The sequence below is a fragment of the Deinococcus seoulensis genome (genome assembly GCF_014648115.1).
In the GTDB taxonomy this organism is placed as follows: Bacteria; Deinococcota; Deinococci; order Deinococcales; family Deinococcaceae; genus Deinococcus; species Deinococcus seoulensis.
The window spans coordinates 1-57671 of the sequence record NZ_BMQM01000011.1 but is presented as its reverse complement, the minus strand read 5'-3'; the positions used below and the strand labels follow the sequence as shown (position 1 = coordinate 57671).

General features: G+C 70.7%; 44 protein-coding genes (1 of these 44 running past the window's edge). 21 read left to right on the top strand and 23 right to left on the bottom strand.

The genetic code is table 11. The annotated features are described in order from the left end of the window. The 8 genes from IEY70_RS09740 to IEY70_RS09705 form a co-directional block, all read left to right on the top strand. Positions 1 to 286, top strand: the 3' end of a protein-coding gene (locus IEY70_RS09740) for a glycosyltransferase (RefSeq protein WP_189064816.1). It extends 1670 nt beyond the left edge of the window; the window shows 286 of its 1956 coding nt (coding positions 1671-1956); the start codon falls outside the window, past its left edge; the stop codon is at positions 284 to 286. Continuing rightward, entirely contained in the window at positions 283 to 600 is a 318-nt protein-coding gene (locus IEY70_RS09735; RefSeq protein ID WP_189064815.1) for an STAS domain-containing protein, read from the top strand. The genes IEY70_RS09740 and IEY70_RS09735 overlap by 4 nt, the downstream gene beginning before the upstream one ends. A gap of 7 nt (positions 601 to 607) precedes the next feature. After that, the gene (locus IEY70_RS09730) at positions 608 to 2215 is read left to right on the top strand and encodes an ATP-binding SpoIIE family protein phosphatase (RefSeq protein WP_189064814.1); all 1608 of its coding nucleotides are present in this window, start codon (positions 608 to 610) and stop codon (positions 2213 to 2215) included. A 73-nt stretch (positions 2216 to 2288) separates the two neighbouring features. Continuing rightward, positions 2289 to 2603, top strand: coding sequence for an STAS domain-containing protein (locus IEY70_RS09725; RefSeq protein WP_189064813.1), 315 nt, complete (start codon positions 2289 to 2291; stop codon positions 2601 to 2603). Further along, the gene (locus IEY70_RS09720) at positions 2600 to 3010 is read left to right on the top strand and encodes a response regulator (protein WP_189064812.1); all 411 of its coding nucleotides are present in this window, start codon (positions 2600 to 2602) and stop codon (positions 3008 to 3010) included. The genes IEY70_RS09725 and IEY70_RS09720 overlap by 4 nt, the downstream gene beginning before the upstream one ends. A gap of 70 nt (positions 3011 to 3080) precedes the next feature. Then, entirely contained in the window at positions 3081 to 6311 is a 3231-nt protein-coding gene (locus tag IEY70_RS09715) for a putative glycosyltransferase family protein (protein ID WP_189064811.1), read from the top strand. Beyond that, the gene (locus IEY70_RS09710) at positions 6308 to 7387 is read left to right on the top strand and encodes a hypothetical protein (protein ID WP_189064810.1); all 1080 of its coding nucleotides are present in this window, start codon (positions 6308 to 6310) and stop codon (positions 7385 to 7387) included. The genes IEY70_RS09715 and IEY70_RS09710 overlap by 4 nt, the downstream gene beginning before the upstream one ends. Positions 7388 to 7457: 70 nt before the next feature. Further along, positions 7458 to 8903, top strand: coding sequence for a YdgH/BhsA/McbA family protein (locus IEY70_RS09705; RefSeq protein WP_189064809.1), 1446 nt, complete (start codon positions 7458 to 7460; stop codon positions 8901 to 8903). 19 nt (positions 8904 to 8922) lie between these two features. Here the strand turns inward: IEY70_RS09705 and IEY70_RS09700 are convergent, their stop codons facing one another. Continuing rightward, a complete protein-coding gene (locus IEY70_RS09700) occupies positions 8923 to 10332 on the bottom strand; it encodes a hypothetical protein (protein ID WP_189064808.1) in 1410 nt (469 codons plus the stop codon). 157 nt (positions 10333 to 10489) lie between these two features. On the opposite strand from IEY70_RS09700, the gene IEY70_RS09695 reads away from it, so the two are divergent. Both IEY70_RS09695 and IEY70_RS09690 read left to right on the top strand, forming a co-directional pair. Further along, a complete protein-coding gene (locus IEY70_RS09695) occupies positions 10490 to 13669 on the top strand; it encodes a hypothetical protein (RefSeq protein WP_189064807.1) in 3180 nt (1059 codons plus the stop codon). Next, entirely contained in the window at positions 13669 to 14607 is a 939-nt protein-coding gene (locus IEY70_RS09690; RefSeq protein WP_189064806.1) for a hypothetical protein, read from the top strand. Before IEY70_RS09695 ends, IEY70_RS09690 begins: the two co-directional genes overlap by 1 nt. A 107-nt stretch (positions 14608 to 14714) precedes the next feature. Here the strand turns inward: IEY70_RS09690 and IEY70_RS09685 are convergent, their stop codons facing one another. The 4 genes from IEY70_RS09685 to IEY70_RS09670 all read right to left on the bottom strand — a co-directional run bounded on the left by IEY70_RS09685 (position 14715) and on the right by IEY70_RS09670 (position 21553). Further along, complete coding sequence (locus tag IEY70_RS09685; protein WP_189064805.1) at positions 14715 to 15953, bottom strand: sensor histidine kinase; 1239 nt, start codon at positions 15951 to 15953, stop codon at positions 14715 to 14717. 132 nt (positions 15954 to 16085) lie between these two features. After that, positions 16086 to 17696, bottom strand: a complete 1611-nt coding sequence (locus tag IEY70_RS09680; RefSeq protein WP_229777807.1) for a GGDEF domain-containing protein — start codon at positions 17694 to 17696, stop codon at positions 16086 to 16088. Continuing rightward, the gene (locus IEY70_RS09675) at positions 17689 to 19725 is read right to left on the bottom strand and encodes an HD domain-containing phosphohydrolase (RefSeq protein ID WP_189064804.1); all 2037 of its coding nucleotides are present in this window, start codon (positions 19723 to 19725) and stop codon (positions 17689 to 17691) included. Before IEY70_RS09675 ends, IEY70_RS09680 begins: the two co-directional genes overlap by 8 nt. A gap of 391 nt (positions 19726 to 20116) precedes the next feature. Continuing rightward, positions 20117 to 21553: a DEAD/DEAH box helicase gene (locus tag IEY70_RS09670; protein ID WP_229777806.1), complete on the bottom strand. Its 1437-nt coding sequence runs from the start codon at positions 21551 to 21553 to the stop codon at positions 20117 to 20119. Between the two features lie 494 nt (positions 21554 to 22047). On the opposite strand from IEY70_RS09670, the gene IEY70_RS09665 reads away from it, so the two are divergent. Continuing rightward, positions 22048 to 22923 carry a site-specific integrase gene (locus IEY70_RS09665; RefSeq protein ID WP_189064802.1) on the top strand — a complete coding sequence of 292 codons (876 nt, stop codon included), beginning with the start codon at positions 22048 to 22050 and terminating at the stop codon, positions 22921 to 22923. A gap of 152 nt (positions 22924 to 23075) precedes the next feature. Here IEY70_RS09665 and IEY70_RS09660 read toward each other — a convergent pair whose 3' ends face one another. The 6 genes from IEY70_RS09660 to IEY70_RS09635 all read right to left on the bottom strand — a co-directional run bounded on the left by IEY70_RS09660 (position 23076) and on the right by IEY70_RS09635 (position 27793). Continuing rightward, positions 23076 to 24338, bottom strand: a complete 1263-nt coding sequence (locus IEY70_RS09660; protein WP_229777805.1) for a VanW family protein — start codon at positions 24336 to 24338, stop codon at positions 23076 to 23078. Positions 24339 to 24463: 125 nt separating this feature from the next. Further along, on the bottom strand, positions 24464 to 24877 hold the full coding sequence (locus tag IEY70_RS09655) for a fasciclin domain-containing protein (RefSeq protein WP_189064801.1): 414 nt from the start codon (positions 24875 to 24877) through the stop codon (positions 24464 to 24466). Between the two features lie 431 nt (positions 24878 to 25308). Next, positions 25309 to 26157, bottom strand: coding sequence for a CopD family protein (locus IEY70_RS09650; protein ID WP_189064800.1), 849 nt, complete (start codon positions 26155 to 26157; stop codon positions 25309 to 25311). Further along, complete coding sequence (locus IEY70_RS09645; protein WP_189064799.1) at positions 26154 to 26552, bottom strand: copper resistance CopC family protein; 399 nt, start codon at positions 26550 to 26552, stop codon at positions 26154 to 26156. The genes IEY70_RS09650 and IEY70_RS09645 overlap by 4 nt, the downstream gene beginning before the upstream one ends. An 87-nt stretch (positions 26553 to 26639) precedes the next feature. Next, the gene (locus IEY70_RS09640; RefSeq protein ID WP_189064798.1) at positions 26640 to 27155 is read right to left on the bottom strand and encodes a DUF1775 domain-containing protein; all 516 of its coding nucleotides are present in this window, start codon (positions 27153 to 27155) and stop codon (positions 26640 to 26642) included. Between the two features lie 263 nt (positions 27156 to 27418). Continuing rightward, positions 27419 to 27793, bottom strand: coding sequence for a hypothetical protein (locus tag IEY70_RS09635; RefSeq protein ID WP_189064797.1), 375 nt, complete (start codon positions 27791 to 27793; stop codon positions 27419 to 27421). Between the two features lie 169 nt (positions 27794 to 27962). Between IEY70_RS09635 and IEY70_RS09630 the strand changes: the two genes are divergently transcribed. The 3 genes from IEY70_RS09630 (at position 27963) to IEY70_RS09620 (ending at position 33289) form a co-directional block, all read left to right on the top strand. Beyond that, entirely contained in the window at positions 27963 to 29054 is a 1092-nt protein-coding gene (locus tag IEY70_RS09630; RefSeq protein WP_189064796.1) for a diguanylate cyclase, read from the top strand. Between the two features lie 493 nt (positions 29055 to 29547). Then, positions 29548 to 30768, top strand: a complete 1221-nt coding sequence (locus IEY70_RS09625; protein WP_189064795.1) for a S8 family peptidase — start codon at positions 29548 to 29550, stop codon at positions 30766 to 30768. 82 nt (positions 30769 to 30850) lie between these two features. Beyond that, positions 30851 to 33289 (top strand): putative bifunctional diguanylate cyclase/phosphodiesterase, encoded by a 2439-nt coding sequence (locus IEY70_RS09620; protein ID WP_189064794.1) that lies wholly within the window; start codon positions 30851 to 30853, stop codon positions 33287 to 33289. Positions 33290 to 33483: 194 nt separating this feature from the next. Here IEY70_RS09620 and IEY70_RS09615 read toward each other — a convergent pair whose 3' ends face one another. Continuing rightward, the gene (locus IEY70_RS09615) at positions 33484 to 34737 is read right to left on the bottom strand and encodes an MFS transporter (protein WP_189064793.1); all 1254 of its coding nucleotides are present in this window, start codon (positions 34735 to 34737) and stop codon (positions 33484 to 33486) included. A 164-nt stretch (positions 34738 to 34901) separates the two neighbouring features. Next, on the bottom strand, positions 34902 to 37046 hold the full coding sequence (locus tag IEY70_RS09610) for a molybdopterin oxidoreductase family protein (RefSeq protein WP_189064792.1): 2145 nt from the start codon (positions 37044 to 37046) through the stop codon (positions 34902 to 34904). Positions 37047 to 37294: 248 nt separating this feature from the next. Here IEY70_RS09610 and nirB point away from each other — a divergent pair, with 248 nt between their 5' ends. The 3 genes from nirB to IEY70_RS09595 all read left to right on the top strand — a co-directional run bounded on the left by nirB (position 37295) and on the right by IEY70_RS09595 (position 41143). Next, positions 37295 to 39856 carry a nitrite reductase large subunit NirB gene (gene nirB, locus IEY70_RS09605; protein ID WP_189064791.1) on the top strand — a complete coding sequence of 854 codons (2562 nt, stop codon included), beginning with the start codon at positions 37295 to 37297 and terminating at the stop codon, positions 39854 to 39856. Positions 39857 to 39956: 100 nt separating this feature from the next. Beyond that, a complete protein-coding gene (gene nirD, locus IEY70_RS09600) occupies positions 39957 to 40331 on the top strand; it encodes a nitrite reductase small subunit NirD (RefSeq protein WP_189064790.1) in 375 nt (124 codons plus the stop codon). Then, entirely contained in the window at positions 40310 to 41143 is an 834-nt protein-coding gene (locus IEY70_RS09595) for a uroporphyrinogen-III synthase (RefSeq protein WP_189064789.1), read from the top strand. Before nirD ends, IEY70_RS09595 begins: the two co-directional genes overlap by 22 nt. Positions 41144 to 41229: 86 nt before the next feature. On the opposite strand, the gene IEY70_RS09590 is transcribed toward IEY70_RS09595, so the two are convergent. From IEY70_RS09590 to IEY70_RS09565, 6 genes are all read right to left on the bottom strand, one after another. Further along, positions 41230 to 41604, bottom strand: coding sequence for a PAS domain S-box protein (locus IEY70_RS09590; RefSeq protein ID WP_189064788.1), 375 nt, complete (start codon positions 41602 to 41604; stop codon positions 41230 to 41232). A 123-nt stretch (positions 41605 to 41727) separates the two neighbouring features. Continuing rightward, positions 41728 to 42534 (bottom strand): ABC transporter ATP-binding protein, encoded by an 807-nt coding sequence (locus IEY70_RS09585; RefSeq protein ID WP_189064787.1) that lies wholly within the window; start codon positions 42532 to 42534, stop codon positions 41728 to 41730. Further along, positions 42531 to 43547: a FecCD family ABC transporter permease gene (locus IEY70_RS09580; protein ID WP_229777804.1), complete on the bottom strand. Its 1017-nt coding sequence runs from the start codon at positions 43545 to 43547 to the stop codon at positions 42531 to 42533. The genes IEY70_RS09585 and IEY70_RS09580 overlap by 4 nt, the downstream gene beginning before the upstream one ends. Next, positions 43544 to 44500, bottom strand: coding sequence for an ABC transporter substrate-binding protein (locus IEY70_RS09575; protein ID WP_189064786.1), 957 nt, complete (start codon positions 44498 to 44500; stop codon positions 43544 to 43546). The genes IEY70_RS09580 and IEY70_RS09575 overlap by 4 nt, the downstream gene beginning before the upstream one ends. 56 nt (positions 44501 to 44556) lie before the next feature. After that, complete coding sequence (locus IEY70_RS09570) at positions 44557 to 45549, bottom strand: FecCD family ABC transporter permease (protein ID WP_189064785.1); 993 nt, start codon at positions 45547 to 45549, stop codon at positions 44557 to 44559. Further along, positions 45546 to 46511, bottom strand: a complete 966-nt coding sequence (locus IEY70_RS09565; RefSeq protein ID WP_189064784.1) for a sucrase ferredoxin — start codon at positions 46509 to 46511, stop codon at positions 45546 to 45548. The genes IEY70_RS09570 and IEY70_RS09565 overlap by 4 nt, the downstream gene beginning before the upstream one ends. A 185-nt stretch (positions 46512 to 46696) precedes the next feature. Here IEY70_RS09565 and IEY70_RS09560 point away from each other — a divergent pair, with 185 nt between their 5' ends. From IEY70_RS09560 to IEY70_RS09550, 3 genes are read left to right on the top strand one after another with little or no spacing between them, the layout of a single operon-like run. Further along, positions 46697 to 47638, top strand: a complete 942-nt coding sequence (locus IEY70_RS09560) for a metal ABC transporter substrate-binding protein (protein ID WP_308425518.1) — start codon at positions 46697 to 46699, stop codon at positions 47636 to 47638. Continuing rightward, entirely contained in the window at positions 47635 to 48411 is a 777-nt protein-coding gene (locus IEY70_RS09555; protein WP_189064783.1) for a metal ABC transporter ATP-binding protein, read from the top strand. Before IEY70_RS09560 ends, IEY70_RS09555 begins: the two co-directional genes overlap by 4 nt. Continuing rightward, the gene (locus tag IEY70_RS09550) at positions 48411 to 49286 is read left to right on the top strand and encodes a metal ABC transporter permease (RefSeq protein ID WP_229777803.1); all 876 of its coding nucleotides are present in this window, start codon (positions 48411 to 48413) and stop codon (positions 49284 to 49286) included. The genes IEY70_RS09555 and IEY70_RS09550 overlap by 1 nt, the downstream gene beginning before the upstream one ends. Positions 49287 to 49451: 165 nt before the next feature. Here IEY70_RS09550 and guaD read toward each other — a convergent pair whose 3' ends face one another. The 4 genes from guaD to IEY70_RS09530 form a co-directional block, all read right to left on the bottom strand. Continuing rightward, entirely contained in the window at positions 49452 to 50759 is a 1308-nt protein-coding gene (gene guaD, locus IEY70_RS09545) for a guanine deaminase (RefSeq protein ID WP_189064855.1), read from the bottom strand. 44 nt (positions 50760 to 50803) lie between these two features. Next, entirely contained in the window at positions 50804 to 51655 is an 852-nt protein-coding gene (xdhC, locus tag IEY70_RS09540) for a xanthine dehydrogenase accessory protein XdhC (protein ID WP_189064782.1), read from the bottom strand. A gap of 159 nt (positions 51656 to 51814) precedes the next feature. Next, entirely contained in the window at positions 51815 to 54166 is a 2352-nt protein-coding gene (xdhB, locus tag IEY70_RS09535; protein WP_189064781.1) for a xanthine dehydrogenase molybdopterin binding subunit, read from the bottom strand. After that, positions 54163 to 55599: a xanthine dehydrogenase small subunit gene (locus IEY70_RS09530; RefSeq protein ID WP_189064780.1), complete on the bottom strand. Its 1437-nt coding sequence runs from the start codon at positions 55597 to 55599 to the stop codon at positions 54163 to 54165. Before IEY70_RS09530 ends, xdhB begins: the two co-directional genes overlap by 4 nt. 350 nt (positions 55600 to 55949) lie before the next feature. Between IEY70_RS09530 and IEY70_RS09525 the strand changes: the two genes are divergently transcribed. After that, positions 55950 to 57608: an FAD-binding dehydrogenase gene (locus IEY70_RS09525; protein ID WP_189064779.1), complete on the top strand. Its 1659-nt coding sequence runs from the start codon at positions 55950 to 55952 to the stop codon at positions 57606 to 57608. Positions 57609 to 57671: the final 63 nt, after the last annotated feature.

The window sequence follows — 57671 nt, the reverse complement described above, 5'->3', positions numbered from 1 at the left end:
CGGGCGGGCCGCCGTGATGCCGCGCATCGGGGACCTCGCGGACCTGATCGAGGAGGAAGGCTACCGCGCCGAGTTCTTCACGCCCGAAGACGCCGACAGTCTCGCCGACGCCCTGTGGCGCGTGCTGGGTGATCCCCGGCAGGCCGCCGTGCTCGGCCAGGCCAACTGGCGCGTCGCGTCCGGCCTGCCGCTGGCAGACGTGGCAGACTGGTACCTGCTTCACCTCGAGGAACTCACTGGCCGCGCCCCCCACCCCTTCATTCCCTCCCAGGAGGCCCAGGCATGACCCGACCACCCGTGAATCTGAATATCGACGTCCAGGGCGACGAGATCGCCCGCTCGGTCCACCTGAGCGGCCGCCTGGACGCCCACCAGGTGCCCGCCTTCCTGGGGGCCGCCGAACCGCTCGCGCAGAGCACCACCCTGGACCTGGGCGGCGTGACCTTCATGGACTCCAGCGGTCTGGCCGCGCTGGTGAAACTGGTCCGCGCGGCCCGCACGCAGGGCGGTGCGCTGGAAATCGTGAACGTGCAGGACGCCGTGCGCCTCGCCATGGAAATCACCGGCCTGTACGCCGTGCTGCCCATCCGGACCGCCTGAGTCTGCTGTGAGCGGCCCGTTCAGCGACCCGCCCCAGCCGGACGACGGCCGCGACACGCTGTTCGCCGAACTGCTCGAACAGGTCGCGGACCTCAGTGACCAGCTGGTGTTCCTGCACCGCCTGATCCCGCAGGCCCTGGCCCTGAGCAGCAAGGAGCAGGCCGCCGAACTCGTGCAGGAGGCCGCCGCGCTGATCAACACGCCCCGCGCCGCCCTGTACCTGGATGGCCAGTGGATCAGCGCTGCGCCCGGCTGGCTGCGCGACCGGCCAGCGCCGCGCCGCCCGACCGTCCTGCCCGCTGGGGAGCTGCACACCGGCGCGCCCTACGACGATGCGTGGCGGCCGACCGCCGTGCTGCTGATCCCCTGCCAGAACGGCTGGCTGGCCATGTGGGGCAAACGGCAGTTCCAGGCCGGGGAGCGCAGCCTGATCGAGGCGCTCGGCAAACTGCTCGACGCGGCCCTGCAGGCCCAGCAGGCCCGCGTGGAGGCCGAACGCTACGCCCTGCAACAGCGTGACCGGGTGCAGGCGCACGCCGTGTGGCGGGCCGTGGCGCCCGAGACGCTGGTCACGCCGCCCGGCTACCACCTGAACCTGCTCAGCCAGCCCGCCAGTGACTTCGGCGGGGACTTCCAGTTCCAGGAGGGCGAGTGGATCGTGGTCGGCGACGTGAGCGGCAAGGGCCTGCCCGCCGCGATCATCACGGCCATGTTCGCCACGTCCTTCACGGTCGCGGCCCGCAACGCCTCGCTCAGCGAGGGACTGACCGAGGCGCTGCACGACCACCTGGAACGCTCCGGGGCGTTCTGCACGCTGGCCGCCATGCAGATCCGCCCGGACGGCGCGCTGCGGGTCTTCAACGTCGGGCACCCGCCCGTGCTGCTGCGCCGCGCCGACGGCACCCTCGAGGAGATCCGCGCCAGCGCCCCGCCCATCGGGACGTTCCCGCTGCTGCACCTGGACGTCGAGCGGTTCTGGCTGCACCCGGGCGACGCCCTGATCGTGTACAGCGACGGCCTGTTCGAGGCCGAAACGCCAGACGGCGAAGCCTACGGCCTGGGCCGCGTGTTCGACCTGGCCCGGCGGGTCGTGCCCGGCACCTTCAACCAGGCGGCCGTGCAGGCCCTGAGCCCGTACGTCATCAACGACGACCTGACCCTGCTGACCCTGCAACGCGACACGCACGCGCGCGGCGCGCACCGCACCCTGCCGGGCGACCTGGCCGACCTGCCCCTGATCGGGGACGCGCTGCGCGAGGCGCTGCCCGCAGGCCACCCGGTCCTGATGCCGGCCGAACTGGCCGTCACGGAACTCGTCGTGAACGCCATCCGGCACGGCGGCGCCACCCGCGTGGACCTGCGCGTGCACGCCAGCGGCGACGACGCCCTGCTGACCCTGACCGACAACGGCGCGCCGTTCAACCCGACCCGGCAGGAGGAACGCAGCGCCGGGGAACTGCGCGAACACGGCTACGGCCTGCTGATCGCCCGCCGCTGCTCACGCGAGTGGCATTATGCGAGAAAGGGCGACCTGAACCGCCAGACCCTGCGCCTGCGCGTCCCGGCACCCGCCGCGCCCGCCGAACTGTCCGACCTGGCGGCCCTGCTGCTCTGACCTGCACGGCGCTGACCTGCGCGGCCGCCCCCTCCCCCCGACCGAGCCTCACCGACCAAAGGACCTCACTGACATGTCTTTCAGCTACTCCGCCACCGGTTCCCACCTGATCATCGCCGGCCGACTGGACGCCCAGAACGCCGCCGAGCTGCGCCAGACCCTGCGGGATCACGTCGCCGCGAACGCCGGGCCCGTCACGGTCGACCTGACCGACGTGCCGTTCATGGACTCCAGCGCCCTGGCCGCGCTGGTCGCCGCCCTGAAAGACTGCCGCCGTCAGGGCCGCGCGCTGTCCCTGAGCGGCGCGAGCGTCCCGGTCCGCGAACTGCTGTCCCTGACCATGCTCGACCGGATCTTCGGCCTCGGCGCCAGCGGGGTCCGCCCGTGACCTCCCACCTGCCCGCGAACGTCACGCTGTTCGGGCAGGTGCCCTCCAAGCACGTCCTGATCGTCGAGGACGCCCCCGGCATGCGCCTGCTGATCCGCCACATCCTCCAGCAGGGCGGCCATAAACCCATCGAGGCCGGGAGTGTCGAGGCGGCGCTGGAGGAACTGAAACTCGGCGCGGTCGACGTGATCATCACGGACCTGTTCCTGCCCGGCGACAGCGGCCTGGAACTGCTGCGCGTCCTGCACGGCGACCCGGACGCGCCGCCCGTGATCGTCCTGACCAGTTCGGGCGAGGACCGCCTGCGCGAGCGGGCCATGACCCTGGGCGCCCGCGCGTTCCTGAGTAAACCCTTCAGCCGCTACGAACTGCTGGACGCCGTGTTCGCCGCCGGCATGCAGCGCTGAGCATGCCCCGGGGCCGCGCCGCCTGCCTGCCCGGCCCATGACCGGGCCGCGCCGCTCCCGGCGGTTCAGGTTGCCTGCCCGCGCAGGCGCGGGGCCGGTCAGCCTGCTGGCACGCTACGCCGCCCTGCGCGCGGGCGTGATCCGCCGCCTGCCGCGCCGCGCGCAGGACGCCCTGAACCGCCGACCCCCCCGCGCTCCCCGCCCGGCCGACGAACTGCCGGTGCAGCGGCCCTCGCACGTCATTCCCGGCGCGACCCTCCCGCCGGACGAGGACGAACGCGCCGGGCGGCGCCTGCTGGTCTTCGCGCTGCTGATCGTGGTCGTCCTGCACGGCGGGCAGCTGATCAGCAGTTCGTTCACGCGCACCTACGACGCCCTGATTCACCTGTACTTCGGCGCGCACTACGCCAAATCCTTCTTCGACCCCTGGGAGAGCGGATGGTACACCGGGTTCTCGCTGACCTCGTACCCGCCGCTCAGTCACTACCTGATCGCCCTGTTCAGCCACGTGTTCGGCCTGATGGGCGCGTTCATGGCCACGCAGTTCCTGGCGCTGGTGGGCCTGACGGTCGGCATGTACCGCTTCGGGAAGGTGTTCGTCACGGCCCGCGCCGCCGGGTACGGCGCCGTCGTGCTGATGCTCTCGAGCGCCATTGCCGAGACCGTGCACGTGTTCGGGCAACTGCCCACCACCCTCAGCCTGGGCCTGCTGCTGAACGCCATTCCGTTCGCCGCGCGGTACGTGCAGACCGGCAAACGCGAACTGCTGCTCAAGGGCGCCATGTTCACGGCCGCCACGACCGCCGCGCACCACGTGACCACCCTGTTCGGCAGCGTGTTCTTCATCGCGCCCGTCCTGCTGGCCATCGTCCTCGAGGGGGCCTCGCGGCCCCGTGATTCCGAACCGCGCGGCGGCGGCCTGGCGCACCTGACCCGCCGCGTGTACCGTGTGCTGCCCCGCGTGTACCGCGCGGCGCTGTACGGCGTGTCGGCCATCACGGCGCTGGTCATGGTCGTGCTGCCCTACTGGCTGTGGAGCCGCAGCGACCCGATCACGCAGGTGTCCATCCCGCACGGCAGCCGCGGGAACTTCCTGGTGCGCACCGATTACGGGTTCATGTTCTGGCTGGTGCCGTGGGCCACGCTGCTGCCCATCTACTGGGACGCCGCGCGGCGCGGCCTGTACAGCCACCGCGGCATTCCGCGCTGGCCGATGCTGGCCAGCATCCTGCTGCTGAGTTTTCTGGGCACGGGCGGCACCACCCCGTACCCGAAGAAACTGCTGGGCGGCGCGTTCGACATCCTGACCCTGGACCGCTTCACGTTCTGGGCCGTGATGCTCATGATGCCCTTTGCGGGACTGGTCGTGGAATCCTGGCGGCACGGCGCGTGGCGGGTGTTCGTGCAGGCCCGGTTCGGGGCGCGCGTGCATCACCTGCTGGGGCTACTGTTCGTGACGCTGGCCGTCACCCTGACCTGCGCCATCAGCGCCCTGACGTACTACCGCAAGTTCCAGCCGCCGTTCATCGACGTGCGGCCCCTCGTGAAATTCCTGGAATCCGACGGGCATGACCGCTGGCGGTACATGGTGCTGGGCTTCGGGGATCAGATGGCGTGGCTGAGCGCCAACACGCACGCCACCACCCCGGACGGCAACTACCACAGCGCCCGCCGCCTGCCGGAACTGACCGCCACGCCCGTCGAGCGGCTGGAGGGCGCCAAGTACACGGGCGTGCCGGGCCTGAGCAGCCTCACGCAGTTCCTGACCACGCCCGCCCGCTACAACCTGCGGTACATGCTCTCGAACGACGCCTTCTACGACCCGGCGCTGCACGCGCTGGGCTGGTCGCGGCTGGGCACGCTGGAGGGCGGCATCATGGTCTGGGAGCATCCGGGCATTCCGCCGGTGCAGCCGCGCCTGCCGCGCCGTGAACTCCCGGCGTGGCAGCGGCTGATGTGGGCGCTGCTGCCCAGCGGCGCGGCCGCCGGGGCGCTGCTGACCCTGCTGGTCCGCACGCCCGCCACCCTGCTGGGCCGGTCGTTCTGGCCGTGGGTGCGTCTGCTGGCCGAGGACAGCCGCGACCCGCCGCCCGGCGAGAGCGGCCGCTGGTGGGACTCGTGGGTGCGCCGCCTGCCGTTCCGCGCGTGGCGGGCTGCGCGCCTGAAAACCCCGCGCCTGAGCCTGCGCCGCCGCCTCGTGAACAGCGTCCTGCTGGCCGGGGCGCTGCTGGGCGCCGCCGCCTTCACCGCCGACCGCCTGCGCCCCCGCGACACGGCGCAGGGCGCGGTCCTGAAGTACTGGGACGCCGTGGACTTCAAACGCTTCGGGGACGCCTACGCGATGATCGACCCGCAGAACGGCCTGAACGAGGAACGCTGGCGGCTGGACCTGTCGGTCGTGGGGGGGCTGCGCACCGGGTACGCGAAACTCGACAGCCTCAAGGTCCGCAGCGTCACGTACAGCGGCCCGCGCGACCGGGTCGGCACGACCGCCAGCGCGGACGTGGACCTCGTGTGGTTCACGGCCTTCGGGAACCTCTCCGAGAGCATCACGCAGGAACTGCGCCTGACCCCGCGCGGCTGGCGCATCATGGCCGAACCGCAACTGGGCATCCGGCCGCCGCGCCGTTTCCAGCCGCTCCCGACCCTGAACCTCAGCGCCCCGCCGCCCGGCGACCAGCCGACCGAGGTGCGGGTCCTGAATTCCCGGCTGGTGTCGTTCCGGCGTGAACCGGGCGGGCCGCGCACCGTGGCGGTCGTCGGCGAGGCGCAGAATGTCGGGGCGTCCCCGGCCGCCGTGGAGATCACGGGCGCCGTGCAGGACCACACGGGCAGCGAGATGGCCCGCAACACCGCCGCGCACCGCGCCCTGCACTGGCTGCTGCCCGGCGAGCGCACGCCGTTCGTGGTGACCTTCGACGGGCCGGGCATGACCGTCACGCCCGGCGCCGTCCGCGCCTACAGCGTCCGCGCGGACGGCTGGGTCACCTCGCGCGGCCTGGACCGCAGCCTGAACATCTGGCGGCGCGGCGACGAGGTCCGCATCGAGAACCACGGCGCGGGCGAGGCGACCATCACCAACGTCCTCGAAGCCCTTCAGGACGCCGCCGGGACCGCCTGGGTCACGCAGACGTACCTGATGGAGGCCGTGCCGCCCATGCAGTCGCGCGCCGCGCCGCTGGTCACGGCCCTGCCGCTCGATTACCGCGTCCTTCAGCCTGCCCCGCTGGCCCGCGCCGGCACGCCCCGCCTGACTGGAACGGTCCTGTACGCGGACGCCTTCCGCCGCGAGGAACCATGACGCGCCGCCCCCCACGCACGCCCCTGCTGATGGCCCTGATGGCGCTACTGCTGCTGAGCGGCTGCCGCCCCGCCGGTCCCGCCGCGAGCACAGCGCCGCACAGTGGCCCTGGCAGCGACCCTGGCAGCGATCCGGACACCGTCACCCTGACCCGCCTGCCCACCCTGAGCCTCGGCACGCGCGGCGAAACCCTGACCCTCAGCGCCGCCGGGCCGGACGGCGCCACCTGGTGGCTGACCTGCGACACCCCGGCCGGGCCGCTGCGCTGGAACGGCCCGGCCAACCAGCCGGTCGCGCCGCGCCCACTGCCCCCGCAGGCGCACCGCTGCGACGCGAGCCTGCACGCCCCGGCCAGCCCGGACAGCGCCGCCCCGGCCGGCACCGGCACCCTGCTGCTGCAACGGACCCTGCGGCTGCCGCGCCCGGTCCCGCCGGTCAGAGAGGTCCCGCCAGTCAGCGAGGTCACGGCCGCCACCGCGCCCGCCACCCGCCCCGGCAGCGCGGTCACGGTCGCCAGTGGCACAGTCACGGTCACCCCGGCGAGGCTGCGGATCGGGCTGCGCGAACCGTGGCTGCTGCGTGCCGGCCTGCGCGGCCCGGACGGTCAGCCCGTCCCGGACGGCGTGGCGGTCCTGCTGACAGCGCGCGGCGCGGGCGGCGAGACCCTGAGTGCCACGCGCGTCACCGTGAACGGCGAGGCGCTGTGGCAACTCACGCCGGAAACGCCGGGCGAGTTCACCTTCACCGCCCGCGTGATCCGCGCTGAGCAGCCGGACGCGTGGCGCGGCGCGGCCCGCGCGCAGGCCGTCAGCGCGCTGCTCGGCGCGGCCCCGCAACTGCTGTGGGCCGGTGACGAGCTGACACTGGGACCGCTGCGCTGGGTGACCGGCGCCCTGCCGGACGACGGCACGCCCGTCACACTGCACGCCCTGTCCCGGTCCGGGGCGACGCTGTGGTCGGCAGTCCTGCCGGTCGCGCAGGGACAGGTGCGGGCGCGCGTGCCGGACGTGCGCGGCGCGGTCAGCCTGCGCGTCCGTTTCGCCGGGCAGGAAGTGAGGTTCCCGTGGCAACACTGAAACGGACTCCGATCGATTCGCTGACAACGCGGGGCACGGGCAGCTTACGGACGAAACAGAGGGAATCCGCATGAAGTCCCCACCCGTCCCCCCACCCAGCCCGGACCCTGCGCGCAGCCAGCGTCCCTCGCTCCTGACGACCCTGAAACGCGCCGTGTTCGTCCTGATCCTCGCCGGGACGCTGCTGGCGGGCGCGGCGGCCGTGTTCGTGACCGCGCAGGGCTTCGCGCGCGTGAACCGCGTGCAGAACCAGGCGGACGCCCTGAACTTCGCGCGCCGCTCGGAACCCGTCACGTCCCTGCGCTGGCAGCCCGCCCCGCCCGGCGTGCGCGTCCCGGACGGCGTGACCCTCGAAGACATCGCCGACGCGTACCTGCTGGGCCACTCGGAACTCACGTACGCGGGCCGCAGCGGCGAGCAGATCGGCCTGAACGGACGGTTCAGCGGCCCGGCGCTGACCCTGGCCCTCACGGTCAGCGCCCAGCCGGACCGGGTGCTGCTGCTCGACTGGGCGCACCAGGCCACCCCGCTGGACTACGCGGCCGACGGCACCCGCTTCACGCTGCGGGACCGCTTCTGGCTGCTGGAGGCCCGGCCCAGCCCGGACGGCCTGAAGGACCTGCGCTGGACGGTGCGTACCCAGCAGGTCACGCTGCGCCGCACCCAGGAAGAATGGCGCACCGACGACTGGGCCGTCCTGAACGACGCCCAGCCCACCCTGACGCCCCCGCCGCCACTGCCCGTACGGACGTGGCGGGCCGTGACCCTCCCCGACGACTGGCACCTGTGGCCCGGCCCCCGCTGGAAGGCCACGCTGCGCGCCGCGCACGCCGCCGGACTGCGGCAGGTGACGCTGCCCATGAGCGCCATCCTGTCCCGGCAGCAGGTGGCAGCCATCGCGGACGCCCTGGCCGGCCTGCACGCCGCCGGATTGCAGGGTGTGGTCAGCATTGACGGCCCGCTGACCCTGGACAACCTGCAGACCCGCCTGGCCATCGCGTCGGCCAGCGCCGGGGCGGACGCCTTCGTGCCCGGTTCGGTCGCCGCCGCCAGCCTCGACACGCGCGCCGCGCTGCTCTCACTGCGCATGACGCACCCGGACCTGCAGCTGCTCGCGCCGGTCAGCGGGACGGAACCCGCCCAGCCGCCCACCCAGCCGCTCACCCGGTCGCCCGGCGCGCTCCCCCCACTGACCGATCTCCTGTCTGCCCGCGTGCAGACCGCCGCGCCCGGCGCGCAGGCCCCGGCGGCCCCGCAGGTGCTGCTGGACGTCCCGGCCGTCAAGGGCCTGCCGCTCCCGCTGCCCATCCCGGTGCCCGGCGCGCAGGCCGCCCACGAGGCCGCGCAGGCGGACGCCGCGTGGCGCGGCGGCTGGAACGCCGGACTGCTTGAAGAGGTGCTGGTCATAGACCCGGACAGCGGCCTGCCGGTCCAGACCCCGCAGCGGCCCTTCACCCTCACCCCCGCAGGGGAGCAGCTGCTGGGCACGCCCGCCCCGGCAGGGGAGACTCCATGAGGGGACCCCCCTCGGGCCGTCACTCCTGCGCCTGATCCTGTGAACTCTGATCCGGCCCGTTCCGGCCCTGTCTGGTTCGACCCTGCCCGGTTCGACCCTGCCACGCCCTGAGCAGCGCCGCGCCCAGCAGTGCGCCCGCCAGGGCCGGCCACAGGTCCGCCGCCCAGCCCAGCAGCCACGCCAGCAGTCCCGGCGCCGGGCGTTGCGGGTCCGTCCAGCGAGCCAGGGGCGTGAACGACCCGTCGGGCGTCAGGAAGCCCGCCCGGTCTGGCCTTCCGTACAGCACGCCGACCTCCACGGACCCGCGCGGGTGGGCGCGCAGGAACGCCCGCAGCTGCCAGCCGCGCCGCGCCGCGCCCAGCCGCCCCAGCGGACGGCGCACTTCCCGGAACACCGGCGCCTGCGTGTCGCCCGCCACGAAGTCCGCCCCCAGTCCCGCCCCGTTTCCCTTGCCGCGCAGGCCCAGCGGCAGCTGCGCAAAGCGCGCCCGCACCGACTGCCGCCACACGCCCAGCATCTCCGGGTCCGGCGTGCGTCCCGGCGAGAGAATTATTCCCGCCAGCCTCGGGCCGTCCCGTTCGTCGGCGCCCAGCGCGGCGTGCAGGGTCCGCAGGCCCGCCACGTCCAGCTGCGCCACGCGCAGGTCCAGCAGCACCTGCACCCGCCGGGCGGCGGCGCGTGTCAGGATGGTGTCCAGCGCCGCGCCGTACCGGGCGGCGTTCCCGGCGCTGCGGTCCCCCACGACCGGCAGGATCAGCGTGTCGAGGTTCAGTTCCTGCACGGCGTCCACGTCGCGCGCCAGGGTGTCCGCGTTCCGTGCGGTCCAGTCGTCGTCCGCGCGGACGGCGCGGTAGGTGGGGCCGGGGCCGGGCTCGGGCGGGGCGGGCAGCGGGTCGTCCCGCAGGACCCGCCAGTGGTGCACGCGCCAGTTCCCGTCCCCGAGTTCCATGACCACGTCCAGTTCCCGCCGTGAGAGCCGGGACACGCCGCCGGGCCGGGGCGCGGCGTACGTGAACACGTCCGAGAAACTGACGGTAGCGCCGTCCGGCGCGAAGAACTGCATGGTCGGCGTGTGCGCCCACGTGACCAGCCCGCCGCTCCCGGACCGCGCCGCCTGCCGCGCGTCGTCCAGCGCGCCCTGCTGGAACAGGTCCCGCAGGCCCTCCAGGTTTCCGCTGCCTGCCGCGAAGGCCACCTCGCGCTCGCCGCGCAGGTACGCGTCGGTCACGCCCTCGCGTTCGCTGGGCAGCAGGAATCGCGGGCCGCCCAGGTCCGGCTGCCATGCCAGCAGCCGCGCCCCGTTGCCCAGTGACCCGGCGCCCGTGCTGGCGTCCAGGGTTCCCTGCGCGGACCGGCAGCCGCCCAGCAGCGCCGCTGTCAGCAGCGCGGCCAGCAGGACCGGCAGGCGCGGCGCGGCAGAGCGGGTCATGCCCGCATTCAAGCACAGCGTCCGCCCCGGCCCGCCCTGGACTCCCGGACCCTGGCCCGCTCTTACCCGCCCCGCTCTCATGCACCTGGCTGGACGGGTTCCTGCCGCCCGGCCGGGCGGAGTCCGTAGGGGCCGCCGGATGCTCTACCCTGAGCGTGTGCCCAGGCCGCAGGAACCCGTGAGCGCTCCGGCGCGTGGCCGCGTGCGGCACCTGCCGGTGCTGGCGCCGCTGCTCGGCCCGGCCCGCCGACTCTCCCGGCGGGGCGGGGTGATGTACCGCTGGGCGCGGCGGCAGTGGCGGCGGCTGCGCCCGGCGCAGGGCGCGGCAGACGCGCCACGCCTGAAAAGCCGCCTGTTCCTGCTGGCCCTGATGCTGACCGGCGCGTACCACGGCACGCTGGTCATGACCCGCGCCTACGCCCGCGCGGACGGCGCAGGCAGCCTGCTGTTCCAGGCGAGCGCGTACGCCCGGAACCTGTTCGACCCCTGGGACGACCGCTGGTACGGCGGCGTGCCCCTGACCGGCCAGCCGCCGCTGGTGCCGCAGCTGATCGCGCTGCTGACCGCGCCGCTGGGCGTGGAGGGTGCGTTCGGCGCGGCGCAGTTCCTGAGCGTGGCGCTGCTGGTGTGGGCCGTGTACCGCGTCACCCTGACCGGCGTGAGCCTGCCCAGCGGCGCGGCCCTCGGCGGCAGCGCGGCCCGCGACTGGGGTCAGGGCGCGTCCGCGCAGGGAACGGCGCGGCGCGTGGCGGGCGTGGCGGCGCTGCTGTGCACGCTGAGCAGCGCCCTGACCCTGCAACTGAACGTGTTCGGGCATCACGGGTCCGTGCTGGGCGCGGCCCTGGCACTGCACGCCGCGCCGTCCCTGTGGGCGTGGCTGCGCGCCCCGGCCGGTCAGCGCGGCTGGGCGTCCAGGCGGGCCTTCGCGTGGCGGGCGGCGCTGCCGCTGCTCGCGGCGGGCACGGCCGACCCGGCCAGCGCCCTGCTGATCGGCCTGGGCGCCCTCCTGGCGGGACTGCCGCTGGGCGCGCTGCGGCCACCGCAGACAGGCGGGCCGCCAGCAGCGCGGCAGCGGGGGGCGGGCCGGGCGCTCATGGCGGCCGGACTGCTGCTGTTGCAGTACCTGCTGTCCGGCTGGGCCGGGTGGTTCTGGTCACCGGGGGCGTCTGCGCCGGACAGCGCGCCGCTGGCGCAGGGCCGCAGCGCGTGGCTGTGCCTGGGCCTGCCGCTCTGGAGTGTGCTGTGGACCCTGCCGACCCTGCCGGGCGTGTTCCGCTCCGGGCCGCGCCGCTGGGGTCCGGCCGCGCGGCTGGCACTGCTGGCCGCGCCGCTGCTGACGCTGTGCGCGCTGGGTCTGCTGGGCTTCAGTCCGCTGCGCGTGCCGCCCGAGACGCTGGCGTTCCTGGCGGCGCTGCTGCTGCTGCCGCTCTCGGCGCAGGTGGTCCTGCGCGCCTGGGACGCCGCGCGGCAGGTGGGCGCGCAGTTGCCGCTGATGCTGGCGGCCGCCCTGACGCTGCTGGTCACGGTGGGCCTGAACGCCCTGCCGCGCACCCGCGTGCTGGAGGGACCGGCCATCAACCTGCAACCCCTGCTGAACTTCATCGAGAAGGACGAACACTGGCGGTACCGCTACCTGACGGTGGGGTTCGGGCGGCAACTGGGGCTGCTGTCGGCGCAGACGCGCGCGGCGACCACGGTGGGGTTGTGGCACCTGCCGCCGGACCTGCCGCAACTGAACCCGGCGCCCACGGCGTACGCGGCGCTGCCCGAGCGGGCGGTCCTGCCGGGCTTCGGGTCGTTCGCGGAGCAGCTCACGCACCCGGAGCGCGCGTACCTGAAGTTCGTGTACGCGCGCGGCAGTGTCATGGACCCGCTGCTGTACCTGCACGGCTGGCATAACATCGGCACGCTGGAGAACGGCGTGAACGTCTGGGAGCGTGAGGATGTGCCGCCCATCCCGGCCCGCCTGCCGCGCAGCGCCCTGCCGGTGCCCGTGAGTGCCGTGTGGGGCGTGGGGCCGCTGCTGACGCTGACGCTGGCGCTGCTGGGCGTGCTGGTGGCCGGGCAGACCGAGCGCCGCCCGGCACCTGCACCGCTGCCCGCAGGATCGCTTACAGGGTCGCCGCTCATGGGGTCGCCGCGCGGGTCGCTGCACCCCCCGGCGTGGGTGGGGGACCTGCCGCCGCTGCCGGTCACGCCCGCCTCTGCCGCGCAGGCGCGGCCGCTCCGGCGCGCGGCGACCCTGCCGGTGCGGGTGGTGGCGTTGACGGTCCTGGCGACGCTGCTGGTCGCGGGTGGAGTGCGGTTCGTGCCGGGCTGGGTGACGGCCCGCGAGTGGGCGGCGCGGGTGGCGCACCCACCCGCGGGCGGCGGCCTGCGCGGCGAGTACGCCCGACTGGACGGCTTTCAGGTCCGCCTGACCCGCCCGTCCGGGCAGGCGGGGCTCACGGCGCGCGTCACGGCCCGCTGGTGGACGCCGCTGGGGACACGCACCACCTACCCGTCCGCGCACCTGACCCTCGGCCGGGGCGGCTGGACGCTCGCGCCGGACCCGCCGGGCGCGGCCCGGTTGCTGCCCGGCGTGCCGTCACCGCAGCCGGACGTGGCGTACTACCGCGCGCCGCGCCGCATCACCACGAACGCCACCGCGCCCGCCGACGTGCTCGACCGGCCCGTGGTGCAGGTCCTGAGCGCCCGCACGGTCCTGAACGGCGTGCGCGTCACGGCCGTCGGGGAACTGCTGAACGCCGACGCCCGCCCCGCCGACCTGACCCTGGGCGCGGCGCTGCGCGGCCCGGACGGGCAGGTGCTGGCGCAGGAGAACCTGGGCCTGCTGGGCGTCCACAAGTTGCGGCCCGGCGAGCGCACGCCCTGGCAGGTCACGCTGCCACCCCTGCCGCCCGGCACGGACCCGGCGGGCGTGACGCTGGAAATCGCGGCTCGGGCGGTCGTCACGGGCCGCAACCTGGAACGCAGTCTGGCGGCCCGCAGCCGCGTCACGGCGGGGGCGGGCGGGCGGGTGTCCGTGCAGGCCCGGAATGTCAGCACCCGGACCATCGCCACGCCGCAGGCACTGCTGACCCTGTACGACGCGCGGGGCGTGGCGTGGGTGTACAGCGCCCTCGGCCCGGAACTGCGGCCCGGTCAGAGCTGGAGGTTCAGCCTGCCCGCCACGCTGCCTGCCGGGGCGCGCCTGTTGCGGGTGGAGCCGCCGCCCAGACCGTACGACGGCACGACCGTCACGCCCGCCCTGACCGCGCCGGGATCATTCCCGCTGCCGGGCGGCGGGTCGTACAGCCTGGCCTTCCAGACGCTGCCCGCCAGCGAGGCGCCCTGATGTCCCGCCCGCCGTCCCGCCCGCTGCTCGTGTTGATCCTCTGCATGCCGCTGCTGGCCGCCTGCGCGCCCGAACGGTTCAGCCGCCCGGCGCTGAGCGTCACGCCGACCGTCATCGAACAGCCCGCCCCGGACCCATCCGCACCTGAGCAGCCCGCGCCGGACGGAACCGGGTCGCCGCTCCGGGCCGACACGCCTGCCCTGGGACTGGCCGTGACCGTCAGCGGCGCGGACCTGCCGGGCGGGGTGCCCGTCACGGTCACGCTGTTCGGCCCGGCAGGGGAGACCGTCACCCGCGCCGCCACCCGGCCGGGACAGGTCACGCTGACCGTCCCGTACGCCCGCGCCGGACTGACCCCTTACCTCGTGCAGGTCGGCCCGCACCGCTTCGAGGGTCGCGTGACCCTGCGCCCCGGCCAGCCGGTCACGCCGCTGACCCTGAAGGTGGGCGCGCGGGGCGTGCGCGTGAACCGCCCGCGCCCCCCGGCGCTGGTGCTGCACCCGCTGGACGCCCAGGGGAACGTCACGGACCTGCCGGTGCGGGTGCTGATCGAACGGCCGGACGGCGTGACCCTGCGCCCGGTCGTGCCGGTGCGGCACCTGACCGCCTGGACGTTCCTCCCGCCGGGCCGCGTGACCGGCCTGCTGCGCGTCACGGCCGTCACGGGCGACGCGGCGGGCGAGGTGGGCGAGGTGGACCTGCTGCCCGGCCCGGTCGTCAGTGCCAGCGGGCCGGGCGGGGTGGGAACGGCGCTGCCGCGCGTGAGCGACCTGCGAGACGAACTCGGAAACCGCGTGGTGGACGGCGAGGCGATGCTGCTGGAGGGACAGGTGGACGGCTGGAACGTGCAGGTGCCGCTGACGCCGGTGGCGGGGCAGGCGCAGGGGTTCGGGGCGCTGCCGGACGGTCAGGCACGCGCGGAGGAACTGCGCCGCTGAGGTGGGGAGGCGAAACACGGCTCTTTTTTTATTGAGATGTATATGAAACAAGTGCTAGCAGCTAGCCCAGACGGCTTCGACTCGCATCCGCCCGGTCTAAGTCCGTATCAGTCGGTGGGTAGTGTGTCCGGCAGGGTGAAGCTGAAGGTCGCGCCCGCGCCTTTCTGGCCGCGTGCACAGACGGTTCCGCCATGCCTGGAGACCAGTCGGCGGACGAAGGCGAGGCCGGTGCCGGCGCCTTCGTACTCGTTCTGGTGGTGCAGGCGCTGGAACAGCTGGAACAGTTTGTGGCTGTACTCGGGGTCGAAGCCTGCGCCGTTGTCGGTCACGTCGATGCGCCAGCTGCCGGGAGTGCGGTGCGCGCTGATCTGCACGGTGGGGTCGGGGGTGGTGCGGGTGAATTTCAGGGCGTTGGCGCACATGACCTTCAGGATCGAGCGCAGGGCGCGGGCGTCTGCCTGGACGGTCGGGAGGTCCGGGGCATGCCACGTGACCACGTGGTCCGGTTGCTCGGCGTGCAGGTCGCGTTGCACCTCGCGCAGCAGGGTGTTCAGGTCGACGGGTCTGGGGCGCAGTTCGAGGCGTCCGGCGCGGCTGAAGTGCAGGACGCCCTCGATCATGCGGCCCAGGTTGCTGGCGCTGTCCTCGATGATCTGCAGGTACCGTTCGCGTTTCACGGTGTCGTCTGCCGGGAGACGCCGGGCGAGCCGGGCGAAACTCAGCAGGTGCCGCACGGGGGTCAGCAGGTCGTGCGACATGGCGTAGGTGATGTTCTCCAGTTCCTCGTTCGTCTGGAGCAGCAGTTGCCGTTCGCGGCGCAGGTGTTCGGTCTGCCGCTGCACTTCGGCGTCCAGGGTGGCATTCAGTTCCTCGAGGCGGCGTTGGGCGAGGACGCGTTCTGTGACGTCCCGTGAGACGATCAGCAGGGTGGGCATGGCGTCTGGCCGGGCGGGGTCCGGGAGGGGCGCGAGGGTCACGTCCCACCAGCGCGGCTCGCCTTTCATGGTGGGGCAGTACCCACTGAAGTGCGCCGGGCGTCCCTGGCGGGCCTGCGCGAAGGCGCCGAGCATCGCCGCGCGGTCTTCACCCTGCCAGAAGCCCAGCCAGTCGCTGCCCTGGCAGGTGCTGAAATCGTCGATCTGCATGGCAGCCTGCCCGTTGGGGTTCATGCTGAGCAGGTGCCCGTCGTGATCCACGATCTTGATGCAGTCCGGGCTGAGGTTGTGCACTTCCATCAGGTACGCTGAATCCCAGGTCAGCGTGCCCGCCATCGCCGCCGCAGGGACCCGGCCGCCGGACACGTCCGGCACTGCCGCTGGGACCTCCACTTCATTCAACGTTGACATCACCTTCATGGTACAGGCAGACGCACCTGCCGATGCCAGTCCAGCAGACGGTTCATACGGACTCCGACTGCACTGCGCGGCAGGGAAGACCAGACTCAGCAACACCGACCCCACGAACAGTGCTCCGGGGCTTCAGTGTTCCGGAGCTTCGCGGACGGTGTTGCGCCCGGCGGCCTTGGCCTCGTACATGGCGCTGTCGGCCGCTTTCAGGACCAACCGCAGGTCCCGCCCGGCCTGCAGGGACGCCAGGCCAAAACTGGCGGTCACGTGCAGGTCCGGTTCCACGTCCGACCAGTCGTGACCTGCCAGCGCGCGGCACAGGCGGTCGCAGACCTGCCGCGCCACCGGGAACGGCGTGCCGGCCAGGATCAGCAGGAATTCCTCTCCGCCGAAACGGGCCAGGCAGTCCTGCTCGCGGATCTCGGCCGTGAGGATCTGCACGACCCGCGAGAGGACCGCGTCCCCTGTCGCGTGCCCGTACCGGTCGTTCACGCGTTTGAAATGATCGATGTCCAGCAGTGCCAGTGCGCTCGGCTGCCCCAGGTTCGCGCGTTCCTGCAACTGTTCTAGGCGCTGCATGGCGGCCGTGCGGTTCGGCGCGCCCGTCAGCGGGTCACGCAGCGCCGCTTCTGCGAAGGCGGCGGCGCGGACCTCGGCCTCACTGACCTGCCGTTCGATCTGCCGTAACTGCGCGCCCTGCTGGAAGTACGCGCGGTACAGCGTTTCCAGTTGCCTGGTCAGGGCGCGCTGCACGCCGAACGCCTCCCGGTACTCCCCGAGGCGCGCGCGGGCGTCCGCCTGCGCCTGCATGGCCTGCGTGACCAGCAGGTCCTGCCCGGCGTCCTGAAAGGCATCCACGGCCCTGGCGGCGTCCTGAAAGGCGTCCGCGTCGTGCCCGAGTGCGCCGCGCAGCAGGCTGCGGTCCAGCAGCGCGCGCCCCAGCACGTGAGGACTGCCGCTCTCCTCCGAGAGTTGCACCCGTTCGTCTGCCAGCCGGTTCGCGGCCGCGTGGTTCCCCTGACTCCATTCCCACTCGGTCAGCGAGTCCAGCACCTCCGGCCGCCAGCGCAGACCGGGCAGGCGGTCCGGATGCTCCCGGTACGCCCGCAACGCCGCCACGGACGCCTTCAGCGGTCCGGCGGCCCGCGCGACCTGCGCCGCGTCCAGCAGGCCCAGCCGCGTGCCGCGCGCCGCGGCCTTCACCAGATTGATATGAAACGACGCTTCCAGCGTGTGCGGCGCGGAGACGCCGGGCAGGGCCAGTCCCCGCGCGAACGGCGAGTCCAGCAGGTCAAGCAGGCGCAGGGTCGCCTCGCGGTCCCGGCCGCGTTCCAGTTCGTAGTGCGAGGCGTTCACGGCCACCAGCGCCACGTCCCGCGCCTCGCCCGCCGCGCTGGCCAGTGCGTCCGCCTCCCGGAAGTGCTCCCAGGCGCCCAGGTCGTCGTACACGTCGAGCATCACCAGCGCGACCGTCACGTGCGCCCGCGCCCGGACACCCAGGTCACCCAGCGACCGCGCGAGGTCCAGGCCCGTCACGGCGTGCGTCATGGCCAGCGTCGGGTCGCCCAGGTCCATCGCCACGTACGCCGCGTCCCGGTGCAGGCGCGTCAGGGCCAGCGGGTCCAGTTCCGACGCGATCACCGTCTGGAGTTCCTGCAATTCCAGTTGCAGAACCTGAGCGTCCGTCAGTTCGTGTGGCGCGGGAGCGGCCGCGCCCGGCTTATGCGACGTGAAATCAGCCACGGTCCGTCACGGGTGCCGCGTCCGCGCTGCCTGCCGGAACGGCGCGCAGCATGGCGTTCAGGTCCGCGCCTGCGCCCGCCTCGGTCAGCCAGTCCAGGAACGCGCGCGCCACCTGCGGATCGAAGTGCACGCCGGACTCCGCCTCGATCAGCGCCCGCGCCCGCGCCTCATCCCACGCCGGACGGTACGGCCGGTCGTGCCGCAGGGCGTCCCACACGTCGATCACTGCGAAGATCCGCGCGGACAGCGGAATCTGCTCGCCTTTCAGGCCGCGCGGGTACCCGGCGCCGTTCCATTTCTCGTGGTGCGCGTGCGGAATGTCCAGCGCCGGGCGCAGGAACTCGATGGGTTCCAGCAGTTCCAGCGCCATGTCCGGGTGCCGGCGCATGACCCGCCATTCGTTCTCGTCCAGCTGCCCCGGCTTGAGCAGAATCGAGTCCGGAATGCCCATCTTGCCGATGTCGTGCAGCAGCGCGCCGCGCCGCACGTGCACCAGTTCGTCCGGCGGGACGCCCATGCGCCGCGCGAGCGCCACCGTGAGTTCCGTCACCCGCTGGCTGTGCCCCTCGGTCTCCCGGTCCCTGAAATCCAGGGCGCGCGCCCAGCCCTCGATGGTCCGCTCGTAGGCGCTGCTCAGGGCGTCGCGGCTGTCACGCAGGTCCGCGAGCAGCAGCACGTTCGCCAGGGCGGCGCCCGTCTGCGCGGCCACGGTCTCCAGCGCCTGCCGGTCCTCGTCGCCAAAGGCGTTCAGCTGCGGGCTTTCCACGTTCAGCACGCCCCACACGCGTCCCGCCACGCGGATCGGGGTGACCAGTTCGCTGCGGACCTCATGCCCGATTCCCGAGTAGCGCGCGTCCTGCGTGACGTCACCGACCATCAGGGTCTGCCCGGTGCGGACGCTCGCGCCGCACAGGCCCTGATCGACCGGCAGCGAGTGCGCGGCGTCCAGCAGCGTGGATTCGCGGCGGCGGTCACTGGCCCGCATGATCAGCGCATCCCCGACCCGTTCCGCCAGCCACACGAACGGATGCCCCAGCCGTCCCTCGATCAGCCGCACCACCCGCGAGGCGATCTCCTGCACGCTGCGCGCCTCCTGAAGTTGCAGGCTCGTGGCGTGCATCAGGGTCAGCTCCTGCACCCGCCGTTCCAGTGACCGCTTGGACGCCACCTGCGCCGTCACGTCCCGCGAGTGCACGACCAGTCCCCCCACCGCCGGTTCGTCCAGCAGGTTCCGGCCGTGCGATTCCAGCCACACCACGCCGCCCGAACGGTGCGTCACCCGGTACGTCAGCGTGCACGTCGCGTCCGGCGTGGCAGCCAGTTCAGCCAGCGCACGCTGCGCGGCACTCAGGTCATCCGGGTGGATGCCCTCAAGCGCGTTCCTGCCGTGCATACCCTCGGCCGAGCGGCCCAGCAGGACCGGCCCACCCCGGCTCTGGTACAGGATCCGTCCGTCCGGCCGGACGACCGTCACGAGGTCCGTGCCCTGGTCCGTCACGGTCCGCAGCATCGCCTCCCGCGTTCTCAGGGTCGCCTCGGTCTCCAGTCGTTCCAGCAGCGTGCCCCACAGCGCCCCGATGGTGCCCAGCACCCGCAGTTCGTTCAGGTCGGCGCGCGGCCGGTTGAACAGCAGGTTCACGGTTCCGATCAGCCGCTGCCCGCTGTACAGCCCGAAGTTCACGAGGTGCCGCGCGCCCAGGTGCACGTAATTACGTTCGTCCGGCCCGGTCCAGTCCGGGGACGGGACGGGCGAACTGATCCAGGTTCCGGCCGTGAGCAGCGTCACCCAGCCGGGCTCCATGATCTGCACCTGGTGCCGGTGCAGCAGCGGGTGATCACCGACCTGCTCGACCAGCCGGAAGTCCGTGTCCGTCACGGCGAGGTGCAACATGCCCAGGTCGGCGTTCAGTTCGCGCGCCATGAAGCGCAGGCCTTCCCGGCACAGTTCGGCGGCGCTGCCCAGCGCCAGCAGTTGCCGGGTGGCGTTCAGCAGCAGGGATTCACTGTCAAGCGGGGGGGTCAGGGTCATGGGAGGTAACTGACCCTCATCCTACCCCCCCGTGGGTGGGGGTGGGCGCGGCAAACTCCACACGGGCCTTCATGCCCCCGCTGGTGGGATGTCCGGACCTGAAATCTTCATGTTTCAAACCAAGACGGATTAGTGTGAAACCGCCAGGAAGAAGATCCCCCTTCCTACGCCCTTCGGTCGCGCCGGGCGGGGTCCTGACGGCGATTCTGTGCACCCGATCTGTTTTATGCGTGCAGGACAGAAAAAATAGGAATTCCTGGGTAATTGCCTGCCCTGCGATACCCCCGCCAGGAGTGCAACGGGCTGGGGGTGCAGGAATCACTCCCTGCACCCCCAGTCCACCCGGCCGGCCAACGACCCCTGGCCTGCCGGTCACGTCATTCGGTCGGCTTCAGCGGCGGCCGCCGCGCCCACGGGGACGCTGGGGACCCACGCGGCCCGCGCCGGTCCCGGCCGTACCCTCGCCCCGTCCCTGCCCGCCGCGCGGACGGTCACCCTGGCTGCCTCGCCCGCCGCCATGACCGCCACCGTGGCTGCCAGCACTGTGGCTGCCGCTCTGGCCTGCGCCGGCACGGGACTGACCCTGTCCTGCCTGACCGTGCGGCTGACCCTGACGGCCACCGCCGGGTCCCTGCTGACCACGGCCCTGACCCTGTTTCTCCTGAATGTCCTTGTCGATCTGGCTTTCCTCGCGCGTCAGCGGCGGGTGCAGCGCGCCCGGCAGTTTGCGGCGCACGTTCTGCCACAGGCCGCGCTGCTCGGGAATCAGCAGCACCAGGTTCGTGCCGGGACGCCCGGCGCGCGCGGTACGGCCCGAACGGTGCACGTGATCCTCGGCGGTCGAGGCGATATCCATGTGAATCACCAGCCGCACCTCCGGCAGGTCGATGCCGCGCCCGGCAATGTCGGTCGCGATCAGCACGCGGGACTTGCCTTCACGCAGGTTCGCCATGGTCCGCTCGCGTTTCTTCTGATCCATGTTGCCTTCGAGCGGGCTGACGATCTCGCCGCTCAGCATCTCGTTCAGTTTCTCGGCGCGGCGTTTCACCAGGGACTTGGTTCGGCTGAAGATCACGACGCAGCCGCCCGGTTCACGCAGCGCCTCGCGGGCCTGCGCGGCCGCCACGTCCAGCACCTGATCGCGGGTGGTGTTCACGAGCAGGTGGGTCGCGCCGGTCGCGCCGCCCAGCACGTCCGCAGCGTTCGCGGCGGCGTCGTCCGAGCGGGCCGGGGCGATGTCGATACGTTCCGGGTTCACCATGAACCGCTCCGCGACCGCGCGAATCTCGGCCGGGAACGTCGCCGAGGCCATCGCCACCTGCAGGTGCCCGTGCGCGGAACTCTGCTGCTGCGCGGCCCGCAGGATGTCGCCCACGTCCCGCAGGAAGCCCAGGGACAGCAATTCGTCCGCCTCGTCCAGCACCACGTAACGCAGGCCCGCGAGACTGAGTTCGTTCCGGTTGATCAGGTCCTTCAGGCGGCCCGGCGTGCCCGAGATCAGGCCCTTGCCGGTCGCCTCGCTGCGTGTCTGACCGGGCGTGATGCCGCCCGTGATACGCCCGGCCGTCATGCCCAGTTCGCGCGCCACGTCACGGATCTGCACGGCCAGCTCGCGGGTCGGCGTGATGACCAGCACCTCGGGACGCATGCCACGCACGGCGCTCATGCCGACGCCCCGCGCCGCCGCCGGAATCAGGAACGCCAGCGTCTTGCCGCTGCCCGTGCGGGCCGTGGTGATCACGTCACGGCCCGACAGCAGCGCCGGAATCGCGCCCGCCTGAACGGGCGTGGGCGTGCGGTCGCCCAGCAGGGCGCGCCAGTCACGCACCGGAGCGGCGCCGGAAGAAGGGTGAGCAGAGCTGGCAGACGAAGAATCAACCGGCGTGCGCCGGGGCCTATCCTGAATTCGGGTCATGAAACATCCTGTCGACGCCCACACAGGGCGCGCCGCGAAACGCAGCTTGAATTAAAGGGGCGCCGTCACACGTCCGTCCAGGCGGACAGACCAGACATCCCGGCGAAGAACAACTCGGAGCCCGGCCGCCCACGGCGACCAGTCATCCCCCCATCATGCCCTATCCGCGCGCAAAAACACAGTCTCCCCCACCGCAGTCCAGTTCACCCACGCAACCGACCCGCCCGGAAGGAACCCGGAAGGAACACAACACGGCGCCTGGGCAGGGGCGCAGGCGGGGCATGAAGGCAGTAGGGGACACCGGTAACAGAGGTGTGCGGCGTTCCACTCTGGGGTCCACTCCAGGATTTCTGTTATCATATACACGTAAATATCCCCCTGCCCACAGACACTCGCCGGAGGTCCACATGCCCACCCCCCACCCGGACGAACTCGCACTCAAACTCACCCGCGCCCTCACCGCCCACGACCTCGACGGCATCGTCGCCGCCCTCCAGGCCAGCGGGAACCTCACCCGGCCCGTCCCGCAGACCCGCGCGAACCTCAAACCCATCCTCGAACACGCCGCGCGCGACCACATCAACCTGCTGCACCCACCCGCCGACTACCACGCGTGGCTGCGCACGCCCCTGCTGAGCAACGCACGCGGCGGCGTCGCCAGCAACAACACCATCATCGCCCGCACCAGCACCCTGCGCGGCCTGTACACCACCCTGCGCCGCGCAGGCCTGATCACCGTAGACCCCCTGACCGACTTCCAGACACCCCCCGCCGAACACGCCCGCGACGCCCTCCCCCACCGCGACACCCTGACGCGCCTGCTGCTGAACGCCACCGACCCGCACCTGCACGCCGCCCTGACCCTGATGTACCGCCACGCCCTGCAGGTCACGGAAATCCTGTCGCTGCGCTGGGGCATGTACGACCACCCGCGCGCCCGCCTGTTGCGCCGCCGCACCGCCAGCACCCTCGACGAGCACAGCACCCGCGCCCTCGAACCGCTCCTGGCCGCGCAGGGCGGCCCGCTGCACGTGCAGGACGACACGCACGTGTTCCCGTACCGCACGCAGGACGACCTGCGCCTCGCCATCTTCCGGGTGTGCCAGCACGCGAACCTGCCGTTCATCGGGCCTGCCCAGATCCGCCGCGCCAGCCTGCGGGACTTTCCGCTCACGCAGACCGAGGCCGGATTCACCGACCCGCGCTCCTTCGAACTCGCGCAGCAACTCGCCCGCACCCTGGGCGTGCAGGACGACCCCGCAGGCAACCTCCCGGCAGACTAAGTACACTGCGTTTTATCTTTTAGATAAACCGCGCGGAGCGCGTAGCAGAAGAAGTAGGTTGAAGCGGGAATGGAGAGATTCCGGCGCTTTCCCGGAATCTCGCAATGGTAGCTTCAACCTACTTAGTCGGCAGGCACCGCAGGCGCCAGCGTTCAGTTCAGACGCTCGTCACCGGGCGGCACGGCGAACACGCCGCCCCAGGCGCGGTAACGGCTGTTCACCTCGTCGCGCCGCACCTGCCCGCCCGGCAGTTTCACCTGCCGGGTCACGCGGACCTGCGCGCCTGCCGAGGGCATGTCGATGCGCCGCGCCTCACCGGGTTTCAGGGCGGCGTCCGGCAGGAACGTCGGGTCCGGCGCGGGCCGCGCGTCCCGAACCGCCGGGGCGCTGATACTGACCCGGCGGCCGTCGTCCCGTCCGAACAGGTGCACGCTGAGCGTCCGGGCGTTCAGGTTCCACTGCGCCTGCACCAGCAGCGGCCCACGCGTGTCGTTCCGCCAGCGCAGGTTCTTGGACGGCGCGTACACGGCGGCGTCCAGGCCCGGCGCGCCGTAGTACCCCACCTGATACGAGTGCGCGTGCCGTTCCGTGACCGGCAGTCCCGCCCGGAACGCCGCGCGGAACACCGTGGTGCTCACCTGACACAGCCCGCCGCCGTCCTCGACGCTCAGGGTGCCGCCCGAGATGACGTAACCCGGCGCGAACCCCTGCGCGGCCGTGACCGGCCCGACCAGCGCGTTGAAGTTCAGTTCCGCGCCCGCCTCGACCCACACCCCGTGAACGCGGCTGGCGCCCACCCGGATGTTCTGCACCCGGAAGTCCGGGCTGCCCGCGAAACCCGACGTTCCGGTCGCCAGGAACGTGAGCCCCTGCCGCTGCGCCCAGGCGACACTGCGTGCCGGGGCCTGTAACTTCACGGTCAGTGGCGCCGTGACCCGCGCGGAATCTGCGCTGCCAGCGCCCGCGAGGACGTTCAGGAGTGCCCGCTCGCTGGCCTCGCGGTCCACGCGCCAGCCGGTGCGGGCCTGCGCGCGCCACTGCCCGCCCACCTGCGTGAACCGCACGTCGCGCGGCGTTCTGGCCTCGATCCGCGCGTACAGGGCGCCCAGCTGGGGTCGCAGGGCGTCCAGTGAGCCGCTGCGGGCGGCGTTCAGGGCGGCGGCCGTGACTGGCAGCGAGTCCGACATGTGCAGCACCGGGCGTTCCAGCCGCGTGCCGGTCAGGCGCGGCTCGGGCACACTCCAGCGCAGCAGGACCGTCACGCCGGAACCCGCAGGCAGCGCAGCACCCGCAGACGACGCAGCACCCGGAGGCAGGGCCGCAGCGCCGGACACGCCGGTCAGGCACAGCAGCGCCGCCAACCGCCCGAGAGACCCGGCAGCACGGCGGAAGGAAGGAACGGGCAGGGTCGGCAAGGGGAAACCTCCGGGGCAGGGTGAATGACGGGCGTCGGTCGAGGAAAGCTGCGGGCGGGTGAATAGCAGCGCCGCCCGGAGAGTCACTCCAGGCGGCGCCCCGACCAGTCGCCCGGCAGTCCGTATCAGGGCATCAGGACGGTGTCGATCACGTGAATCACGCCGTTGCTGGCCATCACGTTCGCCTTGGTGACGGTCGCGCCGTCGATCATGACCTTGCCGCCACTGGTCGAGACGCTCACGTCCGCGCCGTTGACGGTGGTGGCGCTACTCATGTTCATGACCTGCGCGGCCGTGACCTTGCCGGACACCACGTGGTACAACAGCACCGCCTTGAGTTGCTCGGGGTCGTTCAGCAGGGCGTCCAGGTCGGCTTTGGGAATCTTGGCGAAGGCGGCGTTGGTGGGCGCGAACACCGTGAAGGGACCGGGGCCGTTCAGGGTGTCGGTCAGGCCCGCGGCCTGCACGGCGGCCAGCAGCGTGCTGAAGTTCGGGTCGTTCGCGACGATGCCCGCAATGGTGTTGGAGGCGGGCATCATGCTGCCGCCACCCGCGAAGGCGGAACCGCTCAGGGCCAGAACCGAAGCAAGAAAAGTTTTTTCATGACAGACCTCCAGGGAAATCTTCAACTGTCCCGAAAAGAGTAGAACAGAGGGAGTCACGCCCCGTGCATGGGCGTAGAACGTGGATGGCGGGGCGCACTCCATAGAGAGTTGTGCCGGGATCATCGACGTGCGGCAATCGGTTTGTTCCGCAACGCAGTCAGCTTAAGATCAGAATCTATTCCTGATAGGTACGCACCGGCACAATGAGCCGCAGTTAATGTAAGGCAGCTTCCGGAAGCTCATGCAGCAGCACGCCGCATGAGAACGTTCCTCATACGGCGTGCCGACCGGGCAGACGCGCGGCGCAGCTCCACGAGTCCGCTCGGATTGAATGGTCTTTGCCGCCCATTCAACCGGAGTCCGTATCACTTCCAGAAGGCCAGTGTGGGCGCGGCGCGGGCGGCCTGCGCGTGGTCGTGCGGGGGGCTCTGACTGGTCAGCGCACCGGTCACGCCCAGCACGGCCAGCAGCAGCAGCAGTTCACGCGCCAGCAGGGTCCGGACCGCGCCGCGCCGCGCGACCGCACGGCGTACCAGTCCTGCCGCGCCCAGCGTCAACGCCACCAGCGTCAGCTTGAGCAGCAGAATCTGCCCGTAGGGACTCCCGAACCACTGCTGCGGCGTGGCGAGGTGCTGCGAGGCCATCAGGACGCCCGTGACGGCCAGCACACCCACGCTGCCGGCGGCCAGCGGCGTGAACCGCGCGGCGTGTGCCGGGGTCAGTGGGCGCACCAGCGTCAGGGCCAGCACGCCCCCCACCCAGGTCAGCATGGCCGCGCCGTGCAGCAGGTGCAGCGCGCGGATCAGCGGACCGTGCCCTGCGCCGTGCCCGACGCCCGCCACGCCCCACAGGGTCAGCAGCGCGGCGGCCAGCAGGAGCGGCCGGGCCAGCAGCCGGGCCGGGCCGCGCGCGCGCCGCAGGTCGGCGGCCGACAGCTCCGTCGCCAGAACGAGTGCGCCGCCCACCGCGCCGAGCAGCATGGCCCGCCCGGTGCCGGTACCGGTCATGAACGCCAGGACATCGTCGGGCGTGCCCACGCCCAGCGCCGCGAGGGTCAGGCCGACCTGCGCGGCCCACCCGAGCAGCATCAACCCGAACCCGGTCGCCAGGACGCGCAGGCGGGGCGTGCCGGGCGTCAGGACGTGCCGGGTCAGTGCGCCGCCCAGCAGCAACGTCAGGCCCAGGTACGTCAGGGCGGCGGCCAGGGCGGTCATTTCAGGCGGAAGGTGCTGAAGGCGGTGACCGGGTGGCCGTCCTCCGAGAGGATCTTCCAGGCGATCACGTACGCCCCGGCCTTCAGGCGGGGTTTCAACGGCACCGTGACCTGCGACGCCAGCGTCACGCCCTTCAGGGGCAGGCTGGCCAGCTTGCCCGAATCGGCCTTCTCTGCCAGGGCCAGGGCCGCCGCGACCGACGCGGTCTTCCCGGCCGGGACGGCCATCACGCGGAACGTACTGAAACGCAGTTCGATGGGCTCGCTGAATTTCAGGGTCACGACCTTCGGCGCGGCCACCACCGACCGGTCCGGCGGCGTCACCGACGTGACCTCCGTATGGGCAAACGCCGTGGAGAGGGTCAGGGTGGTCAGAAGAATCAGAAGTTTATTCACGGGAACCTCCGGGCCAGGGAGTCACCCCCGGCCCCTGGATGTTGACTTGACGGGTGATGGCTGGACGGGGGATGGCTGGACGGGGGATTACTTGACGGTGGTCTTGCTGGCCGGTCCCCTGGCGGGGTCCGCGTCGTCCCACGCGACGACGCTGCCGTCGCTGTACGTCTGGTAGATCTTCCAGACCAGTTCACCGGCCGTGGCCGGGTTCTTCGCCTGGAAGAAGAAGCGGGCGTACTCCATGGGCGCCACGCGGCCCTTCCAGACCACCTCGGTCACCAGTCCGTCCGCGTTCCGCGTGACGGTCCGGGTGAAGCCGGGCGTGACCTGGAAACGGCTGATCGCCACGCCGGCCGGCACGACGAGGCGGATCTGCGTGGTGCTGATCTCCTTCTCGGTCGGGACGTTCAGGCGGTACGTCTCGCTCTTGCTGGCGGCGGATTCCGTGAGGCCCGCCTCGGTCCGCACAGTCGCGTGCGCACCCGCCACGGAGATCAGGACGGCGGCGGTCAGGGTCAGGGCGGCGTTCAGGATGCTTCTGGCAGGGGTTCGTGCAGGGTTGAATGCAGACTTGAAGGCTGGGTTGAATGCTGGAATGTTCATGGGAACTCCGGATCTGCCCGCAGCCCCGGCAGGACGGATGTCCACAAGGGGCCGGGCACGGCAGAGAAGTGACAGGGTCAGGGAATCAGAAGTGACGGGCACAGAAGTGACGGGGCCAGAAGTGAGGTCACAGACAAGTGAACAGCCTCAAGCAACAGGCGTCAGGGAACACCAGGGCGGGCACGGGCGACCACCTGTTGCGGGCGCACCCCGGCAGGACACCAGATTGAAAGATGTTGCAGGCCTTTCAACCGGAGTCCGTATCAGGCACGCATCAGGCAGACGGCAGACTGCGGGGGCGCACGCGGATCCGCGTGACGCACGGCCGACAGGCGCGGCGAACAGAACCGGACGGGCACGGTCAGGGCCGCCCCCACCGCACCACGGATATTCACAGCCGGACCCGGTTCGAGAGCGAACGCGCCCGTGAAGCACAGCGGGCAGTGCGCCGAGTGACCGTTCCACCCGTGCGGGGACTCGGGCTGCCCAGACGCGCCGGGCCGGGCCGGTGCACGGTGCGTCACGCCATGCCCGGCCGGGTGCACGTGCCCTTCGATCACGGGCGGCGCCCGCAGTCCGCCCGGCGCGTCCACGCGCGTCAGGTACAGCAGGGACGCGCACAGCGTCAACACCGCCAACAGCAACCGCCGGAGATGTGCCCTGCCGACGCACCGCCTCATCCCGGCAGCATACTGTGCAGTCCGGGCGGATTGTCCTGCCGGGATGAGGCGCATGGCCGCCACGCCCCCACTTCACCCGGCCCGGCCGTGAGAGTTCTGTGCAACCGGCCCCCGTACCCTGACAGGCATGGAGAGCACCACCGAGCGCACGCGCCGCACCTACTACCTATGGGCGTGCACGTTCGGACTGCTCACGACCGCCCTGCTGACCGCGCAGTCCCTGATGGGGAACTCCCCGGAACGCCTGTACTTTCTGGTCACGCAACCCCTGATCGCGCTGTTCTGCGTGGCGGCCGCAGGCATCGTGTACATCCGGCGGCGCACCGTCATGGGACTGGAACGCGCGGCGCTGGTGATCGTCACGCTCAGCGCCATGAGCCGCCTCCCGTTCGACCTGCTGTACCTGGGGCACGTCCCGGCAGGCGCCGACGGGCAACTGCTGATCGGGCTGGTGATGTGCGCCGTCATGGGATTCCTGACGCTCGGCAGCCGCGCCGCCACCGGCTTCGTCGCCACCCTGTACCTGACCTACACCGCGCTGATGCTCCTGAACGACCTCGCGAACGACGGCCCCTGGCTGAACACCCTCGCCACCCAGCTGGCCCTGGGCACCCTGCTGCTGCTGCTGGCCTCCCTGTTCCGCTTCAGGATCGGGTACGCGCAGGCCAGCAGCGACCGCGACACCCTGCAGTCCCTGGCCCTCACGGACGCCCTGACCGGCCTGCTGAACCGCCGGGGCGGCGAACGCACCCTGAACTCACTGAGCACCGGCAACGACGGGTACCTGCTGGCCCTCGCCGACGTGGACGACTTCAAGGCCCTGAACGACCAGTTCGGGCATCCCGAAGGCGACCGGGTCCTGTGCGCCCTCGCCGACGGTCTGCGCCGCGCGGACTTCACGGCCCGCTGGGGCGGCGAGGAATTCCTGATCATCCTGACCCTCCCCTGCCCGCAGGCCAGCGCAGAACTGAAGGACCTGACGCACCACACCCACCAGCGTGTCAGCGGTCTGCTGCCCCGCCCCATCACGCTCAGCATGGGCGCCACCTGGGTGGAACCCGGCCAGCCCTGGCAGGACGCCCTGCAGGAAGCCGACCTGGCGTTGTACCGCGCCAAGGCCGCCGGAAAGAACCGCATCGAATTCACGCACACCTGCGCCAGAAACGCCCCCCACACCCAGGAATCCGGCCACACCGCTGGCCTGCACAGCACCGCCTGACCCACCTGCCCCGTGACCGGCAACACCACCCGATACGGACATCTGTTTCGCTGACACTCCGGAACCCTGACCGTCCCTGCCAACTTCACGTCCGGAGGGGCGCTTCTCTCCCACTCGCATCCGCTCGGACCCGGCGGCTTTGCCCACCAGTCAATCGGAGTCCGTATGACCCCCGCAGAGGCAATCGGGATGAGGCAGGTGCCGCCCGTGCCATCTGGCCCCCCAATGGTCTGCCCCGACACCATCAGGTCACATACCCCTGATGTTCCCAGTCGAAATCACGCGTGACCAGTCGGAAAAAATGTTAGAAAATTCTCGTTTTCCCCTGAGTGTCACTCAAGGAGTTACGTAATACAGCCCTTAAAAAAGAAAACTGTCAGAACACACGCCCATGAACAGAAAATGAAAATCAAATGACCCGCTACACTCTACCCACAGCCACAGCCCAACCGCCCCACCCGTGCCCACCACACCCGACCACCCGGAGACGCCCATGCACAAACCCCTCATGACCGCACTCACCACCCTCCTCCTCGCCGCCTGCGCCACCACCCCCCACACCCCCCAGACAACCCGCCCCGACACCATCATCACCATCCCCACCACCACCGCCACCACCAACACCACCCTCGAACAGCAATACGGCGGCACCATCGCCCTACGCACCGACACCTTCGCCATCATCGCCAACCCCACCCGCCAACCCCTCACCGCACAAGGCGGCAAACAACACAAGGCCGAGAAGAACAAAGACGCAGTAAGCATCTCGCCATTATCCAGTTCCAACAATACGACATGGAATAACTTCCGATACATTTGGGCAGACGCAGAATATATCTGGGATAGCCACGATTATAGAAATATGCCAGAAAATACTGAGGCTTGGCAGAGCATTGGACTGGATTATGCACGCAATAACACCGATGTGGGTAAAAATAAGACTATAGCCATCATAGATTCGGGATTTGATCTCACCCACCCTATGTTTTCAGGGGTTTTTGTGGACGGATCAAAATTTAAAGATTTCATTGATGGAGATAATAACCCTGAAGACAAAGGCGCAAACGGCACAGATGGATCAGGTCACGGCACAGGCGTTCTAGGTATATCTTTGCAAATTGCACCAAAGTCAAGGTATCTGCCCATTCGAGTCTTGGACGAAACAGGTCGTGGCGACCTACTTAACTTAAGCAAAGCGATAGTTTGGGCGGCGAACAACGGCGCTGATATTATCAACTTAAGTCTCGGAGCAGCACAAGGATTCGAGGCACTAGACGCGGCAATAAAATATGCCAACGAGAAGGGTATAATCATAGTCGCGGCCGCAGGAAATTCAAATCAGTCCACTCCTGATTATCCAGCAGCACAATTTAATAAGGATAAATTAAATTTGTCAGTGGGAAGTATAGATAAAAGCGGTAATAAAAGCACATTTTCTTCGTTTGGTCCATCTATTTCACTAATGGCTCCTGGGGAAAATATTTATTCAGCTTACTCGAATGGGAGGGCCGCAATATTTTCAGGAACTTCCATGAGCACACCCGTTGTCAGCGCATCTGTAGCAATTGGTCTTTCTATGGGTCTTTCGCCTGAAGAAGCAGTCCAAAAGATCAAATCTACCGCTGGCGATGTTTTTTCCGAAGGTCAAAATCACGGCTATGAAGGTATGCTTGGGTCAGGCAAATTAAACCTAGCGGAATACTTATCCTACTGACTCGTCGCCCCGCCACAGAGTACTGACTCCGGACCGGAGGTTGTGACATATACGTCACAAAAAGGGTCTATAATGCCTTGGTATGGCCAAGCCAGATAAAAATTTTGATAGCGCGCTATCAGCTCTGAGGAGCGGATGCGCGCTTCATGAATTACTAGCTGATAAAGAAAATCATAGCTTCAGCAATTATCAGATTTTTTACCTTAAAGGCGTGAATTCAAAGAATCAAATGAATCTCACGGAGGCCAAAGATTATTTTCTGAAAGCCCACGAAGAAGCGGTACTAGACAAAGACTCTTCTGGTGTTGCCGACTGCATAATTCAATTGGCTCAGGTCGATCATGCTAGGCTCGATAGCCAAAGCGCACTAAGTCTATTAGGCTCGGCCGCAGAAATTAGAAGAAAAATTGGCGACGATGTAGGAAGCGCCGGCGCATATATGAATATGGCCATCGTTAGCCAGTCTAACGCACTTCACTTACAAACTTTAAAGTTTATTAATCTATCAAAAGAAACTCTCAAAAACGCACCCAAGGGAGACAGAGTTGATCGCCTAAGCTTAGCACTAATTAATTTAACGAGCTTGACTTTGAATAATTTAGGGAGGTACGAAGAAGCCCTTTTCGAAATGAAAAGAGGGATAGATTTATCAAAGTATGTCAACAATGAAGAATATAGGCTTACCTTCACTATAAATTACCTTGAATTACTTGCCCAGAAAGGAGAGTGGGAAACAGCAATCCAAGGCATAGATGAAATATTGTCAGAGCCAAACATTAATAAATTGCCAGAATTTCTTTCTTTAGGGTATTTAATTCTTTCCAAGTATTACCTTTATATTAACGAGAGCAAAATATCTATAAAATGGGCAACGAAGGCTTTCGAATACTTTTCCACAAATAAAGACTTGGCAAATCTTTTATCTGCGACAATTGTTCTTTCTAGTGGCTACGCAAAATCCGGAATGCATACAGAATCGGAATCCTACGCTTTGCAGGCTCTCGCTCTGGCTGAGTCGGATAACCGGAAGCAGGTTCAGGTGGAGGCGCTTCAGTTGTTGGCGGATGCGTCGGAGGGGTCTGATCCGGTGGCGGCGGTGGGGTATCTGCGGCGGTTGATGGCGGTGCAGGCGGAGTTGCATGAGGCGGCGCGTGACCGGCAGTTGCAGGAGTTGACGGCGCAGGCGGAGTTGGAGAGTGCGCGGCGGCGGGTGGAGTACGAGCAGGCGTTGCGGGTGCAGGCGGAGGAGACGATTCAGCATCAGTTGCAGGAGCTGGAGCGGGGGCGTCTGTACGATCACCTGACGGGCCTGCCGAACCGGGTGATGCTGCATGCGCACCTGGCGCAGGTGGCGGGGCGGCCGGGCGCCGAGTTTCTGCTGGTGTCGTTGGACCTGAACCGCTTTCAGCTGGTGAATGACACGTACGGTCATGACGCGGCGGATGAGTTGTTGCGGGTGGTGGCCCTGCGGGCGGCGGGGCTGGTCGGTCCGGGTGAGATGGTGGCGCGGGTGGGTGGTGATGAGTTCGCGTTGATTCTGCTGGGTGGGGGGTTGCCGGAGCGGTTGGCGGCGGTGCTGGCGGCCGTGTCGGAGCCGGTGGTGCTGGGGGATGAGCGGGTGCGGGTGTCGTGGAGTGCGGGCGCGGCGTACTGGCCGGGTGACGGGCGGGATGCGGAATCGTTGCGGCAGGCGTCGGAGCTGGCGCTCAGTGACGCGAAGACGCAGGGGGAGCCGGTGGTGTTCTTCGATGCGGCCCTGCATCTGCATGCGGGGCTGGAGGGGCCGTTGTCGCGGGCGCTGGAGCGGGGTGAGTTCGAGTTGCATTTTCAGCCGCTGGTGGACGTGAAGGGTCGGCGGGTGGTGTGCGCGGAGGCGCTGTTGCGCTGGAACAGTCCGGAGCATGGGGTGCAGATGCCTGGGATGTTCATGCCGATCCTGGAGCGCAGTGACGCGATCGTGGAGGTGGGTGCGTGGGCGCTGCGGGAGGCGTGCCGGGTCGCGGCGGGGTGGGGGGGCGTGCGGGTGGCGGTGAACCTGTCGGCGCGTCAGTTTGCCAGTCGGGAGTTGCGGAGCGTGGTGCTGGGTGCCTTGCGGGACAGTGGGTTGCCGCCGGAGTGCCTGGAACTGGAGATCACGGAGACGTTGATGATGCAGTCGCCGGAGCGGGCGGCGCGGCTCCTGGCGGCGTTCCGGGCGGATGGGGTGCGGGTGGTGCTGGATGATTTCGGGACGGGGTACAGCAGTCTGGGGTACCTGGCGCGGTTTCCGTTGAGTGGTCTGAAACTGGACCGGAGTTTCGTGTCGGCCTTGCAGGAGCATCCGGAGGGTCCGGACGCGGCGATCGTGCGGGCGGTGGTGGGCCTGAGCGGGGATCTGGGGTTGGAGTTGGTGGCGGAGGGTGTGGAGTCGCTGGGGCAGGTGGAGTTGCTGGAGGGTCTGGGCGTGCGGATTCTGCAGGGGTATTACTTCGCGCGGCCGTCGGCGTTGTGGCGTCCGTTGAACGTGGTGGGCGCGCGCTGATTGGGGTGGCCTGCCGCTGCCTGAGGGTGGGGGGTCCTGGGCGGTGTGTGACGCTGGGCAGGGCGGCGGGTGACGGCTGCTTGGCAGGGTGGGTGAATGCGGGGCCGCGCGGATCGGTGTGTCCGGCGCGGCCCCGCTGTGTGCTTTAGGTGCTGTGTGGTTCAGGTGCTGTGTGGTTCAGGTCTGTTGGGTGTTCAGGCGAAGGTGGGCTGCTGTCCGGCGGCTTTCAGGCGGAGCATGCTGCCCACGAAGATGGCGGTACTGGCGGCCGTCAGGGTCAGCAGGATGATGAACGCGGCCTGCGGGCCGAGGCTGGTTTTCAGGGCGGTGAACATGAGGGGCAGGATGAAGCCACCCAGGCCGCCGAGCAGGCCGACGAGACCGCCGACGGTGCCCATCTGGCCGGGGTACCACTGGGCGACCAGGGTGTAGGTGCTGGCCTTGCCGACGCCCATGCCGAGGCCGACGACGGTGGTCAGCAGCAGGAAGGGCGTGAGGGGCAGGTCGCGGGTCAGGGGGGTCAGGCCGAGCAGCATCACGGCGAACGAGGCGACGGTCACGGCGCGCGGCCCGAAACGGTCGCTCAGGTAGCCGCCGACGGGGCGCAGCAGGCTGGCGGGGAAGATGAACAGCGCGGTCAGCAGGCCCGCCTGCGCCAGGGGAATGCCGTAGTGGTCGACGTAGTACTTGGGCAGGAAGAGGGAGTACGCGACGTACGCGCCGAAGAACACCACGTAGTACAGCCCGAATCGCCACACCTGCGCCCTGGCCAGGGGGCGCAGCCAGTCGCTCAGGGTGCGGCCGCTGGGCTGGGCGTGGTCGGCGGGCGCGAGGCGGTACGTGATGGCGGCGCACACCAGGAGCAGCAGCGTGAACACGAACGGCACGAAGTGCCATCCGCCGGGGATCAGCAGTCCGGCGGGCACCAGGGTGATTATCAGGGGCGCGAGGAGTTTGGTGAGGCTGGCTCCGGCGTTCCCGGCGCCGAACGTGCCGAGCGCGAGGCCCTGGCGTGCGGTGGGGACCCACTGGGCGATCCAGGCGTTTCCGACGGCGAAGCTGACCCCGGCGAGGCCGACGCCGAGCGCAAGGGTCAGCAGCAGGGTGTAGCTGCTGGCGTAGGAGAGGGCCAGCGCGAACGCGGCGGTCAGGAGGGTGGTGATCAGGAACACGGTCTTGCCGCCGTAGCGGTCGGCCCAGATGCCTGCCGGGAGGCGCAGCAGCGAGCCGGTCAGGACGGGTATGGCGGTCAGCAGCGTGAACTGCGCGTCGGTCAGGCCGAGTTCCTTGCGGATGGGCAGGCCGACGATGCCGAACATCAGCCACACGGCGAACATCAGCGTGAAGCCCAGGGTGGCGAGCGTCACGACGCGGCGGGCGTCGGGCGTCAGGGGGGCGTTCCCGGTGAGGTCCGGGGCGGGGGTGGGGGCGCTGGGGGCGTGCGTCATGGGGTTCCTCCTGCGGGTGTGGGGGGGCGGGTGTGGGGGGCTCTGTACGCCGGTGAGGGTGTCACCGGATGGGACCGGGGTTGGATTAAGCGGGGTGGGGCTGAGCGGGGTGCAGTGACCTGTCCGGCACCCTGAGCAGGTGTCGGAACGGGTGTGGGCGGCGGTCAGTGGGTGGGGGTGGGCCTCAGGGGGCGCGGCAGGGGGCCGGGGTCAGTCGTGAGGCTGGTATCAGGCGTGGCATCGGGAGCGTGAACGGGGGCGGGCAGCAGTGTGACGGGCGTGATCTTGAAACCCGGCATGCGCGAGTGGGGGTCCAGGGCGTCGGGGTCGGTCAGCAGGTTGGCTGCGCCCGGCCAGTGGAACGGAATGAACAGCGTGTCGGGGCGGATGCCGGGGGTCAGGGTGACGGGCAGCGTGGCCTGTCCGTGCGCGGTGCGCAGCGTGACGGGCTGCCCGGCGCGCAGGCCGTACGCCAGGGCGGTGTCAGGGTGGATCTGCACGGTGTTCTCGGCTTTCAGGGCGGGGTTGCGGCGGGTCTGAGTGCCGCTCTGGTACTGCCCGCTCAGGCGGCCGGTGGTCAGGTGCAGGGTGCGCGGCGCGAGGTCCGGGGTGGGCAGGCGCGGCACGTGCAGGGTGGCCAATCCGTCGGGGGTGGGGTAGGTGGGCGCGTAGGCCAGGGGCGTGTCGGGGCCGTCGGCGCGCGGGACGGGCCACTGGGCGCTGGCGCGGTCGAGGCGTTCGGCGCTCAGGCCGCTGTAGTCGGCCTTGCCGCCGCGCGTGGCGAGGAAGAAGTCGTCCTGCAGGTCGCGGAAGGTGGGGTACGTGAAGCCGTGGGGCCGGCCGATGGCGTGCGCGAGGTCGCACAGGATCCGCCAGTCCTCGCGGGCGGCGCCGGGGGCGGTCATGGCGCGGCGGCGGCGCTGCACGCGGCCTTCGAGGTTGGTGGTGGTGCCTTCCTCCTCGCACCACATGCTGCCGGGCAGGACCAGCGTGGCGAGCTGCGCGGTCTCGCTGGGCAGGAAGTCGATGACGATCAGGTGCTTGAGGGCGCGCAGTTTCTCGGTGATCTGTCCGGCTCCGGCGGCGCTGACGACCGGGTTGCTGCCCAGTACGATCAGTGCGTCGATGCCGTCCTCGCCGCTGTCGCCGCAGGCGTTCAGGAGTTCCTGGGCGCTGTGGCCGGGTGAGGGCAGGTGGGATTCCGGGACGTTCCAGTGGGCGGCCATCTGCGCGCGGTGGCGGGGGTCGCGCAGGCTGCGGGCGCCGGGCAGCTGGTCGTTCTTCTGGCCGTGTTCGCGCCCGCCCTGGCCGTTGCCCTGGCCGGTCAGGGTGCCGAAGCCGCCGCCCTGCTTGCCGACGTGCCCGGTCAGGAAGGCGAGGTTCAGCCAGGCCTGCACGGTGTCGGTGCCGTGGGTGTGCTGTTCGGGGCCGCGTCCGGTGAGGATCAGGGGTGTGCGGGCGTCGGCGTAGGCGCGGGCGAGGGTCATCAGGTCCGTTTCGGGAATGCCGCACTCGTGGGCCACGCGGGCCGGTGGGTAGTCGTCGGCGTGCCACAGGACGTCGCTGAGGCCGTGGGCGGGCGCGGTGGGGCGGATCCTGCCCCACTGTTTCATGAGGTGCAGCAGGCCCAGGGCCAGGAGGCCGTCCGTGCCGGGGCGGGGCGCGAGGTGCCGTCCGGCGACTTTCGCGGTGGGCGTGGCGCGCGGGTCGATGGCGTAGATGGCGCCGCCGCGTTCGCGGGTGCCGCGCAGGTACTGCGTGATGGGCGGGAGGGTCTCGGCGATGTTCGCGCCGACCAGCAGGATCAGGTCGCTGCGGGGCAGGTCGGACAGCGGGAAGCCCAGGCCCCGGTCCAGGCCGAAGGTGCGGTTCAGGGCCGTGCTGGCGCTGGCCATGCAGTAGCGGCCGTTGTAGTCGATGTTGGGTGTCTGGAGGGCCACGCGGGCGAATTTGCCCAGCAGGTACGTCTTCTCGTTGGTGAGGCTGCCGCTGCCGAACACGCCGATGCGTTGCGGGGCGCGCTGCACCAGGGGGGTCAGGGCCTCGCGGACGTGGGCCATCGCTTCGGGCCAGCTGACGGGTACCAGCTGGCCGTCGCGGCGCAGCAGGGGCGTGGTCAAGCGGTCGGGGTGGCGCAGGTCGGCCGGCGCGGCGAGGCCTTTCTTGCAGACGGTGCCGCGCGCGACCGGGCAGTCCCGTGTGGGTGCAGCGCGCGTGACCAGTCCCTGTTCAATGTGCAGGTCGAAGTTGCACTGCACGGCGCAGTAGGGGCAGGTGGTGCGGACGGTGCGGGAGGGGGCCGCGTTCATGGGGCGAGCCTGAGGGTCAGCGTGAGAAAAGTCAAGGCCAATTTTGCGGATCGTCAAAAAAAATCTGCTCAATCTGCAAATTTCTAGACAGATGACCGGGTGGGCACCGACTTAATTGGGTGTTTTGTCAGAAAAACTTGACAAGACGCTCAGAATCCGGCTCAATGTGCGGCAGCGATCGCCACCGCTGCGCCACAGGGCCACTGGACCCACAGGGCCGCGCAGCCGCGACCCGCCCGGAGGACCCCATGACCCCAACCCAGGCTCCCAGCACCCCGCACGTCGTGATCATCGGCAGCGGCATGGTCGGTCACCGGCTGGTCGAGCGGCTGCGCGCCCAGGCCGCCCCGCAGACCCTGACCGTCACGGTCATCAGCGAGGAGGGCCGCCTCGCGTACGACCGCGTGCACCTCAGCAGCCACCTCGACGATCCGCAGCCCGACCTGTCCCTGGCCACCGACGCCAGCTACGCCGCTCAGGGCGTGAACGTCGTGTACGGCCGCGCCACGGACGTGAACCTGCACACGCGCGAGGTGACGGTCGCCGGGCGCACCCTGAGCCGCACCCTGAGCTACGACGCGCTGGTGTTCGCGACCGGCTCGGTGCCGTTCGTGCCGCCGGTGCCGGGCCGGGATGCCGGCGGGTGCTTCGTGTACCGCACGCTGGACGACCTGGACGCCATCCGCGGGGCCGCCCGCAGCGCCCGGACCGGCGTGGTCGTGGGCGGCGGCCTGCTGGGCCTGGAAGCGGCGGGCGCGCTGCGCAAACTGGGCCTGGAGACACACGTCGTGGAGTTCGCGCCGCACCTGATGCCTGCCCAGCTGGACGCCGAGGGCGGCGCCACGCTGCGCCGCACCATCGAGGGCATGGGCATCGGCGTGCACACCGGGAAATCCACGGCAGCGATCACCAGCGGCGCACAGGGTCAGGTGACCGGCCTGGACTTCACGGACGGCACCCGCCTGGACACGGACCTCGTGGTGTTCAGCGCCGGTATCCGCCCGCGCGACGATCTGGCCCGCACCTGCGGCCTGGGCGTCGGCGAGCGCGGCGGCATCCTGATCGACGACGCGTGCCGCACCAGCGACCCGCAGGTGTACGCGGTCGGCGAGTGCGCCCTGCACGACGGGCGCATCTACGGTCTGGTCGCGCCCGGCTACCAGATGGCGAAGGTGGCGGCCGCCAGCATCCTGCGGGACCTCGGCGTGCTGTCCGGTGAAGCGCTTCACTTCCGGGGCGCGGACCTGAGCACCAAACTGAAACTGCTGGGCGTGGAGGTCGGCTCGTTCGGAGACGCGAAGGGTGTCACGCCCGGCGCGCGCAGCGTGTCCCTGAGCGACAACGTGCGCGGCACGTACAGCAAGCTGGTCGTCAGTGCCGACGGGACGACCGTGCTGGGCGGGCTGCTGGTGGGCGACACGGCCCGCTACGCGGAGCTACTGGACCTGACGCTGTCCGCCGCGCCGCTGACCGTCCCGCCCGAGACGCTGATCGTGCCGCCCCTGCCCGGCGGCGCGGTGATGACGTCCGCCGACGCGCTGCTGTGCTCCTGCGAGAACATCCGCGAGAGTGCCGTCTGCGCCGCGATAGGTGACGGCGCGCGCGACGTGGCCAGCCTGAAGAAATGCACCGGGGCGGGCACCGGCTGCGGCGGGTGCGTGCCCAGCCTGCACGGGCTGCTGCAGACCGAACTGCGCCGCCTGGGCGAGGCCGTGACCAACCACCTGTGCGAGCACTACCCGCACTCACGGCAGGAACTGTTCGACCTGATCCGCGTCCGGGGGCACGTCACCTGGGACGAGGTGCTCGCCGCGCACGGCACGGGCCTGGGGTGCGAGATCTGCAAGCCCGCCGTGGGCAGCATCCTGGCCAGCCTGCACAATGAACTGGTCGTCGCGCCGCGCCACGCGCCCATGCAGGACACAAACGACGCGTTCCTGGCGAACATTCAGAAGAACGGCACGTACTCGGTCGTGCCGCGCATTCCCGGCGGCGAGGTGACCGCCGACGGCCTGATCGCCATCGGCGCGGTCGCCAAACGCTTCGGGCTGTACTGCAAGATCACGGGCGGGCAGCGCATCGACCTGCTCGGCGCGCACCGGGACGACCTCCCGGCGATCTGGGAGGACCTGATCGCCGCCGGGTTCGAGAGCGGGCACGCGTACGGCAAGAGCCTGCGCACCGTCAAGAGCTGCGTCGGATCCACGTGGTGCCGGTACGGCGTGCAGGACTCCACCAGTCTCGCCGTGCGGCTGGAACTGCGTTACCGGGGGCTGCGCAGCCCGCACAAACTGAAAAGCGGCGTGTCCGGCTGCACCCGCGAGTGCGCCGAGGCCCGCAGCAAGGACTTCGGGGTGATCGCCACCGAGCGCGGCTGGAACGTGTACGTCGGCGGGAACGGCGGCGTGACGCCAAAGCACGCCCTGCTGCTCGCCAGCGACCTGACCGAGGACGAGGTCATCACGCTGCTCGACCGTTACCTGATGTTCTACGTGCGGACCGCCGACCGCCTCCAGCGCACGAGCACGTGGCTGGAGAACCTGGACGGCGGCCTGGAGTACCTGCGGAGCGTGATCGTCGAGGACCGCCTGGGCATCTGCGCGGAACTGGAAGCCGGGATGGCGCGGCACATCGGCACGTACCAGGACGAGTGGGCGGCCGCCGTGGCCGACCCGGCTGTGCGCGCCCGCTTCCGGACCTTCGTGAACAGCGACGCCCGCGACGACGGCGTGCAGTGGGTGGATGAACGCGGGCAGATCCGCCCGGCCGACAACCCGCACCTGTACCCGCTGCCCCTGGGCGGCGACTGACCCGGGGATGCCGCCGACCCACCCTGACCCGCCGCTGACCTGCCGCTGACCCTCACCCCCCACCCTGCCTGCGAAGCCTGCTGCCCCTCAAGGAGCGACGATGACCCTCACCCCCACCCTCCCTGCCGTCTCCCCCACCCTGCCCTGGACGCGCGTGTGCGCGGTCAGCGACATTCTGCCCGGCACCGGCGTGTGCGCCCTGATCGGCGGGCAACAGGTCGCGGTGTTCCGCGTGGCGGGGCGCGTGTTCGCCCTGGGGAACCTCGACCCGTTCACCGGCGTGGGTGTCCTGTCGCGCGGCCTGACCGGCAGTTACACCCGTGACGGTCAGACCCGCCTGAAGGTCGCCTCGCCGCTGCTGAAACATACCTTCGACCTTGAAACCGGCGAGAGCCTTGAAGCCCCCGGCGTGCGCGTTCCCGTGTACGCCACCCGCACCGAAGGAGGTGACGTATGGACTGGTTCGCTGGCCTGAACGTTCTGAGTCTGGAATCCCGCCGCAGTGAAGAGATGCACACCCTGATCCGCAAGTATGGTGGCGCGCCGCAGGTCGCCCCCAGCATGCGCGAGATGAAACTGGACCTGAGCGCGCCGCTGTCGCAGTTCGAGCGTGACCTGAGCGCAGGGGACATTGACGCGGTCGCCTGCCTGACCGGCGTGGGCACCCGCATGTTCCTGAAGGAACTCGCCGCCCGTGACCCGCAGCACCTCGAGACGCTGCGCGGCGTGCCGTTCGTGTCGCGGGGCAGCAAACCCGCCCAGGCCCTCAAGGCGTTCGGCCTGAGCAGCACCGTCGTGCCCAAGCCCAGCACCTGGCACGAGGTGCAGGAACACCTGATCGCCACGCTGGAACGCGGTCAGCACGCCGTGATCCTCGAGTACGGCGAGGCCGTCCCGACCGCCATGCTGCGCGAACTGGGGTACGCCGGGATCCGCGTGACGAGCGTGCCCGTGTACCGCTGCGCGTTCCCGCAGGACACCGCCCCGCTGGCGAGGGCCGTGCGGGACGTGATCCTGGGCGGCCCGGACATCCTGCTGCTGTCGAGCGGCACGCAGATCCTGCACTTCCTGAAGTACGCCGAGAAACTGAACCTGCTGGAAGAGGCCCGCGCCGGACTGAACCGCATGGTCGTCGTGTCCATCGGCCCGGCGTGCAGCGAGGCGGCCGCCGACCTGGGCCTGCGCATCGACCTGGAAGCCAACCCGCACAAGATGGGCATCCTGGTCCGCACGGCCGCCGAGCACGGCCCCGCCATCCTGGCAGCCCGCCTGGGCCGCGCGGGGTAAACGCAGCAGGCAGCCGCCAGAGGAAGGGGGGGAGGAAGGCCGCCGTGGCCCCCTCCCCCCCTTCCCTTGCGGCGTGGTGGGCCGGGTCAGCCGGACGCCGTGGGCAGCGCCTGAATCTGCGACACGAAGAACGAGGGCGAACCGTCGTCGGAGAGGATCATGGAGACGTTCAGCTGCGCCCAGATCTCGTGCCCGTCCGCGTGGAAGTAGCGTTTGCGCATCTCGTACTGCGGGATGTCGCCTTCGAGCAGTTGCCGCAGCAGGCCCAGGTCGGCGTCCAGGTCGTCCGGGTGGGTGATGTCCTGGAAGGTCAGGGTCAGCAGTTTCTCGCGCGGGTAGCCCAGCAGGGTGCACAGGGTGTCGTTCACGGACATGAACCGGCCCAGCGGGGAGACCAGCGCCATGCCGATGGGCGACTTCTTGAACATCGCGACGAACAGCTGCGTTTCACGGTCGGGCATGCGTGAACCTCGGGCGGAATGACATGCGTTCATTGTAGGAACTTTCTCGTCCCGGTGGGCGCACAGGCGCCGCGCCCGGTACTGCCCCGGTGAACGTGCGCGGCCCCGGTGCGCCGGAGTCCATCAGCGGGTCAGGGCGTACGGGATGACGTGCGGGCGGCCGGTGTCCGGGTCGGCCAGCAGGTGCGCTTTCAGGCCGAACACGTCGCGCAGCATGTCGTGCGTCAGGACCCCGGCGGCCGGGCCGTGCGCGTAGATCTCGCCGCCTCGCAGGGCGATCAGGTGGTCGCTGTAGCGGGCCGCCTGGTTCAGGTCGTGCAGGACCATCACGACCGTCTTGCCCTGCTCGCGGTTCAGGCGCTGCGCGAGGTGCAGCACCTCGAGCTGGTGGGCGGGGTCGAGGTAGGTGGTGGGTTCGTCCAGCAGCAGGATGTCGGTCTGCTGGGCGAGGCTCATGGCGATCCAGGCGCGCTGCCGCTGCCCGCCGCTCAGGTCGTCGAGGGCGCGGCCCGCGAAGACGCGCATGCCGGTCTGGTCGAGCGCCCACTCGACGGCCTCGCGGTCGCCGGGGCGGCGGACGGGAAAGCGGCCCTGGTGCGGGTGCCGGCCGAACCAGACGAGTTCCTCGACGCTCAGGCCCTCGGGCGCGACGGGGCCCTGCGGGAGGATGGCGAGGCGGCGGGCGATCTCGCGGCCCGGCAGGGTGTGCAGCGCCTGACCGTCCAGCAGCACCTGCCCGCGTCCCGGTGGGAGCAGGCGGGCCAGGGCGCGCAGCAGGGTGCTCTTGCCGCAGCCGTTCGGGCCGATGATGGACGTGACCTGCCCGGCCGGAATGCTGAGGTTCAGGTCCGGAATGATCACGTTCTGGCCGTAGCCGAGGCGCAGGTCGCGGGTGGAGAGCGGCGCGGGCCGGTGGGTGGGGTCGGTCATGGGGTTTTCCTCAGCAGGTACAGGAAGTACGGCGCGCCGACCAGGGTGGTCAGCAGTCCGGCCGGGACTTCCAGGGGGGGCAGCAGCGTGCGGCCCAGCGTGTCGGCCGCCAGGACCAGCGCCGCGCCCAGCAGCATCGAGACCGGCAGGGCGCGGGCGTGCCGCGCGCCGACCAGCAGCCGCGCCACGTGCGGGGCGAGCAGGCCCACGAAGCCCAGGATACCCGCGCCGGTCACGGCGGCGCCCGCCAGGGCCACGCCGACGCCGAGGGCCAGAAGTCGCGCGGGGTTGACGCGCGTGCCGAGGCTGGTGGCGAGGTCCTCGCCGAGGTTCAGGATGTCCAGCGTGCGGTGCAGCACCCAGGCGGCGGGCAGCAGGATCAGCGCCCAGGGCAGCAGGCGCGCGGCGCGCAGGCTGTCGGCGCCGTACACGGTGCCGGTCAGGAAGGTCAGGGCGCTGCCCAGCCCGTCGGGCGCGCGGACGAGTACGAGTTGCTGCGCGGCCCCCAGCGCGGCGGCGACGGCCACGCCCACCAGCGCCAGCCGCACTGGGTGCAGCCGCCCGCCGCGTTCCTGCGCGAGCAGCAGCACCAGCCCGAAGCCACCCCAGGCGCCGGCCAGCGCCGCCCACGGCAGGCCGCCGGGAGGCGCGGCGGGCCACGCGAGCAGGAACACGGTCGCGGCCAGTCCCGCCCCGGCGCCCACACCGATCAGGTCCGGCGAGGCCAGCGGGTTGCGGATCACGCCCTGCATGACCGTGCCGGACGCGGCGAACATTGCGCCGCACAGCAGCGCCACGGCCACGCGCGGGGCGCGCAGCTCCAGGACCAGTTGACGGGTCAGGTCGTCCCCGCCGCCCAGCAGCGCCGCCAGCACCGAGCGGGCCGGGGTCGGGACCGCGCCCAGCCCCAGCGCCAGGACGCCCAGCGCGGCGCACAGGGCGGCCAGGATCACGGCGACCGTGACGGCGCGGGCGGTCGTGAAGCGTGGCGTGCCTCCGGGAAGGGCCGTCACGGCTGGTACTGGTAGCCCCGTGCGGGCGCGGCGTCCTGCAGGAAGCGGCTCTCGATGGCCTGCGCGGTCATGAGTTTCAGGGCGGTCGGGCCGCGCCCGCGGGTCCAGTCGTCCCGGTTGAAGGTGTACACCCGGCCGCGTTTCACGGCGCTCAGTTTCTGCCACAGCGGATTCTTCGCCCAGGTGTCCGTGACGGGCTTCTCGTCCGGGGCGGTGAACAGCACCAGCGTCTGCGGGTTCAGGGCGACCAGACCCTCCAGGCTGGTCTCGAACTGCGTCTGCCCGTCACGGACCGGGACGGCGTTGCGGCGTCCCACCGCCTCCAGGAAACTCCCGGCGAAGCTGCCCTGCGTGTGCACCGTGAACGACGTGGGCGTGACCACGCCCGCCACGAAGGTCGGGGCGCCCTTTTTCGTGAAGGCGCGGGCCTTGGCGATCAGGGTCTTCTGGTCGGCCAGGAGTTGCCGGGCGGCGGCCTCGCGGCCCACCAGCCGGCCGATCTGGAGGGTCTGGTTGTTCAGTTCGTCCAGGTCGGCGCGGCGGCTGGGGAACACGGCGGTCGGCGCGAGGCGCGCGAACCCGGCGGCGCTGTCCTTGTGAACCAGGGCGTCCGCGAGGATCAGGTCCGGGCGGGCGGCGGCCATGGCTTCCAGGCTGGGTTGCGCGCGGCTGCCGGTAGGCGTGATGCCACCGACTTTCGGGCGCAGGTAGGGGGGCGCGCCCCGGTCGCCGCCCTGCGTGCCGAGCGCCGCGCCGACCGGCCGCACGCCCAGCGCCAGCAGGGTATCCACGAAGGAGTATTCGAGCGCCACGACCCGCCGGGCGGGCGCGGTCAGGGTCAGGGTGCCGCGGTCGGTGGGCACGCTGACCGGCGCGGCCGAGGCGCCGGGGGCCAGCAGCAGGGCCGGGAGGAGGGCGGTCAGGAGGATGGAACGGGAGATTCGGTCGGGCATGGTGAGTCCTTTCAGTGAAACGGCAGAAGATAGAAACGGAGACAGGGGGGCCGGTGTCATTCGCGGCGGCCCACGCGGCGGGCGATCAGTACGAACACGGGCGCGCCGACCGCCGCGACCAGAATGCCGACCGGGGTCTCGGCGGGCCGGTCGATCAGGCGGGCGGCGGTGTCGGCCAGGGTCAGGAACGCGGCGCCCAGCAGCGCCGCGAGCGGCAGGCTCAGGCGGTGGTCGGGGCCGCTCAGGGCGCGCGCGGCGTGCGGGACGATCAGCCCGACGAAGCCGATGGGACCGCACACGCTGACCGACCCGGCGGCCAGCAGCACGCCCAGACCCGTGACGATCACGCGGTCGCGGTCCGTGCGCGCGCCGAGACTGCGGGCCACGTCCTCGCCGAGGGTCAGGACGTTCACGCGCGGCGCGGCCAGCAGCGCCAGCAGCAGCCCGCCGCCCAGCCACGGCGCGATCTGCGCCAGTTGCTCCCAGGTGCGCCCGGCCAGCGACCCGGACAGCGCGAACAGGGCGCCCTGGGCGCGTTCCTCGAACAGGATCTGCACGGCGCGGGTGGCGGCCGCCGCCAGGGACGCGACTGCCACGCCCGCCAGCGCCAGTCGCAGCGGGGTCACGCTGGCCGTGCGGGCGGCCACGTAGGCGGCCAGCGCGGCCAGCACGCCACCCAGGAACGCGGCGGGCACGAACAGCGCGGCGGGCGCGGCCGGGAAGAACACGACCATGATCAGGATGGCGAGCGCGCCGCCCGCCTCCACGCCCAGGATGCCGGGGTCGGCGAGCGGGTTGCGGGTCACGCCCTGAAGCAGCAGGCCCGACACAGCCAGCGCCGCCCCGGCCAGCGCGGCGACCAGCGTGCGCGGCAGCCGCAGCGTGTGAATGACCAGACTGTTCACGGAGTCGTCCGGGCGCAGCAGCAGGCGCGCGGCGTCGGGCAGGGGAATGTCGGTCGCGCCGAGTGCCAGCGACAGCAGCACCGAGGCGGGCAGGGCCAGCAGTGCCAGCAGCAGCGGGAAGCGCCAGGGCCGGGCGTCCGTCATGCGCGGGTGCCGGGCAGCGTGGTCACGGGGCCGAGGGTCCACTGCGCGACCGGCGCGCGGGCCGGAGCGTGACTGGAGCCCGGCAGGAGCAGCGGCGCGGCGGGCAGAACCGGGGCGCGGTACGTCTCGGGGCCGTGCGGGCCACTGGCGGTCAGGGTGACGGTGTGCCCGCCGTCCGGGTGGGTCTCGACGGTCGCGCGGCGGGCGCGGTTCAGCCAGTCCCAGCCGTGCTGGACGAGCAGGTGCCGGTCCAGCAGTTGCGCCAGTGGGGGCAGGCCCGCGTGGCCGCGCAGGTGCCCGGCGACCTGGGCGGGCGTGACCTCGCGCCGCGCGACCTGCACGGCCAGTTCCGGGGTCAGGTGCGCCCACAGCAGCCCCGAGGGCAACTCCACGGCCGTCGCGGCGAAGCGGTGCCCGCCGAAGTGCCCGGTCCGCCACGCGCGCACGCCCGCGCCGCCCAGCGCCTGGAACACCGGCACGCCGTAGCGGCCGCAGGCGGCGTCCACGGTGCCGTGCGTGCAGACATGCAGGTCCGGGCCGTCCGGGGCGGGCACGGCGGTCCAGTCACCGCCGGTCAGCGCGGACGGGTCGAGCAGGGTGTCGTGCAGGCCGCGCGCCCAGTCGCTCTGGGGCAGGTCGCTGGCGTAGTCGCGCCGGACGTACCCGCCCAGGCCGCCGTGCGGGGTACCGCCCAGCGTGTAGTGACGAACGCGCAGGGGGCGGCCGGGCGTGGCAGGGGCGCTCATCAGCAGGCCGAACCCAGCGCCGCTGGCCTCGACCTTCTCGCGCAGCGCGGCGAACACGGCCTGCTGTTCGGGCGTCCAGGCGTTCACGTCGCGCAGGCGCGCCCACATGGGCACGTCGAGTTCCAGGACCGTCACCTCGGCCCAGTGGGGGGCGGTGCCGATGGGGTCCTCTCCGGCGGCGCGGGATTCGTCCGCGCACAGGTTCAGGCGGGTCACGTCAGCGGCCGCTGAGGGCGCGGCCGGTCTCGCCGGGCAGTGAGGCGGCGAGCGGGGAGGTCGGGGGGATCAGGAAGCGGTTCACGCGCCGCACCCTAGTTAAACCGAGCGGAATAGTCAAGTTTGTCTGGAACATCACCGGTAACCAGCTTGACCTAAACCAATTTTTAGGCGAGACTAAAAATATGAAGATGCTGCTGCTCTCCGCCGCTCTGCTGTGCGTGGCCGGCACACTGTCCGCCTGCCGCCCCGCCGAGCAGACCACCCAGACCACCCCGCAGGGCACCGACACCGGTTCCGATACCGGCGACCGCCCGCGCGTGCTGACCACCTTCACCATCCTGGCCGACATGACCCGCAACGTCGCCGGCGACCGCATCGAGGTCGTGTCCATCACCCGACCCGGCGCGGAAATCCACGGGTACCAGCCCACCCCCAGCGACCTGATCCGCGCGCAGGGCGCCGACCTGATCCTGAACAACGGCCTGAACCTCGAACGCTGGTTCACCCGTTTCACGCAGGACAGCGAGGCCCCCACCGTCACGCTGACCGAGGGCATTAAGCCCGTAAACATCTCGGCCGACGCCTACGCGGGCAAACCCAACCCGCACGCCTGGATGTCCCCGAAAAACGCCCTGATCTACGTCGAGAACATCCGCCGGGCACTGACCGACCTCGACCCGGACGGGGCCGACACCTTCCAGGCCAACGCCGACGCCTACGCCGCGCAGATCCGCGAGGTCGACCAGCAGCTCTCCACGCAGCTGGGCCAGCTGCCCCCGAACCGCCGCGCCCTGGTCACCTGCGAGGGAGCCTTCAGTTACCTCGCGCGCGACTACGGCCTGAAGGAACTGTACCTGTGGCCCGTCAACGCCGAGGAAGGCCAGGGCACGCCCCGCCAGATCCGCGCCGTGATCGACGGCGTGCGCGCCCAGGGCATCCCCGCCGTGTTCTGCGAGAGCACCGTCCCGGACAAGGGCATGCGGCAGGTTGCCGCCGAGGCTGGCGCCCGCTACGGCGGCGACCTGCACGTGGACTCGCTGTCCGACGAGGTGCCCACCTACCTCGACCTGCTACGCAAGGACGCCGACACCATCCTCGCGGGCCTCACAGGGGGGCAGCCTTGAGCGCCCCCGCGCTGGACGTGCAGGGCGTGAGCGTCGCGTACGGCGGCGGCCGCCTCGCCCTGAGAAGCGCCACACTGACCCTGCAACCCGGCCGGATCTGCGGACTGGTCGGCATGAACGGCGCGGGCAAGAGCACCCTGTTCAAGACGATCATGGGGTTCCTGCCGCCGCTGCGCGGGCAGGTGCAGGTGTTCGGGCAGCCCGTCCGGCAGGCGCAGAAGGCCGGCGTGATCGCCTACGTCCCGCAGGCCGAGGACGTCGACTGGGACTTTCCGGTCAGCGTGCGTGACGTGGTCACCATGGGCCGCCAGGGCCGCATGGGCCTACTGCGCCGCCCGTCCGCCGCCGACCGCGAGGCCGTGCAGGCCGCCCTGGCGCGCGTGTCCATGACCGACTTCGCCGAACGGCAGATCGGGGAACTGTCGGGCGGGCAGCGCAAACGCGCCTTCCTGGCCCGCGCGCTGGCGCAGGACGCCCGCCTGCTGCTGCTCGACGAACCCTTCGGCGGCGTGGACGTCGGCACCAGCGAGGCCATCACGGGCCTGCTGCGCGACCTTGCGGGCAGTGGCCGCAGCGTCCTGGTCAGCACGCACGACCTGGGCACCCTGGAAACCTTCTGCGACGACGTGGCCCTGATCGCCGACCGCACCGTCCTGACCGCCGGGCCGACCGCGCAGATCCTCACCGCCGGGAACCTCGCCCGCGCCTTCGGGGGCCGCTCGCCGCTGCACGACCCGGCCCGCATTCCCGCGCGCGCCCCGGAGGTCCGCTGATGGACGCCCTGATGAATTCCCTGCTGGCCCCCATCGGGTACGACTTCATGCTGCGCGCCCTGCTGGTCTCCTCGCTGGTCGGCGCGGTCTGCGCGGTCCTGTCGTGCTTCATCACGCTCAAGGGCTGGTCCCTGATGGGCGACGCCGTGTCGCACGCCGTGCTGCCCGGCGTGGTCCTGGCGTACCTGCTGAACCTGCCGTTCGTGATCGGCGCGTTCGTGTTCGGCCTGATCAGCGTCAGCGCCATCGGGTTCATCCAGTCCCGCTCGCGCGTCAAGGAGGACACCGTGATCGGCGTGGTGTTCACGGCGCTGTTCTCGCTGGGCCTCGTGATGATCTCGCGCGTGTCCAGCGACGTGCACCTGTCGCACATCCTGTTCGGGGACGTGCTGGGCATCAGCCAGGACGAACTGTGGCAGACCGTCATCGCGGGCGCCGTCGCGCTGGGCGCCATCCTGATCCTGCGCCGCGACCTGCTGCTGTACGTGTTCGACGCCACGCACGCCCGCTCCATCGGCCTGAACACCGGCTTCCTGTACGCCGCGCTGCTGGTCATCCTGGCCCTGACCATCGTCAGTGCCCTCCAGACGGTCGGCGTGATCCTGGTCGTCGCCATGCTGATCACGCCCGGCGCGACCGCGTACCTGCTCACGGACCGCTTCAGCCGCATGATGTGGCTGGCCGTGGCGACCGGCGTGCTGTCCAGCCTGCTCGGCACGTACGTCAGTTACTTCCTGGACGGCGCAACCGGCGCGTGCATCGTCCTGACGCAGAGCGTGCTGTTCGGACTGGCGTTCCTGTTCGCCCCGAAACACGGCCAGCTGGCCCGCCGCCGCCAGCAACGCCTGGAACGCGAGGCGGAGTTGCAGGGCTGACAGGATTCCGATGGAATGGTGTGCAGACCGTTCCATCCGAGCGAAGCGAGCAGGAACAGAGCGGGGTCCGGGCGTGGAGGACGAAACAGACGGACTCCGTAATGAGGCCCAACAACTCAAGAGGCGCGCCCCCGGTCACTCCAGGGGCGCGCCTCTCTTCTGGAGTCAGTCGCCCAGGACGGTGTCCCCGCCGATCCAGACGCGGGCGACGTCGGCGGGCGTGCCGGTGGCGAAGGCAGCGGCCAGGGCGCGCTCGGGGCTGGCGGCGTGGCGGAACACGGCGTCCAGGGGCGTGCCGGGCGCGGGCCTGAGGTGCACGGCGTCGAAGGCGCGGCCCGGCTCGAAGGACCCGGTGTGCGGCAGGTCCAGCGCCTCGGCCCCGGCGAGCGTGGCGAGGTACAGCAGGTGCGCGGGGCTCAGGGGGACGCCGCCGGGCATCAGGTTCTGCATGAAGTGCGCCTGAAGGCCTTCTTTCAGCAGACTAAAGCCGGTGCCGCCGCCCACGTCGCTGCCCAGCGAGACGTGCACGCCGGCGTCCAGGTGGCGGCGCAGCGGAAAGAAGCCGCTGCCGAGCGCGGAGTTGCTGCACGGGCAGTGCGCGGCGGTGCAGCGGTGCGCGGCCATCACGGACAGTTCGCGGTCGGTCGGGTGGACATTGTGCGCCAGGACCGAGTGGCGGCCGACCAGTCCGGCGCGTTCGTAGGTGTCGAGGTAGTCGCGGGCGCCGGGGAACAGGTCGCGGACGGTCTGGATCTCGCGGGTGTTCTCGTTGATATGGCTGGTGAAGCGCAAGCCGGGAAAGTCCCTCATCAGGGCGGCGCAGGCGTCCAGGATGCCCTCGCTGGCCGACAGGCTGAAGCGGGGCGTGACGGCGTACAGGGTGCGGCCCGCGCCGTGCCAGCGTTCGATCAGGGCGCGGCCCTCGTCGTAGGCGCGCTGGGGCGTGGTGTGCAGTTCATCCCGCAGCAGGCGGTCACTGACCACCAGTCCGGTCACGGCGCGCAGGCCGGTGCGGGTGGCCTCCTCGAAGAAGGCGTCCACGGCGCCCGCGAAGTGCGAGCCGAACACCAGCGCGGTGGTCGTCCCGGCGCCGATCAGCCCGCCGATGAAGTCGCGGGCCACGCCGCGCGCGTAGGCGAGGTCGGCCATGCGGGCCTCCTCGGGCAGGGCGCACTGGTCGAGCCAGTCGAGGAGCGGCAGGCCCAGCCCGCCGATCACGCGCACCTGCGGGTAGTGGACGTGCGTGTCGATGAAGCCCGGGAGCAGCAGGCCGCCGCGCAGGTCGGTCACGGGGGCGTCCGGGTGCGCGACCCGGATGTCTGCGAAGGGTCCGGCAGCGAGAATCACGCCGTCCTGAACGAGCAGGCCGCCGTCCGACTGGGCGTCCAGCGCGTCCGGGTGCGTGAAGGGGTTGCGGGGCGTGTGCAGGTACGTGGCGCGGTACAGGGTGGCGGCGGAGGTCGGCTGTGCCAGGGTCGCCGGTTGCTGCTGAGGCGGGAAGTGCGGGTTGGGAGTGGTCACGGGGTCCTTTCTGCGGCGGGGAGCGTCTGGAGGGAGGGCGCCGCCTGAATGAGCGGGAGGAGTTGCGCGGCGACGGCCAGCGCGATCACGGCCGGGTGCTTGCGCTGCGGCCCCAGGGTCAGGTCCGGCAGGCCGATAGGCGTGGTGACGCGCGCCAGCGCGGCGGGCGGGTGGCCCAGGTCGCGCAGTTGCGCCTGGAAGCGGGTCCACTTGGCGGCCGAGCCGATCAGGCCCACGAACCCCAGGTCAGACCTGCGCAGCGCGGCGTCGATCAGGGCGGCGTCCTCGGCGTGGTCGTGCGTCATGACCAGCAGGTGCGTTCCGGCGGGCAGGTCGTGCAGGGTCATCTCGGGAATGGGCGAGTGGTGCACGTGCAGGGTCGCGGCGGCGTCCGAGAGGACCGACAGGCGCTCGGGGGTCAGCTGCGCGGCGCGCGAGTCCACGAGGTGCAGGTGCAGCGGCAGCCGCGACAGCATCCGCGCGAGTTCCAGGCCCACGTGCCCCACGCCGAACACCGCGACGTGCGCGCGGGCCGCCTGCATGGGTTCGAGCAGCAGCGTGACCTCGCCGCCGCAGCACTGGCGGCCGTGGTCGTTCGCGGCGCGGTCGGTCAGGCGCAGCGTCAGCAGGTCCGGTGTGGTCGCGCCGGTCGCCAGCAGGGCGCGGGCGCGGTCCACGGCGGTCGCTTCGAGGTTCCCGCCGCCCACGCTGTCCCAGGTGTGTTCGGCGGTAATCAGCATCTTCGCGCCGGCCTCGCGGGGCGTGTGCCCACGCGCGGCGGCGACCGTGACGAGCACGCCCGCCTCGCCGCGCGCGTGCAGGGCGTTCAGGGCCTCGCGCCAGTTCATGCGCGGCCGCCGCGCACGGGAGTGTCATACGGACTCCGATTGAATGGCTTGCAAAGCCGTTCAATCCGAGCGGAGCGAGTAGGAGCAGAACGGATTCCGGACGTGGAGTTGATAGATCGGTGGTGTTCCGATCTGTCAACGAAACAAACGGAATCCGTATCAGTCACCGGGCACCTCGGCAGGCCGGGCGGTGCGGGCCGCATCCAGCGCCCAGTACACGGCCTCGGGTGTGGCGGGGCTGTTCAGCAGGGTGCTGCGGCTGGGCGGGCCGAAGGCGGCGCAGGCCTCGCGCAGCGCCTCGCGCGCCGAGATCGCCAGCATCAGCGGCGGCTCGCCCACGGCCTTGGAGCCGTACACCACGCCGGATTCCGTGGCGCGTTCCAGCAGGCCCACGTTGAACTGCTCGGGCAGCTCGCTGAAGCTGGGCAGCTTGTACGTGCTGGCCGACTGGGTCTGGAGGCGACCCCGGTTCGGGCCGTCGGACTCGTCCCAGCGGAGTTCCTCCAGGGTCAGCCAGCCCAGGCCCTGCACGTACCCGCCCTCGACCTGCCCCAGGTCGATCAGCGGCGAGAGGCTGTCCCCGACGTCGTGCAGCAGGTCGGCGCGGCGCACGCGGTACGCGCCGGTGAAGCCGTCCACCTCGACCTCGGTGACGCTGGCGCCGTAACTGAAGTACTTGAACGGCTCGCCCTGCATCGCCACGCGGTCCCAGTGGAGGCCCGGCGTGCGGTAGAAACCCGCCGCCCACAGCTGCGTGCGCAGGTGGTAGGCGTCGTGCACCAGGGTCTTCCAGTCCAGGCCGCGTTCCGGGTGGCCCAGCGGGAACACGCGCCCGGCCTCGAAGCGCACGTCGTCCGGGTGCACGCCGAGCGACCCGGCGGCCACGGCGGCGAGGTTCGCGCGGATCTGATCGCAGGCGTCCTTCACGGCTCCGCCGTTCAGGTCGGCGCCGCTGCTGGCGGCGGTGGCGCTGGTGTTCGGCACCTTGTCCGTCCGGGTCGGCGCGAGGCGCACCGAGGACAGCGGCACGCCCAGCGCGGTCGCGGCCACCTGCATCATCTTGGTGTGCAGGCCCTGGCCCATCTCGGTGCCGCCGTGGTTGATCAGCACCGAGCCGTCCTTGTACACGTGCACGAGGGCGCCCGCCTGGTTGTACGCCGTGAAGTTGAACGAGATCCCGAACTTGACCGGCGTGACGCTCAGGCCGCGTTTGCGGTGCGGGTGCGCGGCGTTGAAGGCCTCGACCTCCGCCTGCCGTTCCCGGAAGTCGCTGCGCTCCAGCAGTTGCGCCCACAGGTCATGCATGCGCTCGGCGTGCCGCACGGGCTGGCCGTAGGGGGTCGCCTCGCCCGGCTGGTAGAAGTTGCGCTGCCGCAGCTCGTGGGCGTCCAGGCCCAGCAGCGGGGCCACGCGGCCCAGGATGTCCTCGGTGACCAGCATGCCCTGCGGCCCACCGAAGCCCCGGAAGGCCGTCTGCGAGGTCTTGTTCGTTCTGGCGATCCGCCCGCGCGCGTGCACGTGCGGGATGAAGTACGCGTTGTCCAGATGGCACAGGGCGCGCGCCATGACCGGTTCGGACAGGTCGAGGCTCCAGCCGCCGTCGCTGGTCAGGGTGACCTCCAGCGCCGTGAAGCGGCCGTCGGCGTCGAACCCGGCCTTCCACGCCGCGTGGAACGGGTGGCGTTTGCCGGTCTGGGTCATGTCCAGCGTGCGGTTCAGGCGCAGCCGGACGGGACGCCCGGTCAGGGTGGCACCCAGCGCGGCAATCGCCGCGTACCCGTGCGGCTGCATCTCCTTACCGCCGAAACCGCCGCCCATGCGCAGGCACTGCACGGTCACGTGGCTGGACGGGAGGCCCAGCACGTGCGCGGTGATCTCCTGCGTCTCGGTCGGGTGCTGCGTGCTCGACTGGATGAAGACCTGACCGGCCTCGTCCACGTGTGCCAGCGCGGCGTTCGTTTCGAGGTAGAAGTGCTCCTGCCCGCCGATGTCGAACTCGCCCGTGAACACGTGCGCGGCCTGCTCGAAGCCGACGGTCACGTCGCCGCGCGCCAGGGTGGACTGCGCCCCCTGGAACGCTTCGGCGGCGATGGCCTCGCGGACCGTGATGACCGACGGCAGCGGCTCGTAACCCACCTGCACGGCGGCGGCCCCCAGGCGGGCGGCGTCCTCGGAGTCGGCCAGCACCCACGCGACCGGGTGGCCGTGGTACATGGCGACCATGGGGAACAGCGGTTCGTCGCCCTTGACGCCCGCGTCGTTCACGCCGGGCACGTCGGCGGCCGTCAGGACACGCACGACGCCCGGCACGGCCAGCGCGGCACCCGTGTCCAGGCCGGTCACGCGGGCGTGCGCGTGCGGCGACCCGACCGGCCACGCGTGCAGCAGGTTCTGGAGTCTCACGCCCAGGTCGTCGGTGTACAGGGCGTGCCCGGTGACGTGCAGCGCGGCGCTCTCGTGCAGGATGGCCTCGCCCACGGACGCGGCGGACGGACGTTCGTGCAGGCTCATGCGCCCACCTCCTGTTCCTGCGTGGCGGCGTCCTGCGATTCGAACCAGAGTTTCAGCAGGCTCTGTTCCAGCATCGCGGCGCGGTAGGCGGCGCTGGCGCGGTGGTCGCTCAGGGGCGTGCCGGTCTGCCCCAGCAGGCGCGCGGCCGTCCGGACGGTCGCCTCCGTCCAGGGCTGCCCTTCCAGCGCCGCCTCGGTGTCACGGGCGCGCAGGGGCGTGGCGGCCACGCCGCCCAGGCCGATGCGGGCGCGCGTGACCACGCCGCCGCGCACGTCCAGCGCGTACCCGACCGCCACGCTGGAGATGTCGTCGAAGCGGCGCTTGGCGATCTTGTGGAAGGCCGTCAGGGGCGAGAGCGGCAGCGGAATCCGCACGGCGGCGATCAGTTCGCCCGGCTGCCGCACCGTCTGCCGGTACCCGGTAAAGTAGTCCGAGAGCGGCACCTCGCGCACGCCGTCCGGGCCGACGAGCCGCACCGAGGCGTCCAGCGCCAGCAGCGCGGGCGGACTGTCCCCGATGGGCGACGCGGTGCCCAGGTTCCCGCCCAGCGTGGCCGAGTTGCGGATCAGGCGGCTGGCGAACTGCGGGAACCACCCGGCCAGGAGCGGCACGCGCCCGCCCAGGCGGCGTTCCAGCTCGCTGAGGCTGTGGCCCGCGCCCAGCAACAGCGAGTCCGCGCGCTCCTCGAACACCCGCAGTTCCGGCAGGTGATCCACGGCGACGGTCACGGCGGCCCGCGCGTGACGCAGGTTCACTTCCACGCCCCAGTCGGTGCCGCCGGACAGCACCTTCGCGTCCGGGTGCGCGGCCAGCAGGTTCAGGGCTTCGGCCAGGGTGGCAGGCCGGTGGAATTCACCGTCCGGGGCGTTCAGGACCGTGGGGCGCGGGGCCGGGGCGGGCTGGGCGCGGCGCGCGGCCAGGGGGTCGGCGGCGTCCGGGGAGCCCAGGGCGTACGCGGCGTCCGCGATGGGGCGGTAGCCGGTGCAGCGGCACAGGTTTCCGCTGAGCGAGTGCAGGTCGAAGCCGTTCGCGGCGCCGTGCTGGCCGTCCACGCGGTCCGGGCGCAGGTACTCGGCGGCCATGCTGACCACGAAGCCCGGCGTGCAGTACCCGCACTGCGACCCGCCCCGCACCGCCAGTTCCCGCTGCGCCGGGTGCAGCGCGGCGGGCGAGCCGAGGCCCTCGCTGGTCACGACCTGCGCGCCGTCCACGGCGGCCAGCGTCACCAGGCAGGCGTTCACGCTGTCCCAGCGGGTGCCGCCCTGCCCGTCGTCGCGGGCGATCAGGACCGCGCAGGCTCCGCACTCACCCTCGGCGCAGCCTTCCTTGCAGCCGGTCAGGCCCTGGGCGCGCAGGTGGTTCAGCAAATTCGTGTGCGCTCCGGCGGGCACCTCGCCCGGCTGGCCGTTCACGGTCAGGTTCACTCTCTGCATGTCACTCCTTGACCACCTTTCGTGCGGTGGCAGACACCCGGCGATCAGCGCCCACCAGCCTGAAGGCCTTCAGGGGCGGACGCATGGTTCACGCCGGACGCGGTGTCTGGGGCGGGCCGCTGGTTATCCATGCAGAACAACGGCCTGATTGAGTACCCGCCCAGGATAAGGCAAGGGCCGCAGTGGCGTACGCCGCTCGTCTGGGCAGCCGGACCGGACGCTCAGCAACTGGTGAACCCGGTACAGAACAGCGCGAATTGCGGCACAATAGCGGCGTTCCGAATCCGGCCGCGCCACGCGGCACCACACACCCGGCGGGCGCCTGCCCGCCCTGAACACAGGGAGACCCTATGACCGAACCGAACGCAGACATCATCGTGGTGGGAGCCGGACTGGCCGGACTGGTCGCCGCCGCCGAGGCCGCCGACGCCGGAAAGCGCGTGCTGCTGCTGGACCAGGAAGGAGAGCAGAACCTGGGCGGACAGGCCTTCTGGTCGTTCGGAGGCCTGTTCCTGGTGGACAGCCCCGAGCAGCGCCGCCTGGGCATCCGCGACAGCCGCGAACTGGCCCTGAGCGACTGGATGAACACCGCCGGTTTCGACCGGCCCGAGGATCACTGGCCCCGGCAGTGGGCGCAGGCGTACGTGGACTTCGCGGCGGGCGAGAAACGCTCGTGGCTGGCCGCGCAGGGCCTGAAACTGTTCCCGGTGGTCGGCTGGGCCGAGCGGGGCGGGCAGGGCGCGCTCGGGCCGGGCAACAGCGTGCCGCGCTTCCACATCACCTGGGGGACCGGGCCGGGCGTGGTCGAGCCGTTCGAGCGGCGCGTGCGCGCCCACCTGCTGTCCGGGCGGATCCGCGCGCACTTCCGACACCGGGTGCGGGAACTTGTGTTCGACGGTCCGGCCGTGACGGGCGTGCGGGGCGACGTGCTGGAAGCCTCGCAGGTCGCGCGCGGCGAAGCGAGTTCCCGCGTGGTCGTCGGGGACTTCGACCTGCGGGCCGGGGCCGTCATCGTGACGTCCGGCGGGATCGGCGGGAACCATGATCTGGTGCGCCGCAACTGGCCGCGCGAGCGGCTGGGTGAACCCCCGGCGTTCATGGTGGCGGGCGTACCCGCGCACGTGGACGGGCAGTTGCAGCAGACGGTGCACGCGCAGGGCGCGAACCTGATCAACCCGGACCGCATGTGGCACTACACCGAGGGCCTGCGCAACTGGAATCCCATCTGGAAGGGGCACGGCATCCGCGTGCTGCCGGGGCCGAGCAGCCTGTGGCTCTCGCCCACCGGTGAGCGGCTGCCGTACCCGCACGCGCCGGGCTTCGACACGCTGGGCACCCTGACGCACATCACCACGCAGGGCTGGCCGTACACGTGGTTCGTGCTGAACCGCGCGGTCATCAAGAAGGAATTCACGCTCAGCGGCTCAGAGCAGAACCTCGACCTGACGGAACGGGACATCCGCGCCACGCTGGGCCGCGTGGGCAGCCGCGTCTCGCCCAGCGTGCAGGCCTTCATGGATCAGGGCGAGGACTTCGTGGTCCGCGACACCCTCGACGACCTGCTGCGCGGCATGGCCGACCTGACCGGCGACGGGCTGCTGGACCCCGAACAGGTCCGCCGTGAGATTCACGCGCGCGACGCGGCCCTCGCCAATCCCTTCGGGAAGGACCCGCAGATCACCGCGCTGCGCGGCGCACGCGCCTACCTGGGCGACCGACTGGTGCGCGTGGCGAAACCGGGACCGCTGCTGGACCCGCAGAGCGGCCCGCTGATCGCCGTGAAACTGAACATCCTGACCCGCAAGACCCTCGGCGGCCTGGAAACCGACCTGAGCGCACGCGTGCTGGGTCAGGGCGGCCAGCCCATTCCAGGCCTGTACGCGGCGGGCGAGGTCGCGGGCTTCGGCGGGGGCGGCGTGCACGGCTACCGCGCGCTGGAAGGCACCTTCCTGGGCGGCTGCATCTTCAGCGGCCGGATCGCGGGCCGCGCCGCCGCCGGGACCGTGTAATACGGACTCCGATTGAAGGGGCTACAAAGACCCTTCAAGCCGAGCGAAGCGAGTGGGAGAGAA

Bases quoted from the DNA above. Each gene is read 5' to 3' on its own strand.
- IEY70_RS09735 (WP_189064815.1), top strand. From the start codon at position 283: ATGACCCGACCACCCGTGAATCTGAATATCGACGTCCAGGGCGACGAG.
- IEY70_RS09725 (WP_189064813.1), top strand. From the start codon at position 2,289: ATGTCTTTCAGCTACTCCGCCACCGGTTCCCACCTGATCATCGCCGGC.
- IEY70_RS09710 (WP_189064810.1), top strand. From the start codon at position 6,308: ATGACGCGCCGCCCCCCACGCACGCCCCTGCTGATGGCCCTGATGGCG.
- IEY70_RS09705 (WP_189064809.1), top strand. From the start codon at position 7,458: ATGAAGTCCCCACCCGTCCCCCCACCCAGCCCGGACCCTGCGCGCAGC.
- IEY70_RS09700 (WP_189064808.1), bottom strand. From the start codon at position 10,332: ATGACCCGCTCTGCCGCGCCGCGCCTGCCGGTCCTGCTGGCCGCGCTG.
- IEY70_RS09690 (WP_189064806.1), top strand. From the start codon at position 13,669: ATGTCCCGCCCGCCGTCCCGCCCGCTGCTCGTGTTGATCCTCTGCATG.
- IEY70_RS09685 (WP_189064805.1), bottom strand. From the start codon at position 15,953: ATGTCAACGTTGAATGAAGTGGAGGTCCCAGCGGCAGTGCCGGACGTG.
- IEY70_RS09675 (WP_189064804.1), bottom strand. From the start codon at position 19,725: ATGACCCTGACCCCCCCGCTTGACAGTGAATCCCTGCTGCTGAACGCC.
- IEY70_RS09665 (WP_189064802.1), top strand. From the start codon at position 22,048: ATGCCCACCCCCCACCCGGACGAACTCGCACTCAAACTCACCCGCGCC.
- IEY70_RS09655 (WP_189064801.1), bottom strand. From the start codon at position 24,877: ATGATGCCCGCCTCCAACACCATTGCGGGCATCGTCGCGAACGACCCG.
- IEY70_RS09650 (WP_189064800.1), bottom strand. From the start codon at position 26,157: ATGACCGCCCTGGCCGCCGCCCTGACGTACCTGGGCCTGACGTTGCTG.
- IEY70_RS09640 (WP_189064798.1), bottom strand. From the start codon at position 27,155: ATGAACATTCCAGCATTCAACCCAGCCTTCAAGTCTGCATTCAACCCT.
- IEY70_RS09630 (WP_189064796.1), top strand. From the start codon at position 27,963: ATGGAGAGCACCACCGAGCGCACGCGCCGCACCTACTACCTATGGGCG.
- IEY70_RS09625 (WP_189064795.1), top strand. From the start codon at position 29,548: ATGCACAAACCCCTCATGACCGCACTCACCACCCTCCTCCTCGCCGCC.
- IEY70_RS09620 (WP_189064794.1), top strand. From the start codon at position 30,851: ATGGCCAAGCCAGATAAAAATTTTGATAGCGCGCTATCAGCTCTGAGG.
- IEY70_RS09615 (WP_189064793.1), bottom strand. From the start codon at position 34,737: ATGACGCACGCCCCCAGCGCCCCCACCCCCGCCCCGGACCTCACCGGG.
- IEY70_RS09610 (WP_189064792.1), bottom strand. From the start codon at position 37,046: ATGAACGCGGCCCCCTCCCGCACCGTCCGCACCACCTGCCCCTACTGC.
- nirB (WP_189064791.1), top strand. From the start codon at position 37,295: ATGACCCCAACCCAGGCTCCCAGCACCCCGCACGTCGTGATCATCGGC.
- nirD (WP_189064790.1), top strand. From the start codon at position 39,957: ATGACCCTCACCCCCACCCTCCCTGCCGTCTCCCCCACCCTGCCCTGG.
- IEY70_RS09595 (WP_189064789.1), top strand. From the start codon at position 40,310: ATGGACTGGTTCGCTGGCCTGAACGTTCTGAGTCTGGAATCCCGCCGC.
- IEY70_RS09590 (WP_189064788.1), bottom strand. From the start codon at position 41,604: ATGCCCGACCGTGAAACGCAGCTGTTCGTCGCGATGTTCAAGAAGTCG.
- IEY70_RS09585 (WP_189064787.1), bottom strand. From the start codon at position 42,534: ATGACCGACCCCACCCACCGGCCCGCGCCGCTCTCCACCCGCGACCTG.
- IEY70_RS09575 (WP_189064786.1), bottom strand. From the start codon at position 44,500: ATGCCCGACCGAATCTCCCGTTCCATCCTCCTGACCGCCCTCCTCCCG.
- IEY70_RS09570 (WP_189064785.1), bottom strand. From the start codon at position 45,549: ATGACGGACGCCCGGCCCTGGCGCTTCCCGCTGCTGCTGGCACTGCTG.
- IEY70_RS09560 (WP_308425518.1), top strand. From the start codon at position 46,697: ATGAAGATGCTGCTGCTCTCCGCCGCTCTGCTGTGCGTGGCCGGCACA.
- IEY70_RS09550 (WP_229777803.1), top strand. From the start codon at position 48,411: ATGGACGCCCTGATGAATTCCCTGCTGGCCCCCATCGGGTACGACTTC.
- xdhC (WP_189064782.1), bottom strand. From the start codon at position 51,655: ATGAACTGGCGCGAGGCCCTGAACGCCCTGCACGCGCGCGGCGAGGCG.
- xdhB (WP_189064781.1), bottom strand. From the start codon at position 54,166: ATGAGCCTGCACGAACGTCCGTCCGCCGCGTCCGTGGGCGAGGCCATC.
- IEY70_RS09530 (WP_189064780.1), bottom strand. From the start codon at position 55,599: ATGCAGAGAGTGAACCTGACCGTGAACGGCCAGCCGGGCGAGGTGCCC.
- IEY70_RS09525 (WP_189064779.1), top strand. From the start codon at position 55,950: ATGACCGAACCGAACGCAGACATCATCGTGGTGGGAGCCGGACTGGCC.